Raw genomic sequence first — 57,508 nt, 5'->3', positions numbered from 1 at the left:
GTTCGCGCCATGACGGCAAGACGTCACCGTAACCGACCGTGGCGACATTGACCAGTCACGCCGAAAATGCCCGCAGCCTCGCGTTCGAGTGGGTATTGAGTTTGGCGATAAGGCGATGCAGAGGGACGCGCTCGGTCCGAGACGAAGCACGGCGAGCGGACGCAGCGCACGCGGCAACCGCATCTCGAACACGCTATGGACATGCCGCGCTCGACACCACCCTCCAGCCCACATCAAAGCCAGCGCGCTAAGCCCTTCGCAGGACGTCCAACCCGCGAGATCCTTCGACCGTCACTGCGACGCGCTCTTATCCTCGGCTTTCTTGCCGCCCTTGAACATCGCGCGACACGCCGGGCTGAGTTCATCGATGTGCTGCTTCATGCAGGCGGTGATCTTGTCTTCATTGGGAATATGGGCTGCGCAGAAATGCATCGCGTCGCCACGGCAGGCTTTGGTCTGTTCGTCGCGACTTGCGGCATTCGCCGAGGTGACCGCGCCCAAGGCGACAAGGCTGGCGACAAGCAGGCAGTAGGTTCGTTTCATGGGCAGCTCCGATCTCGCAAAGGTCGGAGAATCGCCAGCAGAAAACGGGCCCGATCACGGCGCGAGGCGGCTCGCGAGTTGCATGGGCCGCCGGACGACCAGCCGGCCACTCAACGCGGGCGACTGACATCCGCCCTCACCAGGCGCCCCTAACGCGCGGCCCGGCCAAGCGTCATCCCGCGCCCGGCATAGAACCGCTTCATCGTCTCGAACGGCAGATACACATCGGCCTGATACGGCGCGATACCGGAAGGGTTGTGGAACCATACGCCGCCGCGATCGCGTCCGTGCAGCAGGATCAGATGACCGCCCCGTCGCTGATTCGGCCGGTCGGGATAGCGGATCTCGGGGCTCACGGAAACGATCGCCAGCGTATCGGCGTTCATTCGCGCGGCGATCTCCTCGAGCGGCGCCTGCGGCAGCACCTCGACCTGAATGCCGAATGCGTCGCCTGCCCACCCGGCAAACGGCCGGTAGATCAGCCCGTCGACGCCGCCGTCGTCGCGCACGCGGTACACGCCATGCCGCAAGGCGTCGTCGAGCAGCGCGGCGCGCGGCGCGTGCCCGATACGCCAGTAGTCGAGCGCGGATTCGAGGCACGCCAGCCCGCACAGGCGTTTGGCCCAGAAACGGTAGCGCTGCGGATCGGCGAAACCGCTGCGCTGCCAATGCGGATCGTCGCACGGGTCGCCCCGCTGTTCGACGATGTGCGCAACCCACTCGGGGCTGCCCCATTGCGTGTAGTACGGCACGTTGGCGTGGCGCAGAGTCGGTTCGTGTTCACTCATGGGTCGGGTGCAAGGTTGCGGGCGTTTACAGCATGCTGCGGGGGCGCTGCATCGTGCCGTCGAAGAAACGTTGCAATCGGAACGCCGAAAGATCGAGCGAGGCCGCGCCGCCGTCGTTCATCTCGGCGAGCAGCTTGCCGACGATCGGCCCCATCGCGAAGCCGTGCCCGCAAAAACCGGTGGCGATCGTCAGGCCCGGCGCCTGCGACGGTGCATCGATCACCGGAATGCCGTCGGGCAGCACGTCGATCAGACCGGCCCACGACTCGACCACCTGCGCGTCTCTCAGCGCCGGGAACAACGCGCGCAGTTTTTTCAACGCGCGAGGCGCGTGGCCGACGTTCGGCGGCGGCAGCGGATCGCGCGGATGCAGCACGCGCTCGCTCTGCGGCACACCGCCCGGCAGGCGCTCGCGCAGATCGCGCAGACAGGCGCCGTTCAGATGGAAGCTGAACTTCGCGCGCTGCTTCCACAATTCGGGCAAAAACCACTTGAGCGCGCGGAAATGGCCGAGCGTCATGTCGACATCGACCTGCATGTCGTCGGCCAGATTGATCGCGCCGTTCGCGCGCTGGCGCACGCCGAGGCCGTGCCCCCAGAACGTGGATGCAGTGATGCGCGGCAGGGGGTTGGTGCGCATGCAGGTGCCGCGCACCGCCTGTTGAGGCAATTCGAGGCCGAGCGTGTCGAGCAGCCGCCAGCTGCTCGCGCCCGCCACGCAGATGAACCGCGAGGTGCGCACCGTGCCGCGCTCCGTGACCACGCCGGCAATCGCGCCGCCCGCGCGTTCGACGCCGAGCACGCCGCAGCCTTCGAAAAACAGCGCGCCGGCTTCGGCGGCCCGCGCCGCGAAGGCGGCTGCGGCGCGGCGCGGTTCGGCCTGGCCGTCGCTCGGCGTATAGAGGCCGCCGAGCGCGGGGCCGTGCATGCCGGTCACGACCGTGTCGATCTGCCTGCGATCGAGCGTGCGCGTGTCGAGTCCGTACTGACGCGCCACATCCATCCATTGCTGGAACGAAGCCCAATCCTCTTCATCCGACGCAACATAAAGGCAGCCGCCTTGCCGCCATTCCAGATCGAAATTCAGCTCTCGTTCGAGTTCTTTCCACAGCGGGATGCTCGCCATCATCAGCGGCACTTCGGCGGCTTCGCGGCCCTGCTGGCGCACGAAACCCCATGCGCGCGACGATTGCTGCCCGGCGATCCGCGATTTGTCGAGCACCACCACCGACAAGCCGCGCTGCGCCAGATAGTAGGCAGCCGCGCAGCCCATGATGCCGGCGCCCGCGATCACCACGTCGGCATGGCTCGGGAACGGTTGGTCGGCAGAGGTGAAGTTCGAGTGCAGCGGGTAAGTCGTGGTCATCGGGCAGGCGGGTTTTAAGTGTGGGCGTCATCTTCGCAGGCAGACGCAGTGTCCGCAATGCCGTCGCGCCGTCGCGGGTGTGGCGTACGCAGAAGCTTGGGCGCAAGCGCGGTGAGCCGGACACTCAGCGCGATGCAGCACCATTTATTCGTCTCACAGATATTTGCAAATTATTCGTTTAACAGATATTCGAAAAATATTCGCCAGGCGAATATTTGACAAATATTCGTTGGACGCATAAATTGCATTTATCCGTCTCACAGATAATCGGTATGCTCCACCTCATCGCCACGCCGGATCAGATGGGCCAGTTGCTCGCCGCCAGCCGGCGGCAAGCCGGCCTCACCCAGGCTGAGGCCGCCGCGCGGCTCGGCATCAGCCAGAGCCGTATTTCGGCGCTGGAAACCGATGCTGGCGCACTGACGCTCACACAATTGCTCGCGCTTTGCGGCGTCTACGGCCTGCAATTGCAGCTGCGCGACAAGAGCCAGCCAGTGCCCGAGCAGGCGCCGATCGTCGAGTGGTGACCATGGCCCGGCAAACGCATTCACGGGCGCTGTCGGTCTGGGCCAACGGCGAGCGCGTCGGTGTCTGGCGCCTGCCCGCGCGCGGCCCCATGGAGTTCGCCTACGATCCCGCGTGGGCCGCGTCGCCCGCCGGCCGGCCGTTGTCGCTGTCGCTGCCATTCACGCCGGGCAACATGGCGCAAAAAGGGCATCGGGTTCTCAACTACTTCGACAATCTGCTGCCCGACAGCGACGCGATCAGAAAGCGCATCGCCCAACGCTACCAGACCGAAACGCTCGATGCGTTCGACCTGTTGCAAGCCATCGGCCGCGACTGTGTGGGCGCCGTCCAGTTGCTCGCCGAAGATGACGTGCCGACCGGCGTCGAGCGCATCGAGGGCACGCCGCTCACGGACGGCGAAATCGAGGCCATGCTGGCGCGGACGGTCGGCAATCCGGCGCCCGGCGCGCCCGACGACACCGACGACTTCCGCATCTCGCTCGCCGGCGCGCAGGAAAAAACCGCGCTGCTATGGCACGACGGCAAATGGCAGCGCCCGCACGGCGCCACCCCTACCACGCATATTTTCAAACTGCCGCTCGGCCTCGTCGGCAACAAGCTCGCTGATCTCAGCACCTCGGTGGAAAACGAGTGGCTGTGCCTGCGGATTCTGCGCGCCTACGGCCTGCCGGTCGCGAACGCGGAGATCATGACGTTCGGCAAGCAGCGGGTTCTGAGCGTCGAGCGATTCGACCGGCAACTACATTCGAGCGGGCAATGGCTGCTGCGTCTGCCCCAGGAAGACTTCTGCCAGGTGTACGGCGTGCCGTCGCATCGCAAATACGAAAACGAAGGCGGCCCCGGCATGCTCGATCTCGCGCGGATTCTGCAGCAATCGGTGCAAGCGCGGCAGGACATCGAAACCTTGCTGGCGAGCCAGATTCTGTTCTGGATGCTCGCGGCGCCCGACGGCCACGCGAAAAACTTCAGCATCCGCCTGCTGGCGGGTGGCCAGTTCCGCATGACGCCGCTTTACGACGTGATGTCGATCTGGCCGGTGGAAGGCAACGGCCCGAACCAGTGGTCATGGTTCAAGGCGAGACTCGCGATGGGGATGTGGTCGCGCAGCAAACACGATGCGTTTCGCGACGTGCAACGACGCCACTTCAACACGATGGCGCTCAGATGCTCTCACGGCGCGGACGCCGAGCCGCTGATCCAGCGGCTGATCGCGCAGACGCCCGAGGTGATCGCGCGGGTGTCGGCGGAATTGCCCGAGCGCTTTCCTGGCAAGGTCGCCGAGCGGATTTTCAAAGGACTGAAAGACTCCGCGGCGAAGCTTGAAAAAATGCCGGCGGCGTAGGGGGGCGACGGCCTTCCCTGTTGGCGCGCCGCTCCGGCGCTCGACCGATCCCGCGGCGCAACGCCGCCGCCCATCCCGCGCGCCGACACCTACTCCCATGCATTTTCTGCGATACGGCACTGTTTCCCCGGTAAAATACATTTATGCCGAATAGATAAAAATTGCCCGAATGCCGATTTAGCCGTCGCACTGCCGAGTTCGACGGTGGTCTTACAAAACACGAATCGCGACAAATTTTTACGGTACATTGCGATCCCCCACATAGCCGGTCAATGCGCACCGAATGTGCAGGGTCGCACTGCGCCTGTCGTATCGCACCCAGTACTCTTTAAGACGGCGGATTCTTACGCAGTATGACCAACGAAACACACTCACCTGACTCCATCGCAGTCGCCGAGCGCGTGCGCGAGTTGATGAGCCGGCATGGCATCGGCAAGCGCCAGCAGACCACGGAGCTTTGCCGCATCCTCGATCTGAGTTTTTCCCAGGGACATCGCAAGCTGCGCGGCAACAGCCCGTGGACCCTGGCGCAGATCAAGAAAGTCGCCGAAGTGTTCGGCGAACCCGCCGCACAGTTGTTCGGCGCGCAATCGCTCGATCCGGGCATGGTCGGCGCGATCGCCCAGGAAGCCGTGTTCTGCATCGGCGCGATCGAACTGGCGTGCACCGCGTGGGTCGGCGCCGCGCTCGAACCGGGCAGCCGCCCGGAATTCGTTGCGTATTCGAAGCTCGGCCAATGGCGCGTCGCGCGCCACGACGGCACGCTCTACCAAAGCGCGTACGAGGTCCACAAGATCGAGATCTATCCGCGCCGCGCCGAGACCGACAAGCCGACCATCGCCGTGGTCGACGACGATCAGGCCAGCGCCGACAATCTGCGCGACTATCTCGAGCGCAGCGGGTTCGCGGCGGTGGCGATCTACGGACTCACGGCCTTCGCCGAACAATTGCAAACCCAGGTGTTCGACGGAGTCGTGATCGACTGGCTGTTCGGCGCGCAAACCTCGGCGGCCGCGATCCGCGCGGTGCGCGCGTCGGAAAATCCGGACGCGCCGGTCTTCGTGCTGACGGGCGAATTGCTGACCGGCAAGGCCAGCGAATCGGAGATCAGCCAGGTCATCCGCGATTACGACGTCGCGTGCTACGAAAAGCCCGCGCGCATGGCGATTCTCGTCGCCGACCTGTCCAAGCGGCTGAACCGTCCATAACAACGGCACGCAAGCGGGCGAAAACCGTGCCGTCTGGCGGCTGAAGGAGTGCGCTCAGCTTGATGCCCCGCTTTCGCTGCCGCGCCACGCACCGGCACATCATGTGCCGTATCCCGCCCGTCACACTGCATGCCGCGCAGCCAACGCCCGCTGCAACGCGCGGCGCAAATCCTCGTAATGGACCGGCTTTAACAACGCCTCGAAGAACGGCTGCGCGCCACGCCCGTCCCCCGCCTCCGGCGCATACGCGCTGACCACGATCACCGGCGCCTCCGACGACGGCCCGCCGCGTCGCGCGAAGTCCGCGAGAAAGGTGTACCCGTCGCGCTCCGGCATATGCAGGTCGAGCAGCACCACGTCGCAGCGGTGGGTGCCGAGCCAGGCAAGCGCGTCGTCGGCATTGGCGAGCGCATGCGCGTCGAAATTCATATGCACGACCATTTCGCTGAGCGACTCGCGAATCAGCCGGTTGTCATCGACGATCAGCACGCACGGCCGCGCGTCGCCCGACGGCGTCTGCGCGGCCACGGCCGGCGCGGCGGCCGCGACCGAGGTGGTCGGAATCGTCACGGTGAAACTCGTGCCCTCGCCGACCGTGCTCGCCACGTCGACCGTGCCGCCGAACAGTTTCACCAGCCCCTGCACGATGGTCAGCCCCATGCCCGCGCCTTCGAAGCGGCGCGTGCGCGACGCGTCCAGTTGCGTGAACTCCTGGAAGATCAGTGGAATCTGCGCCTGCGACACACCCGGCCCGGTATCGCTGACCACGAAGATCAGCACGCCCGGCTGCTGCCGCAACTGCACGCGCACTGTGCCGGTCTCGGTGTAGCGGATCGCGTTGGTGACGAGGTTGTTGACGATCTGGCGAATCCGGTGCGGGTCGGAATCGACCAGACCGCTCATCCCGTTCGCCTCGCTTTCGAGCTTCAGACCGCGCGCGGCGGCCGACATCGTGTGCTCGTCGATGATCGACGCCAGCAGTTCGCGCGGCTCGAAATGCTCGTGACGCAACTCGAGCTTGCCGGCGCCGAGGCGCGCGTAGTCGGTCAGGTCCTTCATCTGCGCTTCCAGATGACGCGCCGCGGTTTCGAGCCGCTGGATCACCTTGCGGTCGGCCTCGGAGTGATAGTTGAACCCCAGCAATTCGATCGACGACACGATCGCATGCAACGGCGTGCGCAGTTCGTGGCTGATCATGCCGAGAAACGCGTCCTTCGCGAGACTCGCCTCGCGCGCCGTGCGGCTCGCCTGGTGTTCGGCTGCGAGCGCCGCATGCTGCTGCTGCATCAGCCGGGCGCGGCGCCGGCCATTGAGCACCAGCAACAGCGTCGCCGCCGCCGACAGCAACAGCAGCAGCAGGCCGCCCGCGAACAGCATGCGCCGCTTGTCGATGAAGTCGCGGTTCAGCGCCTCGCGATCGGCGACGTCGGCGAACCGCCGGCTCAGCGCGAGATCGTTGACCTGGTTCCAGTGCTCGCGCATCTGCGCAACGATCCCATTGGCGCGCTTGCGGTCCTGCGGCAACGCTTCTACCGCGGGTTCAATGTCGCCGAGCAAACGATCGAGCGACTGGATTTCGTCGAGCTGCCGTTGCAGCAACGCGAGTTGCGAGCTCAGCCGGCGCGTCGAGCCGGCCATCACGTGCAGCTTCGATTGCAGCAACTGGAAACGCAGCATCAGCCGCTCATAGTCGTCGTCGTCGCCCGACTGGTAGAGCAGCAACTGGTTCTCGAAGCGCGCGTACGCGATCTGCAACTGCGCGGCGTCCCAGTAGAAACCGTCGTAGGTGCCGATCAACTGCCCGGTGGCGCGCGGGTTCAGCAGATTCGCGTACAGCAGATAGCCGATCGCGCCGACCGGCGCAGCGAGCGCGGTCAGCCAGATCAGCACGTAGAGAACACGGCGCCACGAACGGCGCACTATTTGACGATGAGGGCCTTGATCTGCCATACGAATTTCGAATCGCCCAACGCGCCCGTGATTTCAGTGGGGTAAGCATCGCGCGGATAGATAAGGAACAGCGGCCCGAAGTCGCTGATCTTCAGACGCTGGCCGTTCATGCTGTACGCAACCACGACGCCATAGCGATTGCCATCCGACACCGGCACGGTATACGTGTAGTCGTCGAACGTATGGAACTCGAGCTGGGTGCCATACGCTCCGACGGTTTTCAGAATATCCGCGAGCAGCGGTCCTGTGAAGGTCGAGCGCGGCGTCCACGTGGTCGAGGTCGTGATCGAATGGACCGGCAGTGCGAGCAGTTGGGCCTCGGTGAAATGATAGGTGTGGTGTGACGCATCGGTGGTCTTGCCGATCTTGCCCTGCACGTCGAGCACCAACGGCGCCGCCGTCTGGGCCTGCGCCGCCCATGCGGCAAGCGCGAAGATCAGGCCTGTCGCCCAGCGCGCGCGCCCGGGCGCGCTTCTATTTTTTTGCAGCTTTGCAATCACGGTTGGTCACCTGCGTTCTTATCTGTTGTCTTTTGCTTGCGGGCGGCGCGACGCTATGCCGACGCGATCCGTCGCCGCCCCTGCCCATTCTTCGTCCGGCCCAGCCTCGCTCTGGCGATATCCACGCCGACGATGCGTCGTCACCCTGAGGTGCGATCTTTGAACCGCATGCATAATATCGTCAAAATTCTTTGCCTCACAAAACGAGGACGCGCCACTGCGGCGAGCCGCGCGTCCCGCAGACACTCGCCCTACGCGCCGCGACGCCACGAGAGTTATGAACAAGCCGGTTTTGCCTCTGACGTACGAACAACTCGATCACTGGATCGAATCGCTGCAGCCTGCGCTGCTCGCGGAACGCTTCACGATGGCGATCGGCATTCTGCGCGGCGGCGCGCCCCTCGCGCTGATGGTGTCACATGCGGTCGGCACACCGGTGGCGTTCCTGCGCTACGACCGCCAGTCGCGCCTAGTCGCGTGGGATTCGACGCTGCCGATGCCGCCCGCGGGCGCGAAAGTGCTGCTGTGCGAAGACATCGCGGGACGGGGCTTCACGCTCACCGATTGCATCGCATTCCTGCGCGAGCAGGGGCTCGACGTCAGAACGCTGACCGGCGCGGTGGACGACCTGAGCCGCACGCAACCCGACTACGCGATCGACGCGCGCGGCTACTTTGCGTTGTTCCCTTGGGAGCGTCAGGCTTACACCGAGCGTTATCGCGAGGACTGGCAGCGCGTCGAAGCCGGCGCCGCGCCGGCGATGGCCGACGATCACGAGTACACGACGTACGCGATCGACCTCGACGGCATTCTGCTGCCCGACGTGCCGCTCGCCCGCTATGACGACGACCTCGCCGCCGCGCTCGTCGAGCGCGATGCGCTGCTGCCGTTCGAGGTGCTGCCCGGCATCGATCTGCAACGGGTTCGCACGATCATCACGGGCCGTCCCGAGATGGATCGCGCGCGCACCGAGGCGTGGCTCGCGCGGCACGGCTTCGGTCATATGCAACTGGTGATGCGCAGCCCCGGCGCGCACGACGAAAGTCCCGCCGGCGCGGCTGCCCACAAGGCCGGCGCGGCGTTGCGCGGCGGCGTCACGCATTTCGTCGAGAGCGATCCGGTGCAGGCGCTGCTGATCGCCCAGCAAGCACCGCTGTTGCGCGTGATCTGGTGGGATGCGCTCTCGCGCACCGGCATGCTGGTGGGCGCGCGTGCGTGGAGTTGATTAAACGGTGGCGCGGCGCACGAAGCGCGCCGCCCGGCCGCTAACCCTCCCTAACCTCCCGGCTCTCCTTCCCATCGCGCAGCCGCAGATGACGCGCGGCCCGCTGCGACGCGACGACGATCAGCTTCATCGTCGCGCGCGTGGCGCCGACAAACAGCTTGCGCGCGATACGCTCGTCGAAGATCTCGAAGTCGACCTCGGTGAAAATCACGCACGGCGCCGCCTGCCCCTTGAAGCGATAGATCGACTCGAACAGCACGTCACCTTCGCGATACTCCGGGTTGCCGAACAGATCGTACTTGCCGGTGAAACTGCGTAGCCGATGCGGGCCGAGATGATCCAGCGCGGTCATCGCCGAGCCTTCGCGGCCGCGGAACGACAGCACCACGATGTCCTGCTTGCGAAATCCCAGCGACAACGCCTGCGTGATCGCGCGCTTGGTGGCCTCGATGCCGGCCTCCGCGTGCGCGTCGTCGTAGACGGAGAGCGAAATATCGGAGCCGTCGAACGGACTGCCCGAGGCCAGCGCCGCGGCGAGCGGCACCGACGCGCCGACCACGTCGCGCACATAGTCGAGAATGTCGCGCGGGCTGCGATAGTTGGTGGTTTCCTTCAGTGTGGTCCAACCGGGTAACGCGACCGGCTCGCGCATATACAGATTCTGCAGCGGATCTTCGAGCCACCACCACGCGGCGCCGGGACGCAACATCCGCTCGAGCGCGGCGACCCAGGGTTGCTGAAAGTCCTGCCCTTCGTCGACGATCAGTACGTCGAATTGCCAGCGCGGCGCGATCGGCGTATCGGCGAACATCGTCTCCAGTTGCTCGAACACCTGGCCGGACTGGAAATCCGGTTCGCGGCCCGCGTCGCGCGCGATCCAGTCGCACAACTGGTGATAGTTCGCGACCTTCGCCTCGGGTGGCGCCACCCGCCCGATGTGGTCCGCCAGCGGCCGGTTGAAGCACACGTATAAAGGCCGCTGGCCGAGCGCCACGGCGTCCTTCATCACCTGCACCGCGAGTTGCGTCTTGCCCGAGCCGGCCGTGCCGATCACGCGCAGCCGGAACGGCGAGAATTCGAGCCGCCGCGCCCACGTCGCGAGCCCGCCCGCGAGACGCGTGACGAGCGTGCCAGCCTGGCCGACCAGCGCGCTCGCGTCCGGCGTGAGCGCGAGTTCGTCGGCGAGAAAGTGATGGATCTTCGATGCGCACGCAAGGCGCGGCTCGTCGGCCGGCAACGCTTCGCGGATCACCGCCGCGAGCCGATCCTTACGCGTCGCGTCGACGATGCGCGCCGGATTCACCCCGGCAATCGCCGCATCCTTGACGATGTGATCGGGGCAGTACAGCAGTTCCTCGACGAAGTAGGTGCCCGCCCCGAACGCCGCGGTGAAGCGCCGGTGCAAACCTTCGATGGTATGCGCGAGCGCGATCGCTACATTGCGCTCGGTTTGCAGATAGACCTTGACGAGCCCCTTCGGCGTTTCACGCAGGAAGCCCGTTTTCTGTTCGACGATCATCACGCGCCCGGCCGGGCTGACGATCACGAAGTCGGCCTCGCCGAACACCGAGAAATTCTGGTTCAGACGCGTCCAGTGGACGCCGTGATAGACCGTATAGTCGGCGGGCAGCGCCTCCTCCAGCAATGCGAGCGTTTCGCGTTCGCGGGCCGCTGCGCCGGTGGCGGCGAGGCTCTTCCAGTCGTCGGGGACAATGCGGGCCATGCGGTGCCTCGTCGTAGTCAGGTGCGGTCATTGTACGCAACGGGCAACGCGCCGGCGGCTTCGTCAGCGGCTCTGCGCGGCGCGCAATCCGCACGCATCGTGTATCGTTGGGGCTTGAACGCCGCGGACCGCGCGGCTTGCCAACTGTAAGAAAAAGGATTGACCGGATGATTACGATCTGGGGACGGGCCAATTCGGTCAACGTCCAAAAAGTCTTGTGGTGTTGCGACGAACTGGTGCTGCCGTACGAACGCATCGACGCCGGCCTGGCATTCGGCCGTAACAACGAGCCAGACTATCTCGCGATGAATCCCACGGGCAAAGTGCCGACCCTGGTCGACGACGACTTCGTGCTGTGGGAATCCAACTCCATCCTGCGCTACCTCGTGCTGCAATACGGCGAGGCGAGCCTGCTCTATCCGTCCGAGCCGAAACAGCGCGCGAGTATCGACCGCTGGCTCGACTGGTCGCTCTCGACCTTGCAGCCCGCCGAGCGGCCGGTGTTCTGGACCCTCGTGCGCACGCCGCAGGCACAACGGGATACCGCCCGACTCGCCGCCGATATCAACGCGGTCAGCCTGCTGTGGCGCATGCTGGACACGCATCTGCAGGGGCGCTTTTTTCTCGAAGGCGAGAAGTTCACGCTGGCCGATATCGTGATCGGCGCCTACGCGAAACGCTGGTTCGGCCTGGACGGCGTGGAGCGCTCGCCGCTGCCGAATCTGGAGCGCTGGTATTCGCGCATTGCGACCCGCTCGGGTTTCAAGAAGTACGTCGACTTTCCGTTGACTTGAGCTGGTGGACGGGCGCTTGTCCTGCTTATCCGGCCCGTTGCGCCTATCACGCTTGCCACGCTGTACCGGCGCTCGCAGGCCGCGCCTGCGCCCAGCAGCCGGTGTCAGCACTCGCGCCAATGTCTTGCCCCGACACCCCGGTGAGGCACGCCGCCTACGGCGAGCCCCGCGGGCCTTTATAATCGACGCATGAAGACCGCCAAGCCCGCCGCAACCGCCGACCAGGCCGCCCCCGCCCACTCCGCTCATGCTCATGAGCCGGCGCACGCCCATTCGCAGGAAGCCGCGCTGACGCTCGCGGATCAATATTGCCGCGAACGGGGCGAAAAACTCACGCCGATTCGCCGCAAGGTGCTTGAACTGTTGTTGAACTCGGGGCGCGCCACCAAAGCCTATTCGCTGCTAGACGAGATGCGCCAGATTCATCCCGGCTCGGCGCCGCCCACGGTGTACCGGGCACTGGATTTTCTGCTGTCTGCCGGGCTCGTGCATCGGATCGAATCGATCAACGCGTTCACCGTCTGCCATGATCTGACGCAGTGCCAGCACGGCATCCTCGTGGTCTGCCAGCAATGCGGCAGCGTGACCGAGTTGCATCAGCCGAAGCTGCGCCAGGCGCTGGTCGCGCAGATCCAGGACGCGGGTTATCGGCTCGCGAGCGATGAAATCGAATTGAAGGGATTGTGCGCCGCCTGTCAGGCAGCCGAAGCGTCGGGCGCGGGCGCCTCGATGCCCGTCGCCGTCGCGAAATAACGGCGTGCCCGGCGGCCCGCTTCACGGGCCGCGCGATGCGCTGCTTGGTCGCGCAAACGCCTTGGTTCCGGCGCTTCAACCTCGCAAGGTTGCATGCGAACTCGCGGCCTGCCTGCTGCGCAACATACGGGTTGCGAAGCAACTACAGAGCTTGACCACCCGGCAGATCAACCCGCCGCGCGGGCGTCGATCGCGTCGCGCAGCAGCGTCACCAGTTCCTCCGGCAACGCAGGCTTGGTCATGAAATGCTGAAAGCCTTCGCCGATACTGCGCAAGCGGTAGGCGTCGTCAGTGTGACCGGTGAGCGCCACCGCGACCGACGGCGAGTGATCGCTGCGAATTTCGTGGTCGCGCAGCCGCTGGATCAGATAGAAGCCATCCATGGCCGGCAGGTCGAGATCGCAGACGACAGCGTCGGGTGACAGCCTCAGCGCCGCTTCGACACCTTCCTCCGCATCCGCTACGGCGCAGACTATGGCGCCTTCTGCTTCGAGTAACAAGGTCAGCGATTCCCGGCTATCCGGGTCGTCTTCTACGAGCACGATCGTGGCCTGATCGAGTCTCAATGCTCCGTTCATTTTCTGTTGTTGCTCTAAAAAACCGGTTAGGCCGTCAGACGTGGCCAATGTTTCGTTCTGTTGCTTGCCGCCGGTTTGCGCGGCTGCGAAAGTGCTATTCATGGTTCCGACTCGAATTCATGCAACGAGTTGCAAACAGGGCCAAGATTGTAGGTCATGGCCTAGGCGCGGCCCGCCCACAGTAACGCGCCAAAACTGCACGCCGATGAAATAACGGCTGTCGGCCTTGGCGCTGACAGACCGATGCCGACACCCGATTCGCCTCAGCGGCGCGTGCAACTCCCATTTGCACGGCTCTTTCCGCCAGACGTCTTTTCCGAAATCCGCATTTTTTGCGGCGCCGGCGAGGCTGTTCGACTCGCACGGCGCTCACATCCACCTCCCTGGTAGCACGTGGCGTGCCGCGTCCGCGTCGAGCGTACATTGGCACTGCCCACTCGCCGCGGTCGTCACGCTCACGCGATGTTCGCGCAGGCCGGCCGTGCGGGGAGCCGCGGCGCTATCATCGTGAGCGCGAAGGCCGCGTCGGCGCCTTCGCCGTCTCCGGTGCCGCGCCATGCAGCATGCGTTTGCCGACTACCCAGTTCCTTGACCGAGGCCACCCCACACCATGTCCGATCTCGACTCCGCGACGCTCGACGCACTCCGCCATGTCAGCACTGCCACACTGACCACACAGTTGTTCAAGCGCGGATTGCGCAATACATTCATGCAAGGAGTCGCGCCGCTCGCGTCGCACAGCGGCGCGAATCTGGTCGGGCCGGCGTTCACGCTGCGCAACATTCCGTCGCGCGAGGACATTGACGTGCTCGAACTGTTCGCCGACCCCGAGTACGCACAGCGCAAATGCGTCGAAACGATTCCGGCCGGTTACGTACTCGTGCAGGATTGCCGCGGCGAGCGCGGCAGCGCGTCGTTCGGTTCGATTCTTTCGCTACGTTTGCAGGTGCGCGGCGTGGCGGGCATGGTGTCCGACGGCCCGGTGCGCGACAGCGCGACGATCGCCGCGCTCGGCATGCCGGTGTTCTGCGCGGACGCGAGCGCGCCGCCGAATCTGATTCGCCATCATGCGGTGGACATCAATGTGCCGATCGGCTGCGGCGGCGTCGCCGTGTTTCCCGGCGATGTGATCGTCGGCGATGCGGACGGCGTGGTCGTGATTCCACGCAAGATGGCCGCGGAGATCGCGCCAGCCGCCGCCGCGCAGGAGCAGTTTGAAACGTTTCTCACGGAGCGGATTCGCGAGGGCGCGGCGTTGCCGGGCACCTATCCGCCAAACGAAACGACCAAGGCGGCCTTTGAAGAATGGAAAAAGAAACGTCGAGCCTGACGCAGCGAGTCGCGTGGGTCGGTCGTGGCACGTTGCGGCTGCGGGGTCGCCGCAGCGTTGTCTGACAGGTCTGCGTAGGCCTGTCTGCTCGCATTTCAAAACGCGCCGGGCGTCAGCCCGCTTTCTTCGGACCTATCCCGTGAAGCAGCAACGCGACCGCATGCCGCGCGATCTCTTCGCCGCCGATGTTGCGTCGCAAAGGGTCGTTGCGCCACAACTTCACCGTGGCTAGCGGCAGAAGCGTCAACCCCATCAGCGAGACGAACACCAAGGCGGGCTCCAGTCCCGCGTTAAGACGCCCTTCTTTCTGCCAGCGCGCGATGGCCGCGAGCGACGCCTTCTGATGCGCGTTGCCGAAGCGCTCATGAATGCGCTGGCGCAGCAGGCCGCCATCGCTGATCACTTCGCGCACCCACAGCGACGGAAACCACGGATGCTCGCTCGCCACCAGCACGAGCCGCTGCGTGAGCTGCGTGATCGCGGCAACGGGATCGTCGGAATTCTCCTGAAACGGCATGCCGAGTTCCGCGCGCAACGGCCCGAAGCGCTCCTCGACCAGTACGTCGAGCAATTGTTCGCGCGTCTTGAAGTAGTAATGCATCATCGCCGGAGTGAATCCCGCCTCGCGGGCGATCTCGCCGAGCGTGGTGTCGACGATGCCCTGCCGCGCGAACAGCGTCAGCGCGGCGTCGAGCAGACGGCTGCGTTGCTCCGTTCCTCGTGCGGCGCCCGTCGGCCTGCCAGGGCGGCGGGCGGGCGCGGCGGTTGCGGCACGTGTCGAGTCTTCCGACGCGGCTTTCACAGCGCGCTTCGGCACCTTGCCCGCCTTGATGGCGGCCGTGCCACGCGGCGATTTTTTCGCCGCAGGGTCATCTGCTGGAATCCTTGCCATTGCATTCAATTTGACGAGTGACGCGATGTCGCATATATTAATCTCCTAATTAATTAATTTCAATCGCCCGGTGCCATGAAACAATCGACCACAACTCAACCGGCCGAGCGTATGAAGCCGTACGCGCAGCCCGGCTTGCACCCGGACTCGCGGGCCGACTCGCCAGCCGCCGCCCACCCGCCTGTCCGCCTGCTGTTCCCAGCGCTGCTGCTGGTCATGCTGCTCGCCGCACTCGATCAGACAATCGTCTCGACCGCATTGCCGACCATCGTCGGCGAACTCGGCGGGCTCAATAACCTGTCCTGGGTCGTGACCGCCTACCTGCTCAGCTCGACCATCGTCGTGCCGCTGTACGGCAAGTTCGGCGACCTGTTCGGCCGCAAGATCGTGTTGCAGACGGCGATCATCGTGTTCCTCGTCGGCTCCGCCCTGTGCGGCCTCGCGCAGAACATGACCCAGCTGATCGTGCTGCGCGCACTGCAAGGGCTCGGCGGCGGCGGCCTGTTGGTCGTGACGATGGCCGCGATCGCCGACGTGATTCCGCCGGCCGAGCGCGGCCGCTATCAGGGCGTGTTCGGCGGCGTATTCGGTCTCGCGACTGTGATTGGGCCGCTGCTCGGCGGCTTTCTCGTCGAGCACCTCACCTGGCGCTGGATTTTCTACATCAACCTGCCGCTCGGCATCATGTCGCTCGTCGTGATCGGCGCCGTGTTCAAGCCGCACGTTCGTCAGGTGAAGCACACCATCGACTACATGGGCGCCGCGTTTCTGGCCGGCGCGCTCACCTGCATCATTCTGTTCACGAGCCAGGGCGGCACGATCCTGCCGTGGTCGTCGCCGCAACTGTGGTTCACGCTCGGCATGGGGCTCGTGGCCATCTGGGGTTTCATCCACGAAGAACGCAGCGCGGTCGAACCGATCATGCCACTCCAACTCTTCAAGCAACGCACGTTTTTGCTGAGCAGCCTGATCGGCTTCATCATCGGCGTGTCGCTGTTCGGCTCGGTGACGTTCATCCCACTCTATTTGCAGGTCGTCAAAGGCTCGACGCCGACGGCGGCGGGCATGCAGATGCTGCCGATGATGGGTGGCCTGTTCGTGATGTCGATGGTGACGGGCCGCGTGATCAGCAAGATCGGCAAGTACCGCCTGTTCCCGATCATGGGCACCGCTCTCGTGGCGATCGCGATGATGCTGCTCTCGCGTCTGCAGATCGACACGCCGATTCATGTGATGTATCTCTACATGGGCGTTCTCGGTTGCGGTCTCGGCATGGTGATGCAGGTGCTGATTCTCGCCGTGCAGAACGCCGTCGAGTTCAAACACGTGGGTGTGGCCACTTCCGGCGCGACGCTGTTCCGTTCGATCGGCGGTTCGATCGGCGTGGCCGCCTTCGGTGCGGTGTTCTCGAACGGACTCGCCGCCCGCCTCGAAAAGCTGATTCCGCCCGACACGGAACTGCCGCATGCGTTGGGACCCGCCGCGATCCACCAGTTGCCGGACGCGTTGCGCAACGACTATCTGCATGCGTTCGCCGGTGCGTTGCACACGGTGTATCTCGCGGCCGCCTGCGTCGTGGTGCTGGCTTTCGCGCTCGCGTGGCTGCTGAAGGATCATCCGCTGCGAAAGAATTGATTGCCGCCGGGGTGTCTTTCGGTGCTTGATGCAAGCACTTAAATGTCGGGATCGGAGACGAGGTCGAGCGCTACGCGCATCGACCTCGTTTTCATATTCGCCGCCATGCTGTTGCGTTGCGCAAGCGCTGCAATTCATGCGCGCGTGCAGTGCTTTTGAAACCTTGGAAAAACGCACATGTGCGGTCGTTCTTCCAGTATCCGCACTGTTTCGTCGTACCTGGCAATGTGCGGTAGCGCACACAGGATAGGTGCCAACGGCGATTGACGTTATGAGCGAAACACCACATATTGGAAGCATTGGTAGTGCAAGCGCGGCTTGCGTTTCCTGACTCTCCGGCGCATGTGGATCGTGATTCCGCGGACAAGGCTCCAGCCTCAACACGATCCGGAACATGCCGTAATGGCATCGTTTTCCACAGGCGGGTCCACGGCATGTCCACCCAGACAGCACTCGGCCACAGTTTTCCAACACCCTGCAACCGCTGCGGCGGCGCACTATACCGCCAGGTCGACTATTGTCCATATTGCGGCGCGGTACATCCACTCGAAGAGAGCTCATACCGACGCGCGTTCGCAGGCAGTCGGACCGGCGCGAGCGATCAGGCCGGTCAGAAATTCCACGACGCGCAGCCTTCGTCGGGTGACACCGCGACGGTCCACGCTGTGCGTCCCGACGAGGCCGCCCCTCCCGCGGCCGGACCTCGTACCGCACCAGCGTCAACGCACGTGCCTCTTCCGCCGTACGACGACAACAGCTACCCGCCGCGTGAAGGACTTACGTTTCGCCACGCACTGATTGCGATTGCCGTACTTGTCGTCATCGGCTTGGCGTTTGTCGTTTTTGCGCTATTCAGCGCCGGCAGTGATTCGGAAGACACGCCTGGCGATCAGACCACCTCCACTGCTCATGACGCCAGAATGACTACGGGTACGATCGCGCCATTCGTACCGGCTCAATCGACTCCTCCTGCCGCCGCAGCCAGGCCTTCTGCCCCGGCCAACGGGGCAAAGGTAACGCCACCCACTCCCGCAACGCCTATCGCGCCACCGGTCGTCGCGCCACCAGTCGCGGCGGCAACTGTCATTGCGCCACCCGCCGTCCTGCCGCCTGTTGCCGCGCCGCCCGTCGCCGCGACGCCTGCCAGACCTGCTCCGCAGTTCCGCGATGTCGCGCCAGCCCTCCAAGCGGCGCGGCTCGCGTTTCGCGCCAACGACCTGTCCGCCGCGCAAGCCGCACTCGGTGCCGCGCTGGCGATGCAACCGGGCAACAGCGCCGCGCAGGACCTGGCGTCTGAATTGCGGCCCCTGACCGCGCGCCGCGACGCCGCATTGCAAGCCGCGCAAACATGCATCGCGCAGCAGTCGTGGCCCTGCGCGCGCGCGCACGCCAACGAGGCGCTCACGCTCGACACCGGCAACGAAACAGCCAAGGGCATCCTCGCGCGCGTGATTCGGGAGACCGGCTGGGCGCCGCTCAACCCGCACGCTGCAACCGCCACACCGGCGCAAGGCAAACCGCTCGCGCAGCCACAGGCCGCCGCGGCAACGCAACAGGGTCAACGGCAAACACCGTTGGCGCAAGGCGTGCCGGCAACCGGCGAGTTATCCGCGGCAGCGCCACGCGCCGGTACCGCGGGAACGACAAATGGCGTCGACGCGCGCGAGCGCGCCATCAAGGATTCCGGTTGGCGCCGGGCACCGTCGAACGGCGGACAATCGTCAACCAGCACGCCAACCGGCCAGTGAAAATTGGTTTGGAGACCGAATCACGTAGCACATATCCGCTCAAAGCGCACACATTAATGCGTGCGCTTTGAGCGGCAACAGACGGACGCGACGATCGAGGCGCGTCGAACATGACATGGCAACCGGCTCTCTTGCGCTTCACGCGCACTGACGCGCGAGGCTGTACAACCTGACCGATAGGTGAATAGACCATGCTGAAGAGACTTCTCGCGGGATGGCTGGGGCTGGCGCTGATCCTGGTATGTTCACTCGCTGGCGCAGAACCGGCGCACTACAAGATCGTCACCGGACCCGAGCGCGGCACCTATATCCAGATCGGCCAGGATCTGTCGAAATGGGTCGCTCAACCGGTCGGCATCGACCTCGACGTGGTGGCGTCGAAGGGCTCCGCGGAGAACGTGCAGCGCATGCGCTTCGAGCCCGGCGTCAAACTTGCGCTGGTGCAGTCCGATGTGTATCAGGCCTACATCGACATGGCGAACGCGGGCAACTCCGACGCGGGCACGACGATCCGGCCGCTGCGGCTCATCATGCCGCTCTATGACGAGGAAATTAACGTCGTGGTGCGCGCAGATTCGCCGCTGAAAACTCTCGCCGACATCAAGGACAAGACCATCAGCGTCGGCTTGCTGGGCAGCGGCACGGCCCAAACGGCCACGACGCTCTACCACCTGATGTTCGGCCAGCCGATTCCCGCACAGAACGTCCAGCACCTGAGCAACGAGGACGCGCTCGCCGCGCTGATCGTGAAGAAGGTAGACGTCGCGATCATCGTGGTCGGGCAACCGGCCAAGCTGTTCAACGACATGAACCCCGAGCTGCTGCAACAGATCCGCCTCTTGCGGGTCGATCCCGCCGCGCCCGAAACCGCGCGCGCCAGGCAGACCTACTTCCCCACCACGATCCGCACGGCCAGCTACCCGACCTGGTTGAAGGAAGACGTCCCCGCGCTGACCGTCAAGGCCTTTCTCGTCACCTACGACTATGGCCTGCGCGATACCGTCGGCAATCTGAACCGCTTCGCCGACTCGCTATGCGCGAATTTCGACACACTGCAGGAGCACGGCCATCCCAAATGGAAGCAGGTGAAACTCGAATTGCCGCCCCTCGTGCGCGGCTGGAAATATTACGGGCCGGTCGAAAGGCACCTGCGCGCGTGCCTGACGAACAGGAGCGCCGCGATGAACGCGGCTGCCACGCAAGCGGCGCAGAAACCTCGCTCGACCTGCACGGATCAGGAGCGCCTGCTTCTGTTGTGCAAATAGCTTCGCCTGAAGGGCGAATAGCTTCGCGGGATGCGCGCGTTCACGCGCGCTTCCGCTCCCTTCCTCCTGTCACGGCCGACGCTTCCATCGCCCGTTGCAACGCCTCGTACACTTTCGGGCGATTGCATTGCGAGACGTTAAAGCGCAGAAAGCCCGCCGCCGATTGCGACGCGCTGAACACGTTGCCCGGTGCGAACACGACGTTGTCGGCGAGCGCATGACGCGCGACGTCGGCGGCATCGAGCGAATCCGGCAAGCGGGCCCACACGAAGATGCCGCCGCGCGGCCGGGTCCAGATATCGAGGCCCGCATAGCCGAGCCGCCTGACGGTCTCGCCCATCGCGTCGGCGAGCTTCGCGCGCATCGATTCCAGATGCCGTCGGTAGGTGCCGTCCACGAGCATGCGATGCACGACGCTCGCCGCGAGCTGGCCGTTGCCGAACGTCGTCGCCAGCTTCAGGTCGATCAGCGGCTCGATCCATTCGCCGCGCGCGGCGACGTAGCCGCAGCGCACCGCCGCGGACAGGGTCTTCGAAAAACTGCCGATCGACACCACCCGCGCGAGCCCGTCGAACGCCGCGAGACGCGGCGCGGGTTCGTCCTCGAGGTCGGCGAAGATATCGTCCTCGACGATCAGCAGATCGTGCTCACCCGCGAGCTTCAACAGCCGATGCGCGACGGCCGGCGCAAGCGTCGCGCCGGTGGGATTGTGGATCGCAGAGTTGGTTACGTAGAGCCGCGGACGATGCTCGATCAGTGCCCGTTCGAACGCCGCCAGATCGGGCCCGCAAGGCGTGTACGGCACGCTCACGATGCGGGCGCGATGGGCGCGCAGCAAGGCCTGAAAGTTGAAGTAGCACGGATCGTCGATCAACACGGTGTCGCCCGGTTCGAGCAGGAAGCGGCACACCAGATCGAGCGCGTGCGTGCCGCCGTCGGTCAGCACGATCTGCTCGGGCGGCGCATCCACGCCGTGCTGCGAGAGCCGCCACGCGAGTTGCTGGCGCAGCGCGGGCAGACCGGCCGGGCATGCATAGTCGGCGAGCACGGACTGCGGATCACGCGCCACCGCGCGTAGCGCGCGGCGCACGCCGTCTTCCGGCAGCCACGCGGCCGGCACCCAGCCGCAGCCAGGTTTCAGTACCTTCGACCCCGCCTCCAGCGACTGCCGCGTGAGCCACAGCGGATCGACCTCGCGATCCAGACGCGGCCCGAGATCGGCGAGCGCGAACGGTGGCGCATGGCCCGACACGAAAAATCCGGAGCCTCGCCGCGCGACGATCACGCCTTCCGCGACCAGCCTGTCGTAGGCTTCCACGACGGTCGACTTCGATACCCCGAGTGCCTCGGTCATCGCGCGGATAGAGGGCACGCGCGCGCCCGGCATCAGCGAGCGGCTCGCGATGCGCTCGCGCAAACTGTCCATCACCGTGCCGACACGCGTGCCCGACGCGCCCTGATTGCTCTCACGCTCCATCATCTGTACTGCTCCATGTTCGGTACAGTTTGTACGAATTGTACTGATCTGTAGCTTACCTTTTTCGGCGGAAAGCGGGATCCTATACGTTCTATTTCATGGGCATATGGACTCTTCCGATGGACAAGACGACGAACGGCTGGCTCAGCGGTCTCGCAGGCGTACTGATTTTCAGCGGCTCGCTGCCCGCCACGCGGCTTGCCGTGCAAGGCCTCGACCCGGTGTTTCTGACCGTCGCCCGCGCGACGATCGCCGGCACGCTCGGCTTGTTGCTGTTGCTGGTGTTTCGTGAGACGCGCCCCGCGCGCCGCGATCTGCTACCGCTCGTCGTGGTCGCACTCGGCGTCGTGGTCGGCTTTCCGCTGCTGACGGCGCTCGCGCTGCGCCACGTCAGTGCCGCGCACGCGGTCGTGTTCGTCGGCCTGCTGCCGCTCGCCACCGCGATCTTCGCCGTGCTGCGCGGCGGGGAGCGTCCGCAACCGGCGTTCTGGCTGTTCTCGGCGCTCGGCAGCAGCGCGGTGGTCGCGTTCGCGATGCGCCACGGCATCGACGCATCGCCCATCGGCGATGCGCTCATGCTGGGCGCCATCGTCGTATGCGGCCTGGGCTATGCCGAAGGCGCGCGTCTGTCGCGGCATCTCGGCGGCTGGCAGGTGATTTCGTGGGCGCTGGTGCTGTCGCTGCCGCTGATGCTGCCGCTCACCTGGTGGACCCGGCCCGCTTCGTTCGAGGGCGTCAGCCACGCCGCGTTCTGGGGACTCGCGTACGTGTCGCTTTTCAGCATGCTGATCGGTTTCGTGTTCTGGTATCGCGGGCTCGCGCTTGGCGGTATCGCAGCGGTCGGCCAGTTGCAACTTCTCCAGCCGTTCTTCGGGCTGCTGCTGGCCGGGCTGCTGCTGCACGAACAGGTGCCCCCCGCGATGATTGTGGTCACGGTGGTAGTGGTGGCGTGCGTCGCGGGTGCGCGGCGTTTCTCGCGAGCCGCGCCGGTGCGGCCGGCGGTTTGAACCGCGGGTCGGTTAGGACCGCAGTCGTGACGGCCCTCACGGTCACGGCCGTGGCCCCTCCTTTTCAGGATCGAACGAAGCGAACCGCCGGCTGAATATGTCATCATCGCGATGATCGATCCACCACCGAGCCGCGACTCACGATGCCTTCCGCCTTCGCTCAAACCGTCGAAGCCCGCTTTGCCGAACTCACGCCGACTTCCAAACGCGTCGCCAGCTACATGTTGGCGAACCTCGACCGGCTCGGCCTCGAAACCGCCGATCAGATCGCCCAGCAAGCCGGCACGAGCGGCATTTCGGTCGGCCGCTTCCTGCGCAGCGTCGGCTACCAGAACCTCGACGACCTGAAGCGCGAATTGCGCGGCGCGCAGGAGCGTCCATGGCTCATCACCGACCGGCTCGACGCGTTCCGCCGAAGCGGCAGCCAAAGCAGCCCAGGCGGGCAAGGCGAATTAACCGGCCAGGCCCCGCCCGACGCCGCCGCTGCCACCGCGCATCATGCCGCGCTCGCCCATTCGCTCGAACTCGAGATCGGCGCGATCCAGCATGTCTATCAGCTGGCGCAAACGCCTGTGTTCGCTCGCGTCGCCGAGCGCATTTCGAACGCCGACGCCGTGTACATCCTCGGCATTCAATCCACGCGCGGCATCAGCAATGCGTTCTACAGCTACCTCGAATACATTCGGCCGCGCGTGTTCTATTCCGATGGCATGTCCGGTTCATACGTCGATTCGCTGAACTCGGAATTCGAGTCGCCGTATCTGATCGTCACCGACACACGCGCCTATTCGACGGTCGCGCGCCGCTATTGCGAAGCCGCCACCCGCCGCGGCCTGCCGTTCGCGCTCGTCACCGATATCTACTGTCCGTGGGCGCGCGATTTCGACGGCGATCTGTTGCAGGTGAAGACCGATGTCGGCCAGTTCTGGGACTCGCTCGCGCCGCTCACCTGCCTGTTCAATCTGCTGATTTCGGCGATCGTCGAACGGCTCGGCGCGGGAATCGACGAACGCGTGGCCCGCAACCGTCAACTGCAAAGCGAATTCGATCAGTTCGATCTGTGAGGCGCGCGTTGCCCCGACCGGCAACGATAAGAGCGAATTTGCCGTGCGTTTGCCGCGATCTCCCACCACATATCGCGCCGATTTTTGACCTGCTTCAAATCGGCGAGCGCGGCGAGCATAGTAAGCGTTTCAGCGGTTTTACCGGCTACGACAGGAACACGTATGAGCACGACCCGCACGGCACCATCACGATCACCGTCAACGGACACACGCAGCGCCCCGTCGATCCGCGACGCCACCGAAGCCGATCTCCCCGCGATTCAGGCGATCTACGCACATCACGTTCTGAGCGGCGTCGCGTCGTTCGAAGAAACCCCGCCTTCCGTCGACGACCTGCGCACGCGGCTCGCATCCGTGCGCGCTCACGGGCTGCCGTACATGGTCGCCGAGATCGACGGCGAGGTCGCGGGCTATTGCTACGCGACACCGTACCGGCCGCGCGCCGCGTATCGCAACACCATCGAAGATTCGATCTACGTGAGCGACGCCTATCGCGGGCGCGGCCTTGGACGCGTGTTGCTGCAGGCGCTGATCGAACGCTGCGAAAGCGGACCGTGGCGCCAGATGGTCGCCGTGATCGCCGATAACGGCAGCGGCGGTTCATTGTCGCTGCACACACAGTTGGGCTTCGAACTGACCGGCACGTTGAAGGCCGTGGGCTTCAAGCACGGCCGCTGGATCGACACGACGCTGATGCAACGCACGCTGGGACGCGGCGACTCCACAATGCCTGATGATGCAACGAAAGAGACCGCCGGCGGAGCAACCAGCCGACGCGACTGAAGCACGCGCTGCTAGCGCGCAAGGCAGCCGCGTCAAAATCGCCGCATGCCCAGGAAGCCGCCTCCCGTTACGCCCTCTCCTGCCGGTTCCCCCGAACCGGCGAGCGCGTCATGCGCGTGCGCCGGTGCAATTCATCGTGCCGCTGCGCGACCGTTATGTCGGACCGGAGCTATCGCTCGGCTAGAGGGCTGGCTCGGGGCTTACGAACGCAGCGAAATCGATGCGAGCCACCGGGTCATTCTGCGTGAGCCCGCGCGCATCGCGGCCTGCATCGAAGGCTTCGTCAGCCGGCATCGAACGGAACACGACGGCCCGCTCGCGGCGCCGCTCAACGCGCGCGCGGCAGGCGCGTGAATAGCGTCGGATAGTCGATCACGAGGCCGTCCTGGTCCACCTGCATGGTCGCGGTGAAGTTGCGGAAGATACCTTCGTAGCGATACTCGCGATTCAGACCGACGCACGAATACGCCTGCTCGACGCGCGTGACCTGCAGATCCGGCGTCGAGATATAGGCGACCGAAATCGGTTGACGCTCGCCTTCGGCCAGTTGCAACCGGCGGATCGGCAGCGTGTTGGTGAACGGCGTGGCCGCGATATCGATGTCGATACAGCCTTCGATCCCGCTCAATACGAGGCCATGACCGTCGCGCCAATGGCCCGCGCCGTCGCCATACAGTTCCAGTTCGCCACCGCCGACGATCTTCAGCCACGCATGGCGCGTGCGCCATTGCGCGTCGGAGCGCACCGTGTAGTGCAGCCCGTACGCGCGGCCGTAGCGCTGGCCGACTACCACGCTCTCCACCGCGAAGCCGTCATCGTGTGCGTCGAATGTGAGATGTTCGATGCCGTCGCCCTCTTCCGAGGCCCACCGTAGTTCACGCATTAGCCTGTCTCCTCGCGAAAGCGGCGCCGCCTGTGCGCCGGGCTCATATCGTAGCGCGAATGCCGGCAAGCGGGTCGCCGACGAGTGTTCGTCGTGCACATGTGCGGCCTGCCAAATAGCCACTATCAACGCGCGACGATGCCCGCGTGCGCGCAGTTGTCCTATCCTCGCGGTTTGCAGTAGCCAGGGCCGGCTCGCTTCGTTGCGGCCGAACCTGCGTGCGCGAGCGGCGCTCACCTTGCATGCTCGCACGGCGAGCGTCATCGACATTGCGACATTCCGACATTCAATCGAACCACCGTCAATCCATGCACGCCGCCGCGACCGACGCGCCCTCCGCCGCCTTGCGCACGCTGTTGCGCAGTGTCGGCCAGATCGTGCTGCAACCGAATGCGTTCACCGGCGCGTGCCTGCTCGCCGCGTGGTGCGTGGCCGTACCGCGCCTTGCGTGCGCGGCGCTGATGGGCGCGGTCGCGGCCAACGTGAGCGCCATGCTGGCCGGCTATCACGACGACGACACCCGCGCCGGACTGCACGGCTTCAACGGCGCGCTGGCAGGACTCGCCGCCTTCAGCTTCATCCGCGACGCCGCGACTGCAACCGCCGTCGCGATTCTCGCCGCGACGGCCACGGCGTGGCTCGCGGGACCGTGGTCGCGCTGGCTGCGCGCGCGTGGACTGGGTTGCCTGTCGAGCCCGTGTCTGATCGTGACATGGTGCTGGCTGCCTATGATCACGAGCGGCGCGCAGCCTGTGAGCCCGGCCTCGTTGCACCCGTCAGGCTTCGCCCAATGGAGTGGCGGCGTACTCGCCAGCTTCGCGCAAACCGGCTTTGCGTCGGGCGCGTTAGCCGGTTCGCTGGTGTTGACCGGAATCGCCGCGGCATCGCGCCGGCAGGCACTATCGGCGCTAGGGGGTGCGACACTCGCAAGCACCGCGCATCTTCTGCTCGGCGCAACCCCACACTCGTTCGACACCGGCCTGTTAGGATTCAACGGCGTGCTCACCGCACTTGCGCTCGTCGATAGCGGTGTCGTGCCAATGCTCGGCGGCGTGGCCGTTTCGATCGTGCTGCAAGCCGCGGCCGCCCGCTTCGGCTGGCCGGCGATGACCGCGCCCTTCGTACTCGCGACGTGGTGCGTGCAATGGCTCAGGCATCGCGGCACGCGCGGCGCTGCCGCAGACGAATCGGTGGAATGCGCTGAAAGTGCTCAACCGGTCACGACGCCGGTCACCCGCAGGAATTGATACGCGGCGGCCGCATTGCGCACAGGTCGGCACGCGCCGACGACAAGCGGCGTTGCACCGACACGAGGCAACCTCAGGAGACAGTCATGTCGTTCATCCACACCCCGACCGGCCACGTGGCCGACTCCGGCCCACTTTCCGACGCGCAACGCCAGACCCGCATCGACCTGGCCGCCGCCTATCGCCTCGCGGCACTCAACGGCTGGGACGATCTGATCTACACGCATATCTCGGCGAGCGTGCCGGACGAACCCGGCCACTTCCTGATCAACCCGTTCGGTCTCGCGTTCGACGAAGTGCGCGCGTCGAACCTCGTGAAGATCGATATTGCCGGCAACATCGTGGGCACCAGCGAATACGCCGTAAACGCAACCGGCTTCGCGCTGCACGCCGCCGTCCACGCGGCGCGCGCCGACGCGTTCTGCGTCATGCATTTGCACAACACGGCGGGAGTCGCAGTTTCCGCGCAGCCGGCCGGCCTGCTGCCCGCCTCGCAACACGCGCTGCGGTTTTACGGCCAGCTCGCGTACCACGACTACGAAGGCCTCGCGTTCACACCGGCCGAAGGCGAGCGTCTCGTCGCGAATCTCGCCGACAAGCCCGCCATGCTGCTGCGCAATCACGGCACACTGACGGCCGGACGCACGGTCGCCGAAGCCTACGTGCTGATGGCCACGCTGCTGAAGGCCTGCGAGATTCAACTGCAGGCGCAGGCCTGCGGCACGGCGCTCGTCATCCCGAACGACTCGCTCGCCGCACGCACGGCGGCACAACTGTATGACGGCGGCGCAATCGAAGGCGCGCTCGAATGGCCCGCGCTGCTGCGCAAGCTCGACCGGCTCGATCGCAGCTATCGCGACTGAAACGGCGCCACGCTCATCTCAATCTCATTGCTCAACGGAGTCATGCCATGCCCACGTTTCACATCGAACTCTTCGAAGGCCGCTCGCTGGAACAGAAACGCCAGTTTGTCGAAGCGATCACCAAAGCGACTTGCGACTCGCTCGGCGTCGAACCGAATTCGGTGGACATCATCCTCACCGACGTGAAGCGCGAAAACTGGGCAACCGGGGGACGTTTGTGGGCAGACGCCGAATAGCGGCGTTAGAGACGTTCTTGCGGCCGAACGCGCTGGCGGGACCAACGCGCGCGAGGCCGGAAAGGCCCCGCACCGCCGAAAAGTTACGCGCATTGCGCGCGTAACTGTTGTTGCTCAACAACGCATTTCTTCAACGCGTTGCCGTGGCGGCCTGCAAAACGCCGCCACTACTACCCAATTAGAACTTGTGGATGATGCCCACGCCGACGGCAACCTGGCTGCGCGACGACGACGGCGAACCGTTCTGACCGTCGCCGACGCTTGCCGTTGCGTCGATGATCGTGCGGCCGTTGCCTGCAAGCGTCTGGCCGTTAGCACGCTGATACGCTTCCAGCGCATACAGGCCGGTACGCTTGGACAGGCTGTAGTACTGCGACAGGTTGAACTGGTTGTAGCTAGCCGTGTTCGAAATGCCGTTCGACGACGTCGCGCGGGTGTAGCTATAGCCAGCGGCCAGGTCCAGCGCCGTGATCGGCTTCCAGTGCAACACTGCGCCGCCCGTATTCCAGATTTGCGTGTCGTGGAAGAACGAGTTCGTACCCGCAGCGTATTGAACGTTCGAGTAAGCGAACGAAACGTCCCACTGCGAGTTGAACGCCCAGCCGCCCGTCACCGCAATACGCTGCTGCTTGGCTGCCGTCTGGAAGCCGTTGTTGATAGCCGAGTTGGCCGGCGCCGACGGGCTGGAGCTGGAGTTGATCGTCGTGGAGTTCGCACCCCAGAGGCCGCCGCCCGACGCTCCGTTGTCGATACGCTGGATACCTGCAGCGATACCGAACGGGCCGTTCAGGTACTGGACTGCCGCGCTCCAGGTCTGACCGGCGCTAAAGCTGCCCGGCGTGCCGCCCAGCGAGTACGAACCGCTGACCGTCAGGCCGCGCATGCTCGGCGACGTATAGACGAGCGAGTTGTTGACGCGATACACCGTATCCAGCGAGTCGATATCGCCCGGGTGTGCGCCGTATGCACCGGTCAGCCACGTGGTCGGGCTGTACGGCGACAGCAGCGTGTAGTACGACGTGTACTGGCGACCAGCCGTCAGCGTACCGAACGTGCCGTTCGTCACGCCCACCCATGCCTGACGGTTGAACGCCAGACCCGACACGCTTTGTGCGCCGGTTGCGCTGTTAAAGCCTTGCTCCAACTGGAAAATCGCCTTCGTACCGCCGCCCAGATCTTCCGCGCCCTTCAGGCCGAAACGGCTGCCAGCCCAGATGCCGTTGATCATCTTGACTTGCGAGTGGCCGCCCGGGGACGGTCGCGCGGATGCTGCGCCTGAAGTCGGGCTCAGCGTCGTCGAGCTGTTCTGATAGCCGATACCCGTATCGACGATACCGTACAGCGTCACGTTGCTTTGTGCATGCGCGCCGAGGGCGACCAACCCGATGGCCGAACCAACCAGTGCCTTTTTCATTTCTACTCCTGTTAAAAATTCTATTTTTTTCGCGGCCATGTGCGAGCGCCGCTGAGTGTGGGTTTATACGTTTTTTTGAATCAGAACACCGGGTGTCCGTTAATCAGACTTGGCAACCACGTCGAGAACCACGGCACATACGTCACGATGTTGATCGCGCTGAAGATAGCCAGGTAATACGGCCACGCCACCTTAGTGGTTTCCCCGATCGACACATTGCCAATTGCACACCCAATGAATTGCACCGAACCGATCGGCGGGTGCACGAGACCCAATGCGCAGTTCAGCAGAATCATGATGCCGAACTGCACGGGGCCGACGCCGTTGTGCATCGCCATCGGCAGGAACAGCGGCGTCGTGATCAGGATGTGCGCCGCCATGTCGACGAACGTGCCGAGAAAAACCTGGATCACGTTGATGTACAGCAACATCAGCCAGGGCAGCGTCGTCGCGCCGTCGAGCATGCGTTCGATCGCGTCCGGAATCTCCAGGAAGGCCATCTGGAAACGCAGCATGTTCGACACGCCGATCAGCAGCAGCACCACACCCGTCGTCTTGGCCGCTTTGGACAGTGCATGACCCAGCTTGCTCAGCGTCATCGAGCGGTACACGACGAGCGTCAGGATCAGCGAGTACGCCACGGCAATCGCCGCCGCTTCCGTCGCGGTGGCGATGCCGCGCGCCACGCAGAACAGAATGATCGCAATGACCATCAGACCCGGCACCGCGCCGATGAACGTACGCGCCACCGCCATCCAGCCCGGGAAGCGCTGCACGCCGGTCGAGCCGTCGGGACGGCGCGGATAGCCGAACTTGACCGCTTGCCAGTACGCGGCGATCAGCACGAGGCCCATCACCCACAACACCGGCAGCAACCCGGAGAACAGCAGATCGCCGATCGACACGCCGCTCATCTTCACGCCGTTCAAGGTGCCGGTAATGCCCTGCGCCGCGAACGCGTAGATGATCATGTTGGTCGACGTGGGCATCAGCGCGCCCGCCAGCGACGAGTGCGTCGTGACGTTGACCGCATACGCCGCGCTGTAGCCTTCGCGCTTCATCAGCGGGATCACCACGCCGCCCATGGCGGACGTGTCCGCCGTCGGCGAACCCGACACGCCGCCGAACAGCGTGCACGCGACCACGTTGGCCATGCCCAGGCCGCCGCGGAAATGCCCCACCGTGGCCTGCGCGAACCGCAGGATCCGGTCCGCGATGCCACCGTGCAACATCAACTCGCCGGAGAAGATGAAGAAAGGGACCGCGAGGAACGAGAACGCGTTCATGCCCGAGATCATCGACTGCATGGCGGTGGCCGCCGGCAGCCCCTCATACAGATACGTCAGGACGCACGAGAGTCCCAACGCGAACGACACAGGAACCCCTAGAAAGAGGAAGACGAGAAAACTGATGGAAAGAAGGGCGAGTTCCATGATTGTTCTATTTGTGTTTCTTTTCGAAGAGAGCCAGCAGATGCTCGAACGAGAACAGTGCGATGCAGATGCTGGCAACGACCGGAATGCAGTACCGCAGTGCTTCTGGCAAACCGAGAATCGGAATCCGGTCTTCCCTCGTGGTGATCGCCATCTCCATACAACCGAAGAAAACCGCGACGGCAAACGCGATCAGGCAAACATGCTGAATCCCCGTTGCAATCGTGCGGCCTTTCTCCGACAACTTGTTGACCAATGAGTCGAGGCCGATATGGCCGCGTTCGCGCACCTTGAGCGCGGCGCCGAACATGGCGATCACGATCACCAGCAGCAGCGCGATGGGCTCGACGAAATCGGGTGCGTCGCTAAAGACATAGCGCATCACGACGCTATAAATCACCAGCAGACACAGCGCGGCCAGACTTGCCGAGGCCACGACAGTCAGCACGCGAAAGAGAAAATCATTTGGGCGTTTCAAGAAACTCATTGACCCCGTCCTTGCTCACGACAGATCTGTCTTTAATATTTGCAACTGTGTTCGACTGCGCCGGCTCAGCACGCCGCGCGCGGCGGAAAAGCCCGCAGAACTTCCTGCAAGCTGTTTCCGCCGCTATCGCCGCCGGTCCGGCAGGCGAACCTTATTTGATTGCCTGGATCTCGTCGACGAGCTGCTTCATCTGCGGGGTCTTTTCATACTTCGCCCACACCGGCTGCATCGCCTTCACGAAAGCCGCACGGTCGACCTGCGACGAAGCGACGATCGTCGCGCCACCCTTGGTGACCGTCTTGCTCGCATCGGCTTCGCGCGCGGTCCACAGCTTCTCGTAGTAAGGCACCGAATCAGCCGCGGCCTTCTTGATGATCTGCTGTTGTTGCGGCGTCAGCGTGTCCCAGATCTTCTTCGAGAACACGAGCACTTCCGGCGTCATCGAATGCTGGGTTTCGGAAAACACCGGCGCGACTTCGAAGTGCTTGGTTTCTTCGTACGACGGGATGTTGTTTTCCGCGGCATCCACCAGACCCGTCTTCAGGCCCGTGTACACCTCGGCGAACGGCATCGGCGTGGGCGTGCCGCCCATCGCGCGGATTTCGTCGACCATCAGATCGGACGGCTGCACGCGCACCTTCAGGCCCTTCATGTCGGCCGGCGAATGGATCGCCTTCTTCGTGTAGATCGAACGCGCGCCGCTCTCATAGAACGTCAGCGCGATCATGCCCTTCGCCGAGAAGGCGTCGAGAATCTTCTGGCCTTCCGGGCCGTACATCACTTTGCGGAAATGGTCGATGTCGCGGAACAGGAACGGCAGCGACGGGATCATCGATTCAGGAACGATTTCGTTGAACGCGGCACCGTTGGCGCGCGCCATGTCGAGCGCGCCGATGCGCACCTGATCGATCGTGTCGTTTTCCGAACCCAGCGCGCTGTTGCCGAAGACCTTCACGGAATCCTTGCCGCCGGTCGCCTTGCTGATTTCCTCGCCCATGTACTTCACGGCCATGTTGGTCGGGTACGTATCGCCATGCACGTCCGAAACGCGGAACGTGCGCGCTTCTGCCGACGCGGCGCTGAACGCCAGCGCCGCGGCTGCGACGATCATCGACACACGGGAAGAGACAAACTTCTTGTTCATCGTGACATTCCTTGAAAAATAGACCATCCAATCGATTGCGGATGCGACATGGTTTGCTGCGTCTCCTGGCTCGACACTCACCGCCCCTTGCGGGTAGCGAGCGGGTTGCCGTACTGGTCTGCGCAACATCCCCGGCACAGATACTCAGCACTCCTGTCAGACAACTTGCTTCTTTTACTTCGATTACTTCGGCGCGAATCACATGCACGAAAACGTGTGCGAAACCGCCTTGCTATCCCCTTGCTATCCCAATATTCAAGAAAGGAATCTGTTTGGGCTTATATGTTGTACGACGACATACGAAGTCTATAAAACGCGTTTTGACTTGTACAGACGGTATTTACCCGCAGGATTGACAGCCCCGGTACGGATGACCTGTTGGGGACGCCGGCGAGAGCCCGCGCCAGCGAGAGCAGAAATGGGGAGGGAAGGACGGCGCTCGGGACGCCCGGGTTTTTTGTTCAGAAATCCACGCCGAACCGTGGTCTCTACGCCACATTGTTGTACGACGAGTGATGATCAGAGGGAAGTTGGATGACTGGCGCCGGGCAGAATCGCGTGCCGGCGCCAGTTTTCGCGCAGGTTCAGCTTACAGTTCGCCCGCGAATTCAGGCTCGGGCAGCCCGGTGACGCCGGGACGCACCGCGAACACATGACCGTCGTGCTCGCTCGCGCTGGCTCCCGGATGAATCGAGGTCACGAATAGCGTGTCCAGCTTGCTGCCGCCGAACGCGCACATGGCCGGCTTGGTCGGCGGCACGGGCACCTGACGGTCGAGCCTACCCTGCGGTGTGAAGCGCAGCAGCAGCCCAGCGTCGTTCGCGCAGATCCAGTAGCAGCCGTCCGCATCGACCGCCGCGCCGTCGGGGCGGCCCGCATGGTGATGCAGATCGGCGAACACGCGCCGGTTGCGCGGCTCGCCCGACTCGATGTCGTAATCAAACGCCCAGATCAGCCGGTGCAGCGGATGCGAGTCGGACAGATACATGGTCTTGCCGTCCGGCGACCAGCCGAGGCCGTTCTGCGTGATCAGCGAATCGACGACCGGCGCGGACAGCACCCCGTTCGCGTCGAACCGATACAGCGCGCCGGCCGGATTGGCCGCCGTCATGTCCATCACCATCGTGCCGGACCAGAAGCGGCCCTGACGGTCGCAACGGCCGTCGTTAAAGCGCATGCCTTCGGCGCCGAATTCCGGCGCGGCGAGCTTGCGCACCGATGCCGCGACCGGTTCGCTGCCGCAAGCCTGCGCCGCCTCAGGCAACGTCACCGCGAAGAGCCCAGTCTCGCAGCCGGCCAGCACCGTGCCGCGACGATCGAATGCGATACAGGCGACCTTCTCAGGCAACAGCCATTCGGCGCGCCGGCCCGAATCGACCTGCAGCCGCACGATCTTCTGCGCCGGGATATCCACCCAGTAAAGCGCCTGCTCCGCCGCGCGCCACACCGGGCTTTCGCCCACCGACGCGCGCCCTGCCGCGTCGAGCCGCTCGACGGGCGCATTCATCGTGACGCTCACCGTTTCGGCTCCATCGGGCCTGCCAGCACGAACGGGCCGCCCTGGAAGCGCTGGGTCGGATCGTCGAACTGCGTGTGGGGGGCGCTGGCCGGGAACAGATGCTCGAATTGCGCCGAGCTGTCCTGCGGACGGAAGCCGAGGAATGCGGCCTTCTTGTTGTCTACCCACGAGATGCGGTTGTCCGACACACCATAGATGATCGCGTGGCCGACGCGGTTCGTGAACAGCGAGCAGCGCACCAGTTCGATGAAGTCGCGATAGCTCAGATAGGTGACGAGCATGCGCGGGTTGCGCGGCTGCTCGAACGACGAGCCGATCCGCAGACACACCGTCTCGAGACCGAAGCGGTCGAAGTAGTAGCGCGACAGCGATTCGCCGAAGCACTTGGTCACGCCGTACAGGGTGTCGGGGCGCAGCGGCGCGTCGGTATCGACCACCGAGGTTACCGGATGGAAGCCCACCGCATGGTTCGAGCTCGCATAGATGACGCGCTTCACGCCCTGCTTCTGCGCCGCCGAGTACAGGTTGTACAAACCGCGGATATTGGCTTCGAGCAGATCTTCGAACGGCGCTTCGACGGAAATGCCGCCGAGATGGACCACCGCGTCCACGCCTTCGAGCAGCGCGTGCACCGCTGCTGCGTCGGCGAGGTCGACGACGGACGCTTCTTCGTGCTCCGACACTTCGCCGAGCGGCGCGATGTCGGACACGCGCACGACGTCGGCCCACGCAGCGAGCGCGCCGCGCAATTGCTTGCCGAGGTTGCCGGCGGCGCCCGTCAGGAGCAGACGGCGGAAAGGTTTCTGTGCCGCGGAGCGGTCAAGGTTCGAGTCGGTCATGTCTTTCTGTTGATGGGATTGCGAGCGGATCAGCCTGGAGGCGCGAGCACGCCGCGCCGCCGGAAATCAGGTCACCGGCGCCGGGTTGAACAGCGTCAACGCGTTGTGCAGCTTGAGCTTTTCGGCGCAGGTCTGTTTGCGCCCGCTGGCGACGTCGAGCATCAGGCGGAACAGTTCCCAGCCGACCTCTTCGATGGTCGCCGCGCCGGTCGCGATCGTGCCGGCGTTGACGTCCATCAGGTCGTGCCAGCGGCGTGCGAGGTCCGAGCGCGTCGCGACCTTGATCACGGGCACTTCCGCGAGGCTGTACGGGGTGCCGCGGCCGGTGGTGAAGACGTGCAGGTTGATGCCTGCGGCGACCTGCAGCGTGCCGCAGATGAAATCGCTCGCGGGTGTGGCCGCGTAGATCAGCCCTTTCTGACGAACCTTCTCGCCAGGCGACAACACGCCGGAGATCGCCGAGTTGCCCGACTTGATGATCGAGCCCATCGCCTTTTCGACGATATTCGACAGGCCGCCCTTCTTGTTGCCGGGCGTGGTGTTGGCGCTGCGGTCCGCGCCGCCGCGCTTCAGGTAATTGTCATACCACTGCATTTCGCGGATGATCGCCGCGGCGACGTCCGCGTCGGCCGCGCGCGCCGTCAACTGATCGACGCCGTCGCGCACTTCGGTGACTTCGGAGAACATCACGGTCGCGCCGGCCCGCACCAGCAGGTCCGTCGCGAAGCCCACGGCCGGGTTCGCCGTCAGGCCGGAGAACGCGTCGCTGCCGCCGCATTGCACGCCGATCACGAGATCGGACGCGGGGCAGGTTTCGCGGCGGCGGTTGTTCAGGCGCCTCAGATGACCGTCGGCCATGCGCATGATCGAGTCGATCATCGACTGGAAGCCGACGTGCGATTCGTCCTGCAACACCACCACGTCGCCGTTCGCTTCAGCCTCGACATCGCCGATGTCCGCGACTTCGGCGACATTCGCAGCCGCCGCGATCGGAATCGTGCCCGGCGGCATCAGGCGCTCGGGCTGCAGCTTCTCGCAGCCGAGGCTGACCATCATCACCTCGCCGCCGAAATTCGGGTTGAGGGCGATGTTGCGCACGGTGCGGATCGGCACCATCGCATCGGGCGCGTCGATCGCGACGCCGCAGCCGTAGGTGTGGCCGAGGCTCACCACGTCGTCGACATTCGGGTAGTTCGGCAGCAGTTCGGCCTTGATGCGCGTGACCGCATGCTGGACTACATCGGCCACGCATTGCACGGTAGTCGTGATCGCGAGGATGTTGCGCGAGCCGACCGAGCCGTCCGCGTTACGGTAGCCCTCGAACGTGTAGCCCTCGAGCGCCGGCATCTCCGGCGCCTTGATCGTGGCGATCGGCAAATCTTCGAGTCCCGGCGGGCTCGGCATGCGGATCACGTGTTCGTTGACCCAGCTGCCCTTGGGCAGTGCCTTGAGCGCGTAGCCGATCACCACGTTATAGCGTATGACCTCGTCGCCTTCGGCCAGATCGGCCAGCGCGACCTTGTGCCCTTGCGGCACGCGCTCGCGCAGCGTCAGCCCATCGGGGAAAACGGCGCCCTCACCCAAGCCGCCGTCGTTGACGACGATCGCGACATTGTCGTTGGGGTGAACGCGAATGTAGAGCGGAGATTGTTCCATTGCATCGATCCTTATGGCGCTTTTGGCACGATCGCCTGCTACGCCGGCTATTCATACGTCATCCTACAACATGAAAGTTTGCTTGGACGTTCCGTATTTACCCTATAGCGCGCATTATGCCGTGAAAACCCCGTTGAGTTACCCGTTTTCTTGTTGTACGATGACGTATAAGAAATCTCCATTTCGACTGAACGACTACTCATCGACTCAAAACTGGCACCTGGATATTCATCATGACGACACCGCAGGAACTCAAGCAGATCGTTTCGGAAGGCCTTCTCTCCTTCCCCGTTACCGACTTTGACGCACAAGGCGAATTCCGCGCCGACACGTACGCAGAACGCCTCGAATGGCTCGCGCCGTACGGCGCGTCGGCACTGTTCGTCGCCGGCGGCACGGGCGAATTCTTCTCGCTGACGCATAACGACTACTCGAACGTGGTGCGCACCGCAACCGAAGTCTGCAAAGGCAAGGTACCGATTCTGGCCGGCGCCGGCGGCCCGACGCGCGTCGCGATCGAATACGCAAAGGAAGCGGAGCGCCATGGCGCGAACGGCATTCTGCTGATGCCCCATTACCTGACGGAAGCTTGCCAGGAAGGCATCGCGGCGCACGCGGAAGAAGTCTGCAAGGCCGTGCCGAACATGGGCGTGATCATTTATAACCGAGCGAACTCGAAGCTCAACGCCGACATGCTCGAAGGTCTGGCGGAGCGCTGCCCGAACCTGATCGGCTTCAAAGACGGCGTGGGCGAGATCGAAAACATGGTGACGATCCGCCGCCGTCTGGGCGAGCGCTTCTCGTATCTCGGCGGCCTGCCGACGGCTGAAGTCTACGCCGCAGCCTACAAGGCGCTGGGCGTGCCGGTGTACTCGTCGGCGGTGTTCAACTTCATTCCGAAGACCGCGATGGACTTCTACCGCGCGATCGCCGCTGACGACCACGCAACGGTCGGCAAGCTGATCGACGAATTCTTCCTGCCGTACCTGAAGATCCGCAACCGTCGCGCAGGCTACGCGGTCAGCATCGTCAAGGCTGGCGCGAAGCTGGTCGGCCACGACGCAGGCCCGGTCCGCGCACCGCTGACCGACCTGAGCGAAGAAGAAATGGCGCAACTCGACGCGCTGATCAAGAAGCTCGGACCGCAGTAATGCAGTTGGCGTAACAGTGGAATAGAGATCCGGCGGCCGTGTGAACACGGCCGTGTGAACGGCTTTTAACCACGAGCGCCCGGGACGGCAACGTCGCCGGGCGTTTTTGTACCGCGCTACCGCGGCACCGGCTTCGCGCGACACCTCAGGCGTACCCGTGCCGCCCGGCGTTCCGTAGCCGGACCGATTGGCCGGCATCGCGACGGCTGGTTACACCAGATCCCCAGGGAGCCCTGCTCCCTTGCAAAAAAATTCAGGAGATGACCATGGAGATGAGCCGCACGGCGAATCCCGCCGACGCCACCACGCGCACCAAAGTGCGCTATGCGATCCTGCTGCTGATCTTTCTGATCACCACGCTCAATTACGCAGACCGCGCGACGCTCTCGGTGACCGGCTCCGCGATGCGCACCGAGTTCGGCTTCGACGCGATCCGCATGGGCTACATTTTCTCCGCGTTCAGTTGGGCGTACGTGCTCTCGCAACTGCCGGCCGGCTGGCTGCTGGACCGCTTCGGCGCACGGCGCGTGTACGCGGCGAGCATCTTCCTGTGGTCGCTCTTCACCCTGCTGCAAAGCTCGATCGGTCTGCTCGGCAGCGCGGGCGCCGCTGTCGTCGCGCTGTTCGCGCTGCGTTTCGCGATGGGCGCGGCGGAATCGCCGGCGTTCCCGGCCAACGCGAAAGTGGTGGCCAGCTGGTTCCCGACCAACGAACGCGGCACTGCCTCGGCCATTTTCAACGCGGCGCAATACTTCGCCGCGGTGGTGTTCACGCCGCTGATGGCGTGGCTCACTCACGCGTTCGGCTGGCAGGCCGTTTATGTCGTGATGGGTGCGATCGGGCTCGCGCTCGCCCTCACCTGGCTGAAGGTGATGAAGAACCCCGCAGACCACCCGCGCGTATCGCGCGCCGAACTGGAGTACATCGAGCAAGGCGGCGGCGTCGTGACCGGGCACAAGAAAACGACGCGCGCCGACAGGATCGAAAATACCGGCGGCTGGTCACTCGTGCGTCAACTGCTCGGCACCCGCATGCTGCTCGGCGTCTATCTGGCGCAGTACTGCATCAACGTGCTGACGTACTTCTTCCTGACCTGGTTTCCGATCTACCTCGTGCAGGCGCGCGGCATGACGATCCTGCACGCGGGACTCGTGGCGTCGCTGCCGGCGATCTGCGGCTTCTCGGGTGGCGTGCTCGGCGGCGTGCTGTCGGACGGCTTGATCCGGCGTGGCCACTCGCTGACGGTGGCGCGCAAGGTGCCCATCGTCGGCGGCATGCTGCTGTCGGTGAGCATCATCGGCTGCAACTATGTGTCGACCGACTGGATCGTGGTCGCGCTGATGTCGCTCGCGTTCTTCGGCAAAGGCATCGGCGCGCTCGGCTGGGCGGTGGTCGCCGATACCTCGCCGAAGGAAGCGCTCGGCCTGTCGGGCGCGATCTTCAACATGTTCGGCAACGTCGCGGGAATCGTCACGCCGATCGTGATCGGCTACCTCGTCGCGCGCACCGGCTCGTTCAACGGCGCGCTGGTGTTCGTCGGCGCGAACGCGCTGCTCACGGTGTTCAGCTACCTCGTGATCGTCAAGGACATCAAGCGCGTCGAGCTGCGCGAGGCCTAACGCCGCGCCAGCGGTTATCGTACTTCCGGGCGCCTCGCGCGAGCACCACTGCTGCTTCGCGAGGCGCTTTCGGCACGCGTCGACGCCCCTCGGGCGCCGGCGCTGTAATTGATCCAGCGTTTTTATAATCAGTCGTCAGACGACGGTATAATGAACCTGCAGAGCGTATCTGCAACTATCTGATTCAAGGGGCGTTCTCGATGGCTACTCCACTGGCATCCGCGGCACCGCCACGACGCGCTCGCAATCTTGCCGAGTTCGTCGTGAACTACGTCACCGAGCAGATCGCGACCAACGCGCTGAAGCCCGGCGACAAACTGCCGACCGAATCACAGCTGATGGTCACGCTGAGCGTGAGCCGCACCGTGATTCGCGAAGCAATTTCACGTCTGCAGGCGGGCAAGATCATCGAGACGCGGCACGGTATCGGCAGTTTCGTGCTGGAGCCGCAGCGCGAAAAGCTGGGCATCGACATGGTGCCGGCCACCACGCTGCGCGACGTGCTGTCCATTCTCGAACTGCGTATCAGCCTCGAGACGGAGTGCGCCGGTCTCGCCGCGCAACGCGCGAAGACCGACGACCTCGCGCGCATGCGCGCCGCGCTCGACGCGATCGAAGCGACTCGCCACAACGGGCTCGATAGCGTCGACGCCGACCTGCAGTTTCATATCTCGGTCGCGCGCGCCACGGGTAACCGCTATTTCGTCGACATCCTCACGCAAATGGGCAGCGCGCTGATTCCGCGCAACCGGCTCGACTCGGCCGGCATTGCGCGCGCGGAACCGGACGCGTATCTGTCGCTCGTCAACCTCGAACACGAAAGCATTCTCGATGCGATCTCGCGGCACGATGCGGAAGGCGCGCGCGCGGCCATGCGCATGCATCTGTCGAATAGTCGTGAACGGTTGCGGCGCGCGAACGAGGTGAGCGAGGCGAACAGCTGATCGACAGGCTGCGCGCAAAGGAAAAATGGCCGGGATGTCCCGGCCATTTTTTTATCCTGCTTCGCTTTCATCTCACGCTCGCGGCCCGCTCATTTGCAGGCCACGAGAGCGAGGTCAATCTTTAACCGCGCGTGATTTCGCCGTCGCGACGACGCCACAGGTCGAGCGGATTGCCGTCGGCCAGCGCCTGCGGCAGCAGATCCGCCGGGAAGTCCTGGTAGCAGACCGGGCGCAGGAAGCGCTCGATCGACGTCGTGCCGACCGACGTCGCGCGGCTGTCCGACGTCGCCGGGAACGGGCCGCCGTGCACCATCGCGTGCGAAACCTCGACGCCCGTCGGATAACCGTTGACCAGAATCCGCCCTGCCTTGCGCTCGAGAATCGGCACCAGCTTCTTCGCGGCGGCGATGTCGGCGCTGTCCATCTGCAGCGTCGCGGTCAGCTGACCGGCGAAGTGCTCGGCCACCTTCAGCATTTCCTGCTCGTCCTTGCAACGCACGATGGTCGACACCGGGCCGAACACTTCGTCTTCCAGCGCCGGGTTGGCGAGGAAAGTCTGCGCATCGGTCACGAACAGCGCCGCGCGAGCCTGCGTCGGGCCGCTTGCGTCGACACCGCGCGCCACTGCCTCGACGCCCTTGGTCGCCGCCAGCTTGCTTTCGCCGTCCTGATATGCGGCGTGAATGCCCGCGGTCAGCATGGTTTGAGCCGGCTTGCCGCTCAGTGCTTCCGACGCCGTCGCGACGAAGCCCTTCAGCGCGTCGCTGTCGAGAACGATCGCGAGACCCGGGTTAGTACAGAATTGACCCGCGCCGAGCACGAGCGAATCGACGAAACCGCGCGCGATGCTGTCGCCGCGTTGCGCCAGCGCGTTCGGCAGAACGAACACGGGGTTGATGCTGCTCATCTCAGCGTAGACCGGAATCGGCTCGGCACGCGCCGCGGCGACGCGCATCAACGACGTGCCGCCCGCGCGCGAACCGGTGAAGCCGACCGCCTTGATCGCCGGATGCGCGACCAGCGCTTCGCCGACCAGATTGCCCGCGCCGACGATCATCGAGAACACACCTTCAGGCAGGTCCATTTCCTGCGCGACGCGCTGGATCACTCGGCCGACCATTTCCGACGTGCCGAGGTGCGCGCGGTGCGCCTTCACGACGACCGGGCAACCGGCCGCGAGCGCTGCCGCCGTGTCGCCGCCCGCCACCGAGAACGCGAGCGGGAAGTTGCTGGCGCCGAACACCGCGACCGGGCCGAGCGCGATCTTCTGCATACGCAGATCCGAGCGCGGCAGCGGCTTGCGCTCCGGCAGCGGCGAGTCGAGCGTCGCGGCGAGCCATTGGCCGGCGCGCACGACTTGTGCGAACAGCTTGAGCTGGCCGGTGGTACGGCCGCGCTCGCCTTCGAGACGCGCCTTCGGCAGACCCGACTCCTGGTGCGCGCGCTCGATCAGCGCATCGCCCAGCGCCGTGATGCCGTCGGCGATGCGCTCGAGAAACTCGGCGCGCACCGTGAGCGGCAACGCCCGGTACGGGTCGAACGCCTGTTGCGCCAGTTCGCACGCGCGCTCGACCTGAGCGACGCCGCCGCTGCCGAAAGCCGGCTCGGCGATCTCGGACCCCGTGGCGGGATTGACCGCGTGCAATGGTTGTTCCTCGCCGCGCACTGCTTGGCGGCCGATCAGCATTTCGCCGGTAATAGACATTTTCGCTTTCCTTAAGTGAAGGCCTTAGATATAAGTCATCCTACAACATAGGAGGCCTACCGCGCAACCTGAAACGCCTGTCCGGCGGGGAATTCGGGTTTACGTGGCGGTTACAACCCATGGGGTGAATGCTACTCTGAGAGCAAGACATACGACGACTTATAACGTCTCGCATAGCCGTCGTCGGACTCGCCCGATCCATTGCCGTTCGAGGAGATACCCATGCCGTCTGTCACGCCCTACGAGGCCTTACCCAATCGCTTCCGGCGCGCGGTTTGCGCCGGTGAAACCCAGATCGGCTGCTGGGCGTCGCTCGCCAGTCCGGTCGTCACGGAACTGCTGGGCGGCATCGGTTTCGACTGGATGCTGCTCGACGCGGAGCACGCGCCCAACGACGTGCTCACGCTGATCCCCCAACTGATGTCGCTCAAGGACAGCGCCAGCGCGCCGGTTGTGCGGCCGCCGGCCAACGACAGCGTGTTCATCAAGCGGCTGCTGGACAGCGGCTTCTCCAACTTCCTCGTACCCTTCATCGAAAGTGCCGACGACGCGGCCCGCGCGGTCGCCGCGACGCGCTATCCGCCCCAGGGCATTCGCGGCGTGTCGGTGAGCCATCGCGGCAACCGCTATGCGGCCGTGCCCGACTACTTCGACATCGCCAACGACAACGTCTGCGTGATTGTACAGATCGAGAGCCGCAAGGCCGTCGAGGCGATCGACGAAATCCTCGCGGTGGACGGCGTCGACGCGGTGTTCGTCGGCCCGTCCGACCTCGCGGCCGGCTACGGCCGCCTCGGCAACGCCAGCCATCCGGAGGTGCAACAGGCGATCGCGCACGTTTTCGAGCGCGCGCAGGCGGCCGGCAAATCGAGCGGCATTCTCGCACCGGTGCAGGCCGACGCGGAACGTTATCTGTCGCTGGGCTGCCGCATCATTGCGGTGTGCGCGGACATGGGCATGTTGAAAAACGCCGCACAGACGGTTCAGAAACACTTCATGCAGAAACCGGCGGGCCAGGCCTGAACCCCGGCGCCAAGCCAGACACGGGCAGCGGCACGGCCGCCATGACATCTTCGGAGCATTCCATGCAAAAAGCAGGCTTTATCGGACTCGGCATCATGGGCAAGCCCATGGCCGCCAACCTTCTCAAGAACGGCGTCGCGCTGACCGCGTTCACGCGCAGCGGTGTGCCCGACGAACTCACCCAGGCCGGCGCGATCGCGTGCGACAGCCCCGCCGCGGTCGCCGCGCAGGCCGATGTGATCTTCATCATGGTGCCGGATACGCCGGACGTCGAACGCGTGCTGTTCGGCGACGCGGGCGTGGCCGGCGCCTTGCGCGCGGGACAAACGGTGGTCGACATGAGCTCGATCTCGCCGATGGCCACCCGCGAATTCGCCGCGCGCGTGCGCGAGCGCGGCGCGGACTATCTGGACGCGCCGGTGTCGGGCGGCGAAGTCGGCGCTAAGGCCGGCTCGCTGACCATCATGGTGGGCGGCGAAACCGCGACCTTCGACAGCGTCAAGCCGCTCTTCGACATGATGGGCAAGAACGTCACGCTGATCGGCGCGGTCGGCGCGGGTCAGGTGTGCAAGGTGGCCAATCAGGTGATCGTCGCCGCGACGATCGAAGCGGTCGGCGAGGCGCTGCTGCTCGCGTCGAAGGCCGGCGTCGATCCCGCGCGCGTGCGCGAAGCGCTGATGGGTGGCTTCGCGTCGTCGCGCATTCTCGAAGTGCACGGCGAGCGCATGACCAAACGCAGCTTCGATCCGGGCTTCCGCATCGAACTGCATCAGAAGGACCTGAACCTCGCGCTGTCGACCGCGCAAGCGCTCGGCGTATCGCTGCCGAACACCGCCACCTGTCAGGCGCTGTTCAATGCGTGCGTCGCGCATGGCGGCAAGGCGTGGGACCACTCCGCAATGGTGCGCGCGCTCGAAGTGCTCGCCAATCACGAAATCGGCCAACAGCCCGCTTAACGCCGCACGTTCCTGCTCGCCTTTGCATCGGCTCCATGCAGATGGAGCCGTGGAACGGCGCGCGCTCACCCTCGTGCGTGGGAGTCCATTGCCGTTGTCGTCCGCTCTTTACACATAGTAAGGATCACTACCTGTCGTGATTCTTGCTGTAGAAAAACGATACCGGCGACGGTCGTCCCCATCATCACCCACGATTACTGACAACGCCCGCAAAGGGCAAGGAGACATCCGTGACAACCCGGCATAAAAACAACGGCCAACGGAACGCATCGAGAAACCGCCAGCAGAGCGAACCGCACTCGCCCGCGCGCCGCGCATTCATCGTGCTGGCTGGGACGTCCGCAGGCGCGACCCTGCTGGGCGGCCTGTCCGCTTGCGGCAGCTCCATCAACGATTCGCCCGCCGCGCCGAGCGCACCGCCCGTGGTGCAGGACCCGATCTGGGGCTCGTCGGGCGCGGCTACGCAGATCATCGCGTCGTTGCAAGGCATCAACCAGTCGATGTTCCCCGCGCGCGACTATCTGGTCACCCAGTACGGCGCGCAGCCCTGCTCCGTGATCGCCGCGAGCAATCCGTACACGGGCTCGGCATCGCTCACGAGCCCCGGCTCGGAACAGACCAACGCCGCCAGTTCGTTCGATTGCCGGCCCGCGTTTCTCGCCGCGATCCAGGCCTGCAACGCAGCCGGCGGTGGTCGCGTGGTCGTGCCGGCGGGCACGTGGTATTGCGCAGGCCCGATCGTCCTGCTCAGCAACGTGAACTTCCACCTGAGCGCGAACTGCACGATCTACTTCAGCCCGAATCCCGCCGACTACGCGAAGGACGGCCCGGTGAACTGCGGCGCCAACGGCAACCTGTTTTATAGCCGCTGGCAGGCAAACGATTGCCTCAACTACGGCTCGCCGGTTTACGCCCGCAACCAGACCAACATCGCACTGACCGGTGAAGACGCCACCTCGGTGCTCAACGGCCAGGCGATGACGCCGTTCGCCGGCACCGGCAACACCGCCACCTGCTGGTGGACCTTTAAAGGATCGAACGGCGCGTACGGCTGCGTGAACTCGACGACGCCGTCGCAGGTGTCGATCAATTCGAACAACGTCGATCTGCGCACCGCGGTGCCGGGCATTTCCGACGCGCTCTATGCGCAGCTCACGAGCCCCACCACGCCGTGGCAAGAGGACGCGAACTACTTGCCCGCGCTGTCGGAGGCGGGCGTACCGATCGAGAAGCGGATCTTCGGCAGCGGGCACTACCTGCGTCCGTGCATGGTCGAATTCCTCGGCTGCACCAACGTGCTGATGGAGAACTACACGACCAACAACACACCGTTCTGGCAGCATCATCCGACCGATTGCAAGAACGTCGTGATCCGCGGCGTGACGACCAACAGCGTCGGCCCGAACAACGACGGCTTCGATCCGGATGCGTGCGACAACGTGCTGTGCGATGGCGTGACCTTCAACACCGGCGACGATTGCATCGCGATCAAATCCGGCAAGGATCTCGACACGCAGTACGGCCCCGCGCAAAACCACGTGATCCAGAACTGCACGATGAATAGCGGCCACGGCGGCATCACGCTCGGCAGCGAAATGGGTGGCGGCGTACAGAACATCTACGCACGCAATCTGCGGATGCTCAACCAGAACTGGGCGACCAATCCGCTGAACATCGCGATTCGCATCAAGACGAACATGAATCGCGGCGGCTTCGTGAAGAACTTCTACGTCGATACGGTCACGCTGCCCAACGGAGTCGCGCTGAAAGGCTCGGGATACGGCAGCGCGTTGCTGGCCGGCAGTCCGATCAACGGCACGGTGCCGCTCGGCGTGGTCACGGCGACGGCGGCCAATCCGTCGGCGGCGCAAGGCGGCCTGATCACGTTCGATTGCGACTACCAGCCCGCCAACGACGCGATCCGCACCCGTCCGGCGGTCGTGCAGAACGTCAACATCTCGAACGTGCAGGCGAGCAATGTGACGCTCAACGGCGTGACGGGCTCGTGCTTTCAGGCGATCGTCGCGCAAGGGCCGGTCGCGTTCGATTACAACGGCTCGACACCGGCGCCGACGGTGCCGGCGATCACCGGCGTCACGATCTCGAACTGCAACCTGGGCACGGCGGTCTGCGCGGGAGCGGCCAGTGCGAGCACGCCAGGCCCGATTTACGCGTACAACGTCAACGGCATTGCGTTGAACAACGTGGTGATCGGCTCAACGACCTACAACACGACGGTGGTCGATCAGCGGTAAAAGCGTGAACGTCGCGGGGTGAGCGCGCCGGATGTCGTTTGCTCTTTTGCCCCGCGCTGACAGGCCAAAAAAAGCCGCTCCGTAGAGCGGCCTTTTTACACGCAAGCGGGCGCGAAGCCCGTCGCGAAATCAATCGTCCAGCAGCGACAGGTCGCGCACCGCGCCCTTATCAGCCGACATCACCAGCTTCGCATACGCCTTCAGTGCAGCCGACACCTTGCGCGGACGCGGCTTGGCGGGCTTCCACCCCTTCGCGTTCTGCGCTTCGCGGCGGCTCGCCAGTTCCTCGTCGGACAGCAGCACGTTGATCGTACGGTTCGGAATGTCGATGCGGATCTTGTCGCCATCGCGCACGAGGCCGATCGCGCCGCCCGCCGCCGCTTCCGGCGAGCAGTGGCCGATCGACAGGCCCGACGTGCCGCCCGAGAAGCGGCCATCCGTCAGCAGCGCACAGTCTTTGCCGAGACCCTGCGACTTGATGTAGCTCGTCGGATAGAGCATTTCCTGCATGCCCGGGCCACCCTTCGGACCTTCGTAACGCACGATCACGACATCACCGGCCTTGACCTTGCCGGCGAGGATGTTCTCCACCGCCTCGTCCTGCGATTCGGTCACGTGAGCCGAGCCCTCGAACACGAGGATGCTCTCGTCGACGCCCGCGGTCTTCACCACGCAGCCGTCGAGCGCGATGTTGCCCGTCAGCACCGCAAGGCCGCCTTCCTTCGAGAACGCATGCTCGTACGAGCGGATGCAGCCCTCGGCGCGATCGAGATCGAGACTCGGCCAGCGCGTGTTCTGGCTGAACGCGACCTGGCTCGGCACGCCGGCCGGGCCCGCCATGTAGAAGGTACGGACCGCGTCGTCCTGAGTGCGGACGATGTCCCACTGATCCAGCGCGTCCTTCAGCGTTGCCGCATGCACCGTCGGCACGTCGGTGTGCAGCTTGCCGGCGCGGTCCAGCTCGCCGAGGATGGCCATGATGCCGCCCGCGCGATGCACGTCTTCGATGTGGTACTTGTTGGTGTTCGGCGCCACCTTGCACAACTGCGGCACGATGCGCGACAGGCGGTCGATGTCGGTCATCGTGAAGTCGATGTCCGCTTCGCGCGCGATCGCCAGCAGGTGCAGGATCGTGTTGGTCGAGCCGCCCATCGCGATATCGAGCGTCATCGCGTTTTCGAATGCCTTGAAGCCCACCGCGCGCGGCAGAATGCTCGCCTCTTCCTGCTCGTAGTACTGGCGGGCCAGTTCGACGATGCGGCGGCCGGCGCGCTTGAAGAGCTGCTCGCGGTCCGCGTGCGTGGCGACCACGGTGCCGTTGCCCGGCAGCGAGAGGCCGAGCGCTTCGGTCAGGCAGTTCATCGAGTTGGCCGTGAACATGCCCGAGCACGAACCGCAGGTCGGGCAGGCGGAGCGTTCCACCTCGGCTACGTCGGCGTCGGAATAGGCCTTGTCGGCGGCGATCACCATCGCGTCCACGAGGTCGAGCTTCTTGAACTCGATGGTGCCGGTTTTCGGATTGGCGAGGCGCGTCTTGCCGGCTTCCATCGGGCCGCCGGACACGAAGATCACCGGAATGTTCAGGCGCATCGCGGCCATCAGCATGCCGGGGGTGATCTTGTCGCAGTTGGAGATACACACCATCGCATCGGCGCAATGCGCATTGACCATGTACTCCACCGAATCCGCGATGATGTCGCGGCTCGGCAGCGAATACAGCATGCCGTCGTGGCCCATCGCGATGCCGTCATCGACCGCGATGGTATTGAATTCCTTGGCTACGCCGCCGGCGGCTTCGATTTCGCGTGCGACGAGCTGACCCAGGTCCTTCAGGTGCACATGGCCGGGGACGAACTGGGTGAACGAATTGACCACCGCAATGATCGGTTTCGAGAAGTCTTCGTCTTTCATGCCGGTGGCACGCCACAGGGAGCGCGCCCCCGCCATGTTGCGGCCGGCGGTGGAGGTTTTGGAACGGTATGCGGGCATCGTGGTTGTTGGAGAAATATCGCTGAAAAGAAGCGGGCCAAGGGAATAAAGGCCCCTCGCGCGCCCGTGCGAACAACCTTGTGAGCCGCGCTCCGGGCAAAACCCGGCGATTATCCCACAGCACTTGATGGTGTGCGGCTCACGCGTGCCGCGCGGCCCCACGTATGCGGCCTCCGTTGACGCGTGCGCGTGACGGATCGGATGGCCTTTTGATGACCTGTTTCGTTTTCCTCGCGCCGATGCGTACGACGCGCCGCGCCGTGCATCCGAAAAGAAGCGTCGCGTTGCCACAGCCGGGTGAAGCTCGCACGCCGCGCCCGAAAAAAAACGGCGCCTCACTGAAGAGGGCGCCGTTGCTGCATGACCTGTCACGCTGGAGATTGCGCCGAATCACACCGGCGCAACTCGCCATCACTTACTTGGCGGCGACCACGCCACCGGCGCCGGACCAGCGCGGCTCGGGCGCCTTGTCGCTGCTTTTCGCGAGCAGGCACACCACGGCGGCGGCGATCAGATCGAACACGGCCAGCACGACGAACAGCGGGCTGTAACCGATCTGCGTGACCAGCACGCCGAACAGCATCGTGAACGCCGCGGCGCCCAGATAGCCCGCCATGCCGCCCATGCCGGTCGCGGTCGCGACTTCGTTCTTGCCGAACATGTCGGACGTGATCGCGTACAACGCGCCGGACAAGGTCTGGTGCGCAAAGCCACCGACGCACAGCAGCGCCACCGCCACATACGGACTTTGCACCAGGCCGACACACGCCGGTCCGATCATGAACAGCGCGCCGACGACGAACACCATCTTGCGCGACGTGAACAGCGACACCTTCGCGTACTTGTGGAACAGCGGGCTCAGATAACCGCCGAGCACGCAGCCGATATCGGCGGCGAGGAACGGCATCCATGCGAACATCGCGACTTCCTTCAGGTTCATGTGACGCTCGGTCATCATGTACAGCGGAATCCACGCGTTGAAGGTCTGCCACGCCGGTTCCGACAGAATGCGCGGAATGCCGATCGCCCAAAAATCGCGGCTGCCCAGCATCGCGCGCCAGCTGCGCTTGGGTGCGCCGGCCTCGGCGTGCTTCGCTTCCTGGCCGCTCAGAATGTAGTCGCGCTCGGTGGCGCTCAGCATCTTCTGCTTGCGCGGATGCTTGTACATCACCATCCACACCGCGCTCCACACGATGCCCGCCGCGCCGACGATCACGAATGCCAGTTGCCACTGTCCGCGCAACAGCGCCCAGACGACCAGCGGCGGCGCCAGCAACGCGCCGATCGACGAGCCGATGTTGAACCAGCCGATCGCGACCGACCGCTCTTTTGCCGGGAACCATTCGCTGGTCGCTTTCACGCCGGCCGGAATGCCCGCCGCTTCAGCGAGGCCGAGCAGGCCGCGCAAGAACGCGAGACTGCGCCAGCCCGTCGCCCACGCGGCGGCGGCACAGGCCAGCGACCAGGCGAGCGCGAACGCCGCGAAGCCGAGCTTGGTGCCGACCGTGTCGAGCACGAAGCCCGCGACCGGCTGCATGAACGCATAGCAAAGCTGCCACGCGACGACCACGTGAGCGTACTGCTCGGTGGTGATGTGGAGGTCTTTCATCAGCGTCGGCGCGGCGACCGACAGCGTATTGCGCGCGAGGTAATTGATGATGAGCCCGGCCGCGACCAGGCTGACCATCCACCAGCGGATGCCCTTGACTTTCATGACTGCGTCTCCTCGTGATGCCAGGCCAGTCAGACCGGCCGTGCCGCCGTGGCGGCCGATGCGTCCGGACCGCCGTCTTCGCGCGAATAATCGATGCCGACAAAAGCGCCGCCCTGGAAGCGTTGGCCAAAAGCGTCGAGCGGATTCGGGCGCGCCAGAATCTCAGCGGCGTAGTCCTCGGAGTTCTGGGTCGGCTGATAGCCGAAACGCGCGGCGCCGCTGTTGTCCCACCAGCTGCGCGTATTGGCCGACACGCCCCAGATGGTCAGGAAGCCGACGTTTTCGGCCTCGACGCAGCGGTCGAGGAAGTGCATCAGATCGCGATGGCCGAACCACGTGCTCAGGTGACGCGGCTCGGTCGGGCGTTCGAGGCAACTGCCGATGCGCACGCACACACTTTCGATGCCGTGCTTGTCCCAATACATTCTGGCGAGCGCTTCGCCCCACACCTTGCTCAGGCCGTAGAAACCGTCCGGGCGCAGCTCGCAGTCGAGGCTAAGCTTTTCGGTGACCGGATACATGCCGATCGCGTGATTCGAGCTGGCGAACACGATGCGCTTCACGCCGTGACGGCGCGCGCCTTCGTACACCTCCACCAGACCGCGCAGATTATTCTCGATGATTTCCGGCAGCGGCCGCTCGACGCTCGTGCCGGCGAAGTGGATCAGCACGTCCACGCCTTCGAGCAGACGATCGACGACCGCCGGATCGCGCAGGTCGCCGTGCATCACGTCCTCGCCTTCGACGAGGGGTGTCAGGGCCTTCGAGCCTGCTGCCGAACGCAGCGGCGTGCCGCGCGCAATCATGGCGGCGCGTACGACGGCGCCGAGCTGGCCGCCGGCGCCACTCAGGGCAATCTTTTTCATAGGGGTTCCTTTCCTGCGTTGACTGCGCCGCGCGCGATCGAACTTGGGGCAGCTAGCGGTGAAGCGGCGGCGATGCCGCCTGCATAAACGCACGCTTGTTGTACGATAACGTACTATCGACGATGCCCGAGCGGATTTCAACCAGGCATTTACCCTAGTCTGACCCGCAATAGAAAGGCCTTTCCTTGATAAACAAGCAGTTACCGTAGTTCGATTTATAAGACGTCGTATGACATGGTCGACGCGTTTTTCTTTCAATGCCGACGGTTCGCGGCGTGCGCACCGAACCGCCGGCGCAGCCGTGCGCAAGCACGCGTAGACTTGGCCCCTTGTGCATCAGCGAATCACCGCGCCGCCGCCGTCACGTTATCGACGCGGCCTTCGAGCCTGCATCATTTCAGCGCCGCACGTCACCATGCCCAACGCCCACTCCACCGTGCAATCCGTCGCTGTGCCGGTCGAATCCGCGGTCACGCGTCTATACCACGCGCCGGATCTCGCCGACGCGTACGCGGTCCGCCTGCCCGACAACGCCATCGACAATCCGGAATTGCTGGCGCGCTTTGTTTTCGCGCATCAGGCGGGATGGGTCGGCAGGTTGATGGAGTTGCGCGATGCGCTGGTCGCGCGCTTCGGACTCAAGACGACGAAGCAGTTGCGCACGCAAGCGGCGGCCGGCTCGCGGGAGCATGTGGACATCTTCAGGATCTACACGCGCAGCGCACACGAAATCATCCTCGGCGAGAACGACAGTCATCTGGACTTCCGGGTGTCGGTGCTGCAGCAAACCCGCGAGACGCGGGACGGCCGTTCGCGCTATCTGGTGCTGTCCACGGTCGTGCATTGCCACAATGGACTCGGGCGCTTCTATATTCTCGCGATCGCGCCGTTCCACCGGATGGTGGTGCGCTCGGCATTGCGGCGAGCGGCGCGGATAGGCTGGCCGACTGCGTGAGGGAGGTTGGAAGTTGAGGCTTGCGCGGCGCGTCGCTCATCACGCGCCCGCGCCGCCCCTTCTCACGCACTCGCGTGCGTCACCGCATCATCACGCGCCGATGAACTCCAGCAGATCGGCATTCACCTTGTCCGCCTCGACGGTGCACATGCCGTGCTGGCCGCCCGCATAGACCTTGAGCGTCGCGTCCTTCACGATCTTCGCGGTCTGGCGGCCCGCTGCATCGATCGGCACGATCTGGTCGTCGTCGCCATGCAGCACCAGCGTCGGCACGTCGATCTTCTTCAGATCCTCCGTGTAGTCGACTTCGGAGAACTGCTCGATGCAGTCGTACAGGCCTTTGATCGAGCCAGCCATCCCCTGCACCCAGAACGAGTCGATCACCCCTTGCGACGCCTTCGCGTTCGGCCGGTTGTAGCCGTAGAACGGCAGCGCCAGGTCCTTGAAAAACTGCGAGCGGTCAGCGACCACGCCCTTGCGGATTGCGTCGAACACGTCGATCGGCGTGCCGTTCGGATTGTTGTCGGTCTTCACCATCAGCGGCGGCACCGCGCCGATCAGCACGGCCTTCGCGACGCGCTGCGTGCCATGCCGGCCGATGTAGTGCGCGACTTCCCCGCCACCGGTCGAATGGCCGACGAGCGTCGCGTCCTTCAGGTCGAGGTGTTCGATCAGCGCGGCGAGATCGTCGGCATAGGTATCCATGTCGTTGCCGTCCCACGGCTGCTCCGAGCGGCCGTGCCCACGACGGTCGTGCGCGATCACCCGAAAGCCCTTGCTGCCGAGAAACAGCATCTGCGCGTCCCATGCATCCGCGGTCAACGGCCAGCCGTGCGAAAACACGACCGGGCGACCCTTGCCCCAGTCCTTGTAGAAAATTGCGGTACCGTCTTTCGTCTTGATCGTGCTCATCTGTTGACTCCTGATGGATGAAGTCTGCCGTCGCCGGCAGGTGGATGAAGCCTGCTGTGAAACCATGACGCGGCGCATGTCAGGGCGCCCTTTCTGCACGGCCTGCCCTGCACTGGCTGTTCATGACGGATTCGCGACACGCACCGCGGATTCGCTCGCGGCGTGTCAACGTGACTGTTCGAAACGGATAACGGGAATGACGACTTGATGGCTACGCGGCGCGTGCCGCTCGAGCGTGCGCTTGCTCGAGAACGCCTACAACCGGCTGTCTGCATGGTAGAGGCAAACCGATTCATTGGCTACCCGGTGAACCGGTGGAAGTCGGTTCCGGCTGGGCTGATTGTCGGTTGATAACGGGTCGGGGGCAGTCGTGATGCGCCGTTTGCGGGGCGAGTCGTGTGGGGTTGCCCGCACTGAATGCGGGCGTTGCGCGCGAGCCGCATGTACGCAGTGCCGCGCGTAGGAACCGGGCGATCGAACGGCCGGCAGACCGGCAATCGCCGCAATCCCCGCCCCAACGCCGACAACCTATTCCACCTGCTCCTGCTGCTCCTGCACTTCGATCGCCTGCTTCACACGCAGCAATTGCGCGGCATGCGCCTGCTGATCTTTCTGGATGCGCTCGGTCGGCCCCACCACCGACAGCCCGTACCACTCGCCCCTGATCCTCACCGCCACCGCAATCGCCGACAGCTCCGGCGCACTCTCGCCAAGATTCGCGCACCAGCCCTGCGCCCGCGCCGCCGCCGCTTGCGCGACGAGCGCGGGCAGATCAGCCACCGTCGCCGTCGTAAAACGTTCGAACGACAGCTGCGCACCGAGCGTCTGCTGCGCGCTCGCGTCCAGTTCGCCAAAAATCGCCTTGCCGATCGAGTTCGCATACAAGGGCCGCAACTCGCCGGGTGCCCGCATGTAGCGAATCGCCTTGGTCGACTCCACGACGTCGAGATACACCACGGCGGCGCCTTGAATCTTGCCGAGCACCGCGGTCTCGCCGCTCGCGTCGCGCAACTCGATGAGGCGCGGATGCACGATCTCGACGACGGGATCGACCGCATTGATGGCACTGGCGAGCATCTGCAAGCGCCGCGTCGGATAGTAGCCGCCGCGCTTCCTCACCTCGACCAGATAGCCGCGGCTCACCAGCGTGCGCGCGAGCGCGAGACAGCTCGACACCGGCACGTTCAGCAACCGCGCGAGTTCGGTAAGCGGCAGCGGCCGTTGCTCGGCGGCGAACAATTCGAACAGATCCAGCGTGCGGGCAACGAGTTTGACATCCATGGCGGTCGGGAGATACGTCAGTACGACTTCGGCAGGCCCAGCACTTTCTCCGCGATGAAACACAGAATCATCTGCGGACTCACGGGCGCGAGCCTCGGAATCATACACTCCCGCAAATACCGTTCGACGTGATATTCCTTCGCGTAGCCCATCCCGCCGAGCGTGGCGATCGCGGTCTGGCACGACTGGAACGCGGCTTCCGCGGCGAGGTATTTGGCGGCGTTGGCTTCGGCGCCGCACGCCTTGCCGGCGTCGTACAGCGAGGCCGCCTTGAACACCATCAGGTTGGCCGCTTCGAGCTGCATCCACGCCTGCGCGAGCGGATGCTGGATCGCCTGGTTCTGGCCGATCGGCCGGCCGAACACGATACGCTCGCTCGCGTACTGCGTCGCGCGCCGCAACGCCGCCTGGCCGAGACCGACCGCTTCGGCGGCAATCAGGATCCGCTCCGGATTCAGCCCGTGCAGCAGATAGCGGAAACCCGCGCCTTCATCGCCGATGCGGTCTTCGAGCGGCACGCGCAGATCGTCGATGAACAGCATGTTCGAATCGACCGCCTTGCGGCCCATCTTCTCGATCTCGCGCACTTCGATGCGCTCGCGATCGAGGTCGGTATAGAACAGCGTGAGACCGTCGGTCGGTTTGGCGCATTGCTCCAAAGGCGTGGTGCGCGCGATGATCAGCATTTTGTTCGCGACCTGCGCGGTCGAGATCCAGATCTTGCGGCCGCTCAGCACGTAGTGGTCGCCGTCGCGCACGGCCTGGGTTTTCAGATGCGTGGTGTCGAGACCGGCGTCGGGTTCGGTCACCGCGAAGCAGGCCTTGTCGCGGCCTTCAATCAGCGGCGGCAGAAAGCGCCGCTTCTGCGCGTCGTTGCCAAACACCTGCACCGGGTTCAGCCCGAAGATGTTCATATGCACCGCCGACGCGCCCGACAACCCGGCGCCCGAGCCGCTGATCGTGCGCATCATCAGCGCGGCTTCGGTCATGCCGAGCCCCGCGCCGCCGTACTCCGGCGACATCGCGATGCCAAGCCAGCCCGCCTCGGCCAGCGTGCGGTGGAAGTCGTGCGGAAAACCGCCTTCGCGATCTTTCGCAAGCCAGTACTCGTCGTCGTAACGTTCACAGAGTTTTTCGATGGCGGCCTGGATCGACTGCTGGTCGTCGGTGAATTCGAAGTTCATGGCAATGTCCTGTGGAATATCTGCGCGTCACGAAGCGCGCTCGGCATGCTCAGCGCACACGGCGCGCGACGCTGCGCGCTCATAACGGAAATACGCTAACCAGCACCGCGGTAAAAACCATGATGACGGTGGCGGCGAAAAGAAACGGAATCGTGAACTTCTGATGCTCGGCGAGTTCGACGCCGGTCAGCCCGACGATCAGAAACGTCGCGGGCGTCAGTGGACTGACCGGAAAGCCGGTCGTCATCTGCCCGAGCAAGGCGGCTTGCGCCATCTGGATCGGCGGCACGCCGAGCAGCTTGCCGCTTTCCGCGATAACCGGCAGGATGCCGAAATAAAACGAGTCGGGATCGAACAGCAAGCTGAGCGGCATCGACACGAGCCCGAGCACGAACGGCATGTGGCGCGCATGCTCGACCGGCACGTGCTGCACCATGACCTGCGCCATCGCCGTGAGCATGCCGGTGCCCGACATGATGCCGGTGAACGCGCCCGCCGCGAGCAGCACGCTCGCCATCATCAGCGCGGCCTTCGCGTGCGCGTCGATGCGCTCGCGCTGCTGCCTGACGTCCGGATAGTTGATGATCAGGGCCGCAACCGTGCCGAGCATGAACATCACCATCGGATCGACGATGCCCCACACCAGCGTGACCAGCACGACCAGCGTCAAGACGATGTTGATCCAGAAACGGCCGGGGCGCCGCAACGCCTGCTCCGCCGCGCTCAACTCGCGCGGCGTCACCACGACCGACGCGGCACTCGCGCGATCGAGGCCGAGACGCTTCTCTTCACGCTTGCCGAGCATGTACGCCGTGCCGAACACGAAGATCAGGCCGACGATCTGCACCGGAATCATCGGATAGAAGATCACCGTGCCGGGGATGTGCAGCGCGGCCGACGCGCGCAGCATCGGTCCCACCCACGGCAGAAAATTCACGCCCGCAGCCATCGAGGTGACGCAAGCGAGAATCCGCTTGTCGATGCCGAGACGCGTGTACAGCGGCAACATCGCCGGTAGCGTCACGAGGAAGGTCACCGCGCCGGAGCCGTCGAGATGAATCAGCAGCGCGAGCAAGGCCGAGCCCATCACGATGCGTGTCGGATGACAGCCGACCACCCGCAGCACGCCATTGATGATCGGATCGAGCATGCCCGCATCCGTCAGGATGCCGAAGAAAAGAATCGCAAATACGAACATGCCCGCCACCGGGCCGATATTCTGCACCCCGTGCACGATGTACTTGCCCGTCGTGAGCCCGAAGCCCGCCACGAGCGCGGCCGCGATCGGCACGACGATCAACGCGACGAGCGGCGACAGCCGCTTCGTGATGATCAGCCCGAACAGCGCGACGATCGCGACCGTGCCGATCAGCGCGAGCATCGGAAGGCTCCTTGTCTGCGGCCGATTCCGTCATCGGCGAGTGCTGCGGAAGTTGCCGGCGAGCGCCGTCCTGCATCATTCATGCACATGCTGTCTCCTTCGCGGCATGGGGCCGCGCTGTGTTGTAGCGAGAGGGAAAGCCGGTGAAGCGCAAGCCGCCCCAGGCAGATTCAAACCGACGGCGGCGTCAGCCGTCCGCCGGCGGCGTGCCGAAGACCTGCCCGGCGTGCTCGTTCAGCGCAGGCGGCGCACTGCGATAGGTGGCGGGCGTACGGCTTAGCTTGATCGGCGACGCAATGCCTTTGTAGGCGCCCAACTCGACCCGCATCGCGCGATGCGCCGTGTGCGGATGCTCGAGCGCCGCGCCGAGGCCGAGCACCGGTGCGCACGGCACGCCGCGCCGGATCAGCGTATCGGCGAGCAGTTCGCCCTCCCATTGGGCAAAGCGCGCCTCCAGCTCCGCGCGCAATTCGCGGCGATGCGCGCTGCGCTCCCGGTTGCTCGCAAAGCGCGCATCGGCGGGCAGAGACGATGCGTCGATCACCGCGCACAATTGCGCGAACTGCGCGTTGTTGCCGACCGCCAGAAAAATATCGACGCTGCCGGTGTGGAACATGTCGTACGGCGTGATGTTCGGATGCGCGTTGCCGCTGCGTTGCGGCTCGTTGCCCGAGTAGAACCAGTTCGGCGTATGCGGATGCAGGATCGACAAGGCGCTATCGAACAGCGTCGATTCGACGAACTGGCCGCGTCCGCTCGTCTGACGTTCGCGCAGCGCCATCAGGATGCCGAGCGCCGCGTTCAGTCCCGTGACGAGATCGACGATCGGCACGCCGATGCGCAACGGCGCGCCGCCCGCCTCGCCGTTCACGCTCATCAGCCCGGTGAGGGCCTGCACCGCCGCGTCGTAGCCTGGCAATGCGCCGAGCGGGCCGTCCGCGCCGAAGCCCGACACGCGGCAATGCACGAGCCGGGGAAAGCGCGCCTGCAACGCGTCGTAGCCGAGCCCCCAGCGTTCCAGCGTGCCGATCTTGAAGTTTTCGACCAGTACGTCAGCGGTGTCGAGCAGATGCAGCAGCTTCGCGCGTTCACTTTCCTGCGTCAGATCGAGCGCCACACCCCGCTTGTTGCGGTTCACGCCGAGGAAGTACGACGCCGTGTCGCCGTCGAACGGCGGACCCCAGCTGCGGGTTTCGTCGCCGTTGGGCGGCTCGACCTTGATGACGTCCGCGCCGTGGTCGGCGAGGATCTGCGTGCAATACGGACCGCCCAGCACGCGTGACAGATCGACGATGCGAAGGCCCGCGAGCGAACCTGGCGTGAGATTGAGCAAGTCTTGTCTCCTGGTGGGCC

At 64.7% G+C, this 57,508-nt stretch carries 49 protein-coding genes and 1 pseudogene; 24 read left to right on the top strand and 26 right to left on the bottom strand.

Annotation, left to right across the window (positions count from 1 at the left end):
* Nucleotides 1–291 precede the first annotated feature (291 nt).
* The 3 genes from HV770_RS22885 to HV770_RS22875 all read right to left on the bottom strand — a co-directional run bounded on the left by HV770_RS22885 (nucleotide 292) and on the right by HV770_RS22875 (nucleotide 2,697).
* Entirely contained in the window at nucleotides 292–543 is a 252-nt protein-coding gene (locus HV770_RS22885) for a hypothetical protein (protein ID WP_175163240.1), read from the bottom strand.
* 149 nt (nucleotides 544–692) lie between these two features.
* Nucleotides 693–1,331: a C39 family peptidase gene (locus tag HV770_RS22880; protein WP_175163238.1), complete on the bottom strand. Its 639-nt coding sequence runs from the start codon at nucleotides 1,329–1,331 to the stop codon at nucleotides 693–695.
* A gap of 25 nt (nucleotides 1,332–1,356) precedes the next feature.
* The gene (locus tag HV770_RS22875) at nucleotides 1,357–2,697 is read right to left on the bottom strand and encodes an NAD(P)/FAD-dependent oxidoreductase (protein ID WP_175163237.1); all 1,341 of its coding nucleotides are present in this window, start codon (nucleotides 2,695–2,697) and stop codon (nucleotides 1,357–1,359) included.
* 272 nt (nucleotides 2,698–2,969) lie between these two features.
* On the opposite strand from HV770_RS22875, the gene HV770_RS22870 reads away from it, so the two are divergent.
* From HV770_RS22870 to HV770_RS22860, 3 genes are all read left to right on the top strand, one after another.
* Nucleotides 2,970–3,224 (top strand): helix-turn-helix domain-containing protein, encoded by a 255-nt coding sequence (locus tag HV770_RS22870; RefSeq protein ID WP_175163235.1) that lies wholly within the window; start codon nucleotides 2,970–2,972, stop codon nucleotides 3,222–3,224.
* A gap of 2 nt (nucleotides 3,225–3,226) precedes the next feature.
* Nucleotides 3,227–4,567, top strand: coding sequence for a type II toxin-antitoxin system HipA family toxin (locus HV770_RS22865; RefSeq protein ID WP_175163232.1), 1,341 nt, complete (start codon nucleotides 3,227–3,229; stop codon nucleotides 4,565–4,567).
* Between the two features lie 353 nt (nucleotides 4,568–4,920).
* A complete protein-coding gene (locus HV770_RS22860; RefSeq protein ID WP_175163230.1) occupies nucleotides 4,921–5,775 on the top strand; it encodes a helix-turn-helix domain-containing protein in 855 nt (284 codons plus the stop codon).
* Nucleotides 5,776–5,895: 120 nt separating this feature from the next.
* Here HV770_RS22860 and HV770_RS22855 read toward each other — a convergent pair whose 3' ends face one another.
* Nucleotides 5,896–7,725 (bottom strand): ATP-binding response regulator, encoded by a 1,830-nt coding sequence (locus HV770_RS22855; protein ID WP_175163228.1) that lies wholly within the window; start codon nucleotides 7,723–7,725, stop codon nucleotides 5,896–5,898.
* Complete coding sequence (locus HV770_RS22850; protein WP_175163225.1) at nucleotides 7,695–8,225, bottom strand: putative pterin-binding protein; 531 nt, start codon at nucleotides 8,223–8,225, stop codon at nucleotides 7,695–7,697. The genes HV770_RS22855 and HV770_RS22850 overlap by 31 nt, the downstream gene beginning before the upstream one ends.
* 277 nt (nucleotides 8,226–8,502) lie before the next feature.
* On the opposite strand from HV770_RS22850, the gene HV770_RS22845 reads away from it, so the two are divergent.
* Entirely contained in the window at nucleotides 8,503–9,450 is a 948-nt protein-coding gene (locus HV770_RS22845) for a phosphoribosyltransferase (RefSeq protein ID WP_175163223.1), read from the top strand.
* Nucleotides 9,451–9,490: 40 nt separating this feature from the next.
* Here the strand turns inward: HV770_RS22845 and HV770_RS22840 are convergent, their stop codons facing one another.
* Complete coding sequence (locus tag HV770_RS22840; RefSeq protein ID WP_175163222.1) at nucleotides 9,491–11,173, bottom strand: ATP-binding domain-containing protein; 1,683 nt, start codon at nucleotides 11,171–11,173, stop codon at nucleotides 9,491–9,493.
* A 167-nt stretch (nucleotides 11,174–11,340) separates the two neighbouring features.
* Between HV770_RS22840 and HV770_RS22835 the strand changes: the two genes are divergently transcribed.
* Together HV770_RS22835 and HV770_RS22830 are read left to right on the top strand one after the other, a co-directional pair.
* Nucleotides 11,341–11,967, top strand: coding sequence for a glutathione S-transferase family protein (locus tag HV770_RS22835; RefSeq protein WP_175163220.1), 627 nt, complete (start codon nucleotides 11,341–11,343; stop codon nucleotides 11,965–11,967).
* A gap of 189 nt (nucleotides 11,968–12,156) precedes the next feature.
* Nucleotides 12,157–12,720, top strand: a complete 564-nt coding sequence (locus HV770_RS22830; RefSeq protein ID WP_175163218.1) for a Fur family transcriptional regulator — start codon at nucleotides 12,157–12,159, stop codon at nucleotides 12,718–12,720.
* Nucleotides 12,721–12,887: 167 nt separating this feature from the next.
* Here HV770_RS22830 and HV770_RS22825 read toward each other — a convergent pair whose 3' ends face one another.
* Nucleotides 12,888–13,400: a response regulator gene (locus HV770_RS22825; protein ID WP_121321666.1), complete on the bottom strand. Its 513-nt coding sequence runs from the start codon at nucleotides 13,398–13,400 to the stop codon at nucleotides 12,888–12,890.
* Nucleotides 13,401–13,908: 508 nt separating this feature from the next.
* On the opposite strand from HV770_RS22825, the gene HV770_RS22820 reads away from it, so the two are divergent.
* Nucleotides 13,909–14,628, top strand: coding sequence for a ribonuclease activity regulator RraA (locus HV770_RS22820; RefSeq protein WP_175163216.1), 720 nt, complete (start codon nucleotides 13,909–13,911; stop codon nucleotides 14,626–14,628).
* A 112-nt stretch (nucleotides 14,629–14,740) separates the two neighbouring features.
* On the opposite strand, the gene HV770_RS22815 is transcribed toward HV770_RS22820, so the two are convergent.
* Complete coding sequence (locus HV770_RS22815; RefSeq protein ID WP_175163214.1) at nucleotides 14,741–15,520, bottom strand: TetR/AcrR family transcriptional regulator; 780 nt, start codon at nucleotides 15,518–15,520, stop codon at nucleotides 14,741–14,743.
* Nucleotides 15,521–15,595: 75 nt separating this feature from the next.
* Between HV770_RS22815 and HV770_RS22810 the strand changes: the two genes are divergently transcribed.
* The 3 genes from HV770_RS22810 to HV770_RS22800 all read left to right on the top strand — a co-directional run bounded on the left by HV770_RS22810 (nucleotide 15,596) and on the right by HV770_RS22800 (nucleotide 20,168).
* On the top strand, nucleotides 15,596–17,155 hold the full coding sequence (locus HV770_RS22810) for an MDR family MFS transporter (RefSeq protein ID WP_425497466.1): 1,560 nt from the start codon (nucleotides 15,596–15,598) through the stop codon (nucleotides 17,153–17,155).
* Between the two features lie 728 nt (nucleotides 17,156–17,883).
* Nucleotides 17,884–18,903 (top strand): hypothetical protein, encoded by a 1,020-nt coding sequence (locus HV770_RS22805; protein ID WP_246291100.1) that lies wholly within the window; start codon nucleotides 17,884–17,886, stop codon nucleotides 18,901–18,903.
* Between the two features lie 191 nt (nucleotides 18,904–19,094).
* Nucleotides 19,095–20,168: a TAXI family TRAP transporter solute-binding subunit gene (locus tag HV770_RS22800; protein WP_175163210.1), complete on the top strand. Its 1,074-nt coding sequence runs from the start codon at nucleotides 19,095–19,097 to the stop codon at nucleotides 20,166–20,168.
* 40 nt (nucleotides 20,169–20,208) lie between these two features.
* Here the strand turns inward: HV770_RS22800 and HV770_RS22795 are convergent, their stop codons facing one another.
* Nucleotides 20,209–21,648 (bottom strand): aminotransferase-like domain-containing protein, encoded by a 1,440-nt coding sequence (locus HV770_RS22795; RefSeq protein ID WP_175163208.1) that lies wholly within the window; start codon nucleotides 21,646–21,648, stop codon nucleotides 20,209–20,211.
* Nucleotides 21,649–21,764: 116 nt separating this feature from the next.
* Here HV770_RS22795 and HV770_RS22790 point away from each other — a divergent pair, with 116 nt between their 5' ends.
* The 4 genes and pseudogenes from HV770_RS22790 to HV770_RS38825 form a co-directional block, all read left to right on the top strand.
* The gene (locus tag HV770_RS22790; RefSeq protein ID WP_175163206.1) at nucleotides 21,765–22,652 is read left to right on the top strand and encodes a DMT family transporter; all 888 of its coding nucleotides are present in this window, start codon (nucleotides 21,765–21,767) and stop codon (nucleotides 22,650–22,652) included.
* Between the two features lie 143 nt (nucleotides 22,653–22,795).
* On the top strand, nucleotides 22,796–23,716 hold the full coding sequence (gene sapR, locus HV770_RS22785) for a sap1 transcriptional regulator SapR (protein ID WP_175163204.1): 921 nt from the start codon (nucleotides 22,796–22,798) through the stop codon (nucleotides 23,714–23,716).
* A gap of 162 nt (nucleotides 23,717–23,878) precedes the next feature.
* Complete coding sequence (locus tag HV770_RS22780) at nucleotides 23,879–24,499, top strand: GNAT family N-acetyltransferase (protein WP_175163202.1); 621 nt, start codon at nucleotides 23,879–23,881, stop codon at nucleotides 24,497–24,499.
* Between the two features lie 100 nt (nucleotides 24,500–24,599).
* Nucleotides 24,600–24,853, top strand: a pseudogene (locus HV770_RS38825) (alpha/beta fold hydrolase); the annotation flags it as partial.
* Here HV770_RS38825 and HV770_RS22775 read toward each other — a convergent pair.
* Complete coding sequence (locus HV770_RS22775; RefSeq protein WP_175163200.1) at nucleotides 24,828–25,382, bottom strand: putative glycolipid-binding domain-containing protein; 555 nt, start codon at nucleotides 25,380–25,382, stop codon at nucleotides 24,828–24,830. The pseudogene HV770_RS38825 and the gene HV770_RS22775 overlap by 26 nt on opposite strands.
* 308 nt (nucleotides 25,383–25,690) lie before the next feature.
* Between HV770_RS22775 and HV770_RS22770 the strand changes: the two genes are divergently transcribed.
* The 3 genes from HV770_RS22770 (at nucleotide 25,691) to HV770_RS22760 (ending at nucleotide 27,728) form a co-directional block, all read left to right on the top strand.
* A complete protein-coding gene (locus HV770_RS22770; RefSeq protein ID WP_175163198.1) occupies nucleotides 25,691–26,629 on the top strand; it encodes an urea transporter in 939 nt (312 codons plus the stop codon).
* A gap of 86 nt (nucleotides 26,630–26,715) precedes the next feature.
* Complete coding sequence (locus HV770_RS22765; RefSeq protein ID WP_175163197.1) at nucleotides 26,716–27,492, top strand: class II aldolase/adducin family protein; 777 nt, start codon at nucleotides 26,716–26,718, stop codon at nucleotides 27,490–27,492.
* Nucleotides 27,493–27,539: 47 nt separating this feature from the next.
* Nucleotides 27,540–27,728 carry a 4-oxalocrotonate tautomerase gene (locus HV770_RS22760; RefSeq protein WP_121321638.1) on the top strand — a complete coding sequence of 63 codons (189 nt, stop codon included), beginning with the start codon at nucleotides 27,540–27,542 and terminating at the stop codon, nucleotides 27,726–27,728.
* 178 nt (nucleotides 27,729–27,906) lie between these two features.
* Here the strand turns inward: HV770_RS22760 and HV770_RS22755 are convergent, their stop codons facing one another.
* The 7 genes from HV770_RS22755 to garD form a co-directional block, all read right to left on the bottom strand.
* A complete protein-coding gene (locus tag HV770_RS22755) occupies nucleotides 27,907–29,142 on the bottom strand; it encodes a porin (protein WP_175163195.1) in 1,236 nt (411 codons plus the stop codon).
* A gap of 80 nt (nucleotides 29,143–29,222) precedes the next feature.
* A complete protein-coding gene (locus HV770_RS22750; protein ID WP_175163193.1) occupies nucleotides 29,223–30,575 on the bottom strand; it encodes a TRAP transporter large permease in 1,353 nt (450 codons plus the stop codon).
* Between the two features lie 7 nt (nucleotides 30,576–30,582).
* Nucleotides 30,583–31,062: a TRAP transporter small permease gene (locus tag HV770_RS22745; protein ID WP_175163191.1), complete on the bottom strand. Its 480-nt coding sequence runs from the start codon at nucleotides 31,060–31,062 to the stop codon at nucleotides 30,583–30,585.
* 151 nt (nucleotides 31,063–31,213) lie between these two features.
* Complete coding sequence (locus HV770_RS22740; protein WP_175163189.1) at nucleotides 31,214–32,206, bottom strand: TRAP transporter substrate-binding protein; 993 nt, start codon at nucleotides 32,204–32,206, stop codon at nucleotides 31,214–31,216.
* Between the two features lie 589 nt (nucleotides 32,207–32,795).
* Nucleotides 32,796–33,713, bottom strand: coding sequence for an SMP-30/gluconolactonase/LRE family protein (locus HV770_RS22735; RefSeq protein WP_175163408.1), 918 nt, complete (start codon nucleotides 33,711–33,713; stop codon nucleotides 32,796–32,798).
* 8 nt (nucleotides 33,714–33,721) lie between these two features.
* Complete coding sequence (locus HV770_RS22730) at nucleotides 33,722–34,564, bottom strand: NAD-dependent epimerase/dehydratase family protein (protein WP_175163187.1); 843 nt, start codon at nucleotides 34,562–34,564, stop codon at nucleotides 33,722–33,724.
* Between the two features lie 66 nt (nucleotides 34,565–34,630).
* On the bottom strand, nucleotides 34,631–36,220 hold the full coding sequence (gene garD, locus HV770_RS22725; protein WP_175163185.1) for a galactarate dehydratase: 1,590 nt from the start codon (nucleotides 36,218–36,220) through the stop codon (nucleotides 34,631–34,633).
* 233 nt (nucleotides 36,221–36,453) lie between these two features.
* Here garD and kdgD point away from each other — a divergent pair, with 233 nt between their 5' ends.
* The 3 genes from kdgD to HV770_RS22710 all read left to right on the top strand — a co-directional run bounded on the left by kdgD (nucleotide 36,454) and on the right by HV770_RS22710 (nucleotide 39,934).
* Entirely contained in the window at nucleotides 36,454–37,371 is a 918-nt protein-coding gene (gene kdgD, locus HV770_RS22720) for a 5-dehydro-4-deoxyglucarate dehydratase (protein ID WP_175163183.1), read from the top strand.
* A gap of 266 nt (nucleotides 37,372–37,637) precedes the next feature.
* Complete coding sequence (locus tag HV770_RS22715; RefSeq protein WP_175163181.1) at nucleotides 37,638–38,990, top strand: MFS transporter; 1,353 nt, start codon at nucleotides 37,638–37,640, stop codon at nucleotides 38,988–38,990.
* Between the two features lie 200 nt (nucleotides 38,991–39,190).
* Nucleotides 39,191–39,934, top strand: coding sequence for a FadR/GntR family transcriptional regulator (locus HV770_RS22710; RefSeq protein ID WP_175163179.1), 744 nt, complete (start codon nucleotides 39,191–39,193; stop codon nucleotides 39,932–39,934).
* A gap of 121 nt (nucleotides 39,935–40,055) precedes the next feature.
* On the opposite strand, the gene HV770_RS22705 is transcribed toward HV770_RS22710, so the two are convergent.
* Entirely contained in the window at nucleotides 40,056–41,639 is a 1,584-nt protein-coding gene (locus tag HV770_RS22705; protein ID WP_175163177.1) for an aldehyde dehydrogenase (NADP(+)), read from the bottom strand.
* Nucleotides 41,640–41,861: 222 nt separating this feature from the next.
* Between HV770_RS22705 and garL the strand changes: the two genes are divergently transcribed.
* From garL to HV770_RS22690, 3 genes are all read left to right on the top strand, one after another.
* Nucleotides 41,862–42,662, top strand: a complete 801-nt coding sequence (garL, locus tag HV770_RS22700; protein WP_175163175.1) for a 2-dehydro-3-deoxyglucarate aldolase — start codon at nucleotides 41,862–41,864, stop codon at nucleotides 42,660–42,662.
* A gap of 41 nt (nucleotides 42,663–42,703) precedes the next feature.
* The gene (locus HV770_RS22695) at nucleotides 42,704–43,618 is read left to right on the top strand and encodes a 2-hydroxy-3-oxopropionate reductase (protein ID WP_175163173.1); all 915 of its coding nucleotides are present in this window, start codon (nucleotides 42,704–42,706) and stop codon (nucleotides 43,616–43,618) included.
* A 230-nt stretch (nucleotides 43,619–43,848) separates the two neighbouring features.
* Nucleotides 43,849–45,873 (top strand): glycoside hydrolase family 28 protein, encoded by a 2,025-nt coding sequence (locus tag HV770_RS22690; RefSeq protein ID WP_175163171.1) that lies wholly within the window; start codon nucleotides 43,849–43,851, stop codon nucleotides 45,871–45,873.
* Nucleotides 45,874–46,002: 129 nt separating this feature from the next.
* Here HV770_RS22690 and ilvD read toward each other — a convergent pair whose 3' ends face one another.
* From ilvD to HV770_RS22675, 3 genes are all read right to left on the bottom strand, one after another.
* A complete protein-coding gene (gene ilvD / locus HV770_RS22685; protein ID WP_175163169.1) occupies nucleotides 46,003–47,862 on the bottom strand; it encodes a dihydroxy-acid dehydratase in 1,860 nt (619 codons plus the stop codon).
* 415 nt (nucleotides 47,863–48,277) lie between these two features.
* Complete coding sequence (locus HV770_RS22680; RefSeq protein WP_175163167.1) at nucleotides 48,278–49,576, bottom strand: MFS transporter; 1,299 nt, start codon at nucleotides 49,574–49,576, stop codon at nucleotides 48,278–48,280.
* Between the two features lie 29 nt (nucleotides 49,577–49,605).
* A complete protein-coding gene (locus HV770_RS22675; protein ID WP_175163165.1) occupies nucleotides 49,606–50,442 on the bottom strand; it encodes an NAD-dependent epimerase/dehydratase family protein in 837 nt (278 codons plus the stop codon).
* A gap of 415 nt (nucleotides 50,443–50,857) precedes the next feature.
* Between HV770_RS22675 and HV770_RS22670 the strand changes: the two genes are divergently transcribed.
* The gene (locus HV770_RS22670; RefSeq protein ID WP_175163163.1) at nucleotides 50,858–51,397 is read left to right on the top strand and encodes a DUF2867 domain-containing protein; all 540 of its coding nucleotides are present in this window, start codon (nucleotides 50,858–50,860) and stop codon (nucleotides 51,395–51,397) included.
* Between the two features lie 90 nt (nucleotides 51,398–51,487).
* Here HV770_RS22670 and HV770_RS22665 read toward each other — a convergent pair whose 3' ends face one another.
* From HV770_RS22665 to HV770_RS22645, 5 genes are all read right to left on the bottom strand, one after another.
* A complete protein-coding gene (locus HV770_RS22665) occupies nucleotides 51,488–52,309 on the bottom strand; it encodes an alpha/beta fold hydrolase (protein ID WP_175163161.1) in 822 nt (273 codons plus the stop codon).
* Nucleotides 52,310–52,837: 528 nt separating this feature from the next.
* Nucleotides 52,838–53,590, bottom strand: a complete 753-nt coding sequence (locus tag HV770_RS22660; RefSeq protein ID WP_175163160.1) for an IclR family transcriptional regulator — start codon at nucleotides 53,588–53,590, stop codon at nucleotides 52,838–52,840.
* Between the two features lie 17 nt (nucleotides 53,591–53,607).
* Nucleotides 53,608–54,774, bottom strand: a complete 1,167-nt coding sequence (locus HV770_RS22655) for an acyl-CoA dehydrogenase family protein (protein WP_175163158.1) — start codon at nucleotides 54,772–54,774, stop codon at nucleotides 53,608–53,610.
* Between the two features lie 79 nt (nucleotides 54,775–54,853).
* Nucleotides 54,854–56,155 (bottom strand): CitMHS family transporter, encoded by a 1,302-nt coding sequence (locus tag HV770_RS22650; RefSeq protein ID WP_175163156.1) that lies wholly within the window; start codon nucleotides 56,153–56,155, stop codon nucleotides 54,854–54,856.
* A gap of 187 nt (nucleotides 56,156–56,342) precedes the next feature.
* The gene (locus HV770_RS22645) at nucleotides 56,343–57,488 is read right to left on the bottom strand and encodes a CaiB/BaiF CoA transferase family protein (RefSeq protein WP_175163154.1); all 1,146 of its coding nucleotides are present in this window, start codon (nucleotides 57,486–57,488) and stop codon (nucleotides 56,343–56,345) included.
* Between the last annotated feature and the right edge of the window lie 20 nt (nucleotides 57,489–57,508).

The sequence above is a fragment of the Paraburkholderia fynbosensis genome, from assembly GCF_902859935.1.
Classification (GTDB): domain Bacteria; phylum Pseudomonadota; class Gammaproteobacteria; order Burkholderiales; family Burkholderiaceae; genus Paraburkholderia; species Paraburkholderia fynbosensis.
The sequence above is the reverse complement of the archived record's forward strand: the minus strand, read 5'-3'. Positions and strand labels throughout refer to the sequence as shown.

Bases quoted from the DNA above. Each gene is read 5' to 3' on its own strand.
- HV770_RS22885 (WP_175163240.1), bottom strand. From the start codon at position 543: ATGAAACGAACCTACTGCCTGCTTGTCGCCAGCCTTGTCGCCTTGGGC.
- HV770_RS22880 (WP_175163238.1), bottom strand. From the start codon at position 1,331: ATGAGTGAACACGAACCGACTCTGCGCCACGCCAACGTGCCGTACTAC.
- HV770_RS22875 (WP_175163237.1), bottom strand. From the start codon at position 2,697: ATGACCACGACTTACCCGCTGCACTCGAACTTCACCTCTGCCGACCAA.
- HV770_RS22870 (WP_175163235.1), top strand. From the start codon at position 2,970: ATGCTCCACCTCATCGCCACGCCGGATCAGATGGGCCAGTTGCTCGCC.
- HV770_RS22865 (WP_175163232.1), top strand. From the start codon at position 3,227: ATGGCCCGGCAAACGCATTCACGGGCGCTGTCGGTCTGGGCCAACGGC.
- HV770_RS22860 (WP_175163230.1), top strand. From the start codon at position 4,921: ATGACCAACGAAACACACTCACCTGACTCCATCGCAGTCGCCGAGCGC.
- HV770_RS22855 (WP_175163228.1), bottom strand. From the start codon at position 7,725: ATGGCAGATCAAGGCCCTCATCGTCAAATAGTGCGCCGTTCGTGGCGC.
- HV770_RS22845 (WP_175163223.1), top strand. From the start codon at position 8,503: ATGAACAAGCCGGTTTTGCCTCTGACGTACGAACAACTCGATCACTGG.
- HV770_RS22840 (WP_175163222.1), bottom strand. From the start codon at position 11,173: ATGGCCCGCATTGTCCCCGACGACTGGAAGAGCCTCGCCGCCACCGGC.
- HV770_RS22835 (WP_175163220.1), top strand. From the start codon at position 11,341: ATGATTACGATCTGGGGACGGGCCAATTCGGTCAACGTCCAAAAAGTC.
- HV770_RS22830 (WP_175163218.1), top strand. From the start codon at position 12,157: ATGAAGACCGCCAAGCCCGCCGCAACCGCCGACCAGGCCGCCCCCGCC.
- HV770_RS22825 (WP_121321666.1), bottom strand. From the start codon at position 13,400: ATGAATAGCACTTTCGCAGCCGCGCAAACCGGCGGCAAGCAACAGAAC.
- HV770_RS22820 (WP_175163216.1), top strand. From the start codon at position 13,909: ATGTCCGATCTCGACTCCGCGACGCTCGACGCACTCCGCCATGTCAGC.
- HV770_RS22815 (WP_175163214.1), bottom strand. From the start codon at position 15,520: ATGGCAAGGATTCCAGCAGATGACCCTGCGGCGAAAAAATCGCCGCGT.
- HV770_RS22810 (WP_425497466.1), top strand. From the start codon at position 15,596: ATGAAACAATCGACCACAACTCAACCGGCCGAGCGTATGAAGCCGTAC.
- HV770_RS22800 (WP_175163210.1), top strand. From the start codon at position 19,095: ATGCTGAAGAGACTTCTCGCGGGATGGCTGGGGCTGGCGCTGATCCTG.
- HV770_RS22795 (WP_175163208.1), bottom strand. From the start codon at position 21,648: ATGATGGAGCGTGAGAGCAATCAGGGCGCGTCGGGCACGCGTGTCGGC.
- HV770_RS22790 (WP_175163206.1), top strand. From the start codon at position 21,765: ATGGACAAGACGACGAACGGCTGGCTCAGCGGTCTCGCAGGCGTACTG.
- sapR (WP_175163204.1), top strand. From the start codon at position 22,796: ATGCCTTCCGCCTTCGCTCAAACCGTCGAAGCCCGCTTTGCCGAACTC.
- HV770_RS22780 (WP_175163202.1), top strand. From the start codon at position 23,879: ATGAGCACGACCCGCACGGCACCATCACGATCACCGTCAACGGACACA.
- HV770_RS22775 (WP_175163200.1), bottom strand. From the start codon at position 25,382: ATGCGTGAACTACGGTGGGCCTCGGAAGAGGGCGACGGCATCGAACAT.
- HV770_RS22770 (WP_175163198.1), top strand. From the start codon at position 25,691: ATGCACGCCGCCGCGACCGACGCGCCCTCCGCCGCCTTGCGCACGCTG.
- HV770_RS22765 (WP_175163197.1), top strand. From the start codon at position 26,716: ATGTCGTTCATCCACACCCCGACCGGCCACGTGGCCGACTCCGGCCCA.
- HV770_RS22760 (WP_121321638.1), top strand. From the start codon at position 27,540: ATGCCCACGTTTCACATCGAACTCTTCGAAGGCCGCTCGCTGGAACAG.
- HV770_RS22755 (WP_175163195.1), bottom strand. From the start codon at position 29,142: ATGAAAAAGGCACTGGTTGGTTCGGCCATCGGGTTGGTCGCCCTCGGC.
- HV770_RS22750 (WP_175163193.1), bottom strand. From the start codon at position 30,575: ATGGAACTCGCCCTTCTTTCCATCAGTTTTCTCGTCTTCCTCTTTCTA.
- HV770_RS22745 (WP_175163191.1), bottom strand. From the start codon at position 31,062: ATGAGTTTCTTGAAACGCCCAAATGATTTTCTCTTTCGCGTGCTGACT.
- HV770_RS22740 (WP_175163189.1), bottom strand. From the start codon at position 32,206: ATGAACAAGAAGTTTGTCTCTTCCCGTGTGTCGATGATCGTCGCAGCC.
- HV770_RS22735 (WP_175163408.1), bottom strand. From the start codon at position 33,713: ATGAATGCGCCCGTCGAGCGGCTCGACGCGGCAGGGCGCGCGTCGGTG.
- HV770_RS22730 (WP_175163187.1), bottom strand. From the start codon at position 34,564: ATGACCGACTCGAACCTTGACCGCTCCGCGGCACAGAAACCTTTCCGC.
- garD (WP_175163185.1), bottom strand. From the start codon at position 36,220: ATGGAACAATCTCCGCTCTACATTCGCGTTCACCCCAACGACAATGTC.
- kdgD (WP_175163183.1), top strand. From the start codon at position 36,454: ATGACGACACCGCAGGAACTCAAGCAGATCGTTTCGGAAGGCCTTCTC.
- HV770_RS22715 (WP_175163181.1), top strand. From the start codon at position 37,638: ATGGAGATGAGCCGCACGGCGAATCCCGCCGACGCCACCACGCGCACC.
- HV770_RS22710 (WP_175163179.1), top strand. From the start codon at position 39,191: ATGGCTACTCCACTGGCATCCGCGGCACCGCCACGACGCGCTCGCAAT.
- HV770_RS22705 (WP_175163177.1), bottom strand. From the start codon at position 41,639: ATGTCTATTACCGGCGAAATGCTGATCGGCCGCCAAGCAGTGCGCGGC.
- garL (WP_175163175.1), top strand. From the start codon at position 41,862: ATGCCGTCTGTCACGCCCTACGAGGCCTTACCCAATCGCTTCCGGCGC.
- HV770_RS22695 (WP_175163173.1), top strand. From the start codon at position 42,704: ATGACATCTTCGGAGCATTCCATGCAAAAAGCAGGCTTTATCGGACTC.
- ilvD (WP_175163169.1), bottom strand. From the start codon at position 47,862: ATGCCCGCATACCGTTCCAAAACCTCCACCGCCGGCCGCAACATGGCG.
- HV770_RS22680 (WP_175163167.1), bottom strand. From the start codon at position 49,576: ATGAAAGTCAAGGGCATCCGCTGGTGGATGGTCAGCCTGGTCGCGGCC.
- HV770_RS22675 (WP_175163165.1), bottom strand. From the start codon at position 50,442: ATGAAAAAGATTGCCCTGAGTGGCGCCGGCGGCCAGCTCGGCGCCGTC.
- HV770_RS22670 (WP_175163163.1), top strand. From the start codon at position 50,858: ATGCCCAACGCCCACTCCACCGTGCAATCCGTCGCTGTGCCGGTCGAA.
- HV770_RS22665 (WP_175163161.1), bottom strand. From the start codon at position 52,309: ATGAGCACGATCAAGACGAAAGACGGTACCGCAATTTTCTACAAGGAC.
- HV770_RS22660 (WP_175163160.1), bottom strand. From the start codon at position 53,590: ATGGATGTCAAACTCGTTGCCCGCACGCTGGATCTGTTCGAATTGTTC.
- HV770_RS22655 (WP_175163158.1), bottom strand. From the start codon at position 54,774: ATGAACTTCGAATTCACCGACGACCAGCAGTCGATCCAGGCCGCCATC.
- HV770_RS22650 (WP_175163156.1), bottom strand. From the start codon at position 56,155: ATGCTCGCGCTGATCGGCACGGTCGCGATCGTCGCGCTGTTCGGGCTG.